The 54,575-nt window shown below is 61.6% G+C and carries 57 protein-coding genes and 1 tRNA gene (1 of these 58 running past the window's edge); 23 read left to right on the top strand and 35 right to left on the bottom strand.

Annotation, left to right across the window (positions count from 1 at the left end):
* Window positions 1-863 carry the 3' portion of a DMT family transporter gene (locus DMY87_RS00280; protein WP_110789309.1) on the top strand. Its footprint begins 76 nt before the window's first position, so the window shows 863 of its 939 coding nt (coding positions 77-939); its start codon lies beyond the left edge, outside the window; the stop codon is at window positions 861-863.
* An 18-nt stretch (window positions 864-881) separates the two neighbouring features.
* Here DMY87_RS00280 and DMY87_RS00275 read toward each other — a convergent pair whose 3' ends face one another.
* On the bottom strand, window positions 882-2,111 hold the full coding sequence (locus DMY87_RS00275) for an MFS transporter (RefSeq protein WP_110789308.1): 1,230 nt from the start codon (window positions 2,109-2,111) through the stop codon (window positions 882-884).
* A 333-nt stretch (window positions 2,112-2,444) separates the two neighbouring features.
* On the opposite strand from DMY87_RS00275, the gene DMY87_RS00270 reads away from it, so the two are divergent.
* Window positions 2,445-3,341, top strand: coding sequence for a hypothetical protein (locus DMY87_RS00270; protein WP_110789307.1), 897 nt, complete (start codon window positions 2,445-2,447; stop codon window positions 3,339-3,341).
* A gap of 91 nt (window positions 3,342-3,432) precedes the next feature.
* Here DMY87_RS00270 and DMY87_RS24090 read toward each other — a convergent pair whose 3' ends face one another.
* The 3 genes from DMY87_RS24090 to DMY87_RS00260 form a co-directional block, all read right to left on the bottom strand.
* Window positions 3,433-3,591, bottom strand: coding sequence for a hypothetical protein (locus DMY87_RS24090; RefSeq protein WP_165826112.1), 159 nt, complete (start codon window positions 3,589-3,591; stop codon window positions 3,433-3,435).
* Window positions 3,592-3,733: 142 nt separating this feature from the next.
* Window positions 3,734-3,925: a hypothetical protein gene (locus tag DMY87_RS00265; protein WP_110789306.1), complete on the bottom strand. Its 192-nt coding sequence runs from the start codon at window positions 3,923-3,925 to the stop codon at window positions 3,734-3,736.
* A gap of 151 nt (window positions 3,926-4,076) precedes the next feature.
* Window positions 4,077-4,976 carry a uracil-DNA glycosylase gene (locus tag DMY87_RS00260; protein WP_110789305.1) on the bottom strand — a complete coding sequence of 300 codons (900 nt, stop codon included), beginning with the start codon at window positions 4,974-4,976 and terminating at the stop codon, window positions 4,077-4,079.
* Window positions 4,977-5,193: 217 nt separating this feature from the next.
* On the opposite strand from DMY87_RS00260, the gene DMY87_RS00255 reads away from it, so the two are divergent.
* Entirely contained in the window at window positions 5,194-5,571 is a 378-nt protein-coding gene (locus DMY87_RS00255; RefSeq protein WP_110789304.1) for a type II toxin-antitoxin system RelE/ParE family toxin, read from the top strand.
* Complete coding sequence (locus DMY87_RS00250; RefSeq protein ID WP_110789303.1) at window positions 5,568-5,861, top strand: XRE family transcriptional regulator; 294 nt, start codon at window positions 5,568-5,570, stop codon at window positions 5,859-5,861. Before DMY87_RS00255 ends, DMY87_RS00250 begins: the two co-directional genes overlap by 4 nt.
* Before the next feature lie 253 nt (window positions 5,862-6,114).
* Here the strand turns inward: DMY87_RS00250 and DMY87_RS00245 are convergent, their stop codons facing one another.
* The 4 genes from DMY87_RS00245 to DMY87_RS00230 all read right to left on the bottom strand — a co-directional run bounded on the left by DMY87_RS00245 (window position 6,115) and on the right by DMY87_RS00230 (window position 8,991).
* Window positions 6,115-7,407, bottom strand: a complete 1,293-nt coding sequence (locus tag DMY87_RS00245) for an Hsp70 family protein (protein WP_110789302.1) — start codon at window positions 7,405-7,407, stop codon at window positions 6,115-6,117.
* 142 nt (window positions 7,408-7,549) lie between these two features.
* Window positions 7,550-7,750 carry a hypothetical protein gene (locus tag DMY87_RS00240; protein WP_205908121.1) on the bottom strand — a complete coding sequence of 67 codons (201 nt, stop codon included), beginning with the start codon at window positions 7,748-7,750 and terminating at the stop codon, window positions 7,550-7,552.
* 93 nt (window positions 7,751-7,843) lie between these two features.
* Window positions 7,844-8,077: a hypothetical protein gene (locus DMY87_RS00235; protein WP_110789301.1), complete on the bottom strand. Its 234-nt coding sequence runs from the start codon at window positions 8,075-8,077 to the stop codon at window positions 7,844-7,846.
* A gap of 128 nt (window positions 8,078-8,205) precedes the next feature.
* Window positions 8,206-8,991, bottom strand: coding sequence for an SDR family oxidoreductase (locus tag DMY87_RS00230; RefSeq protein ID WP_110789300.1), 786 nt, complete (start codon window positions 8,989-8,991; stop codon window positions 8,206-8,208).
* A gap of 183 nt (window positions 8,992-9,174) precedes the next feature.
* On the opposite strand from DMY87_RS00230, the gene DMY87_RS00225 reads away from it, so the two are divergent.
* A complete protein-coding gene (locus tag DMY87_RS00225) occupies window positions 9,175-10,119 on the top strand; it encodes a hypothetical protein (RefSeq protein WP_110789299.1) in 945 nt (314 codons plus the stop codon).
* A gap of 11 nt (window positions 10,120-10,130) precedes the next feature.
* On the opposite strand, the gene DMY87_RS00220 is transcribed toward DMY87_RS00225, so the two are convergent.
* Window positions 10,131-11,042, bottom strand: a complete 912-nt coding sequence (locus DMY87_RS00220; protein WP_110789298.1) for an NAD(P)-dependent oxidoreductase — start codon at window positions 11,040-11,042, stop codon at window positions 10,131-10,133.
* Between the two features lie 318 nt (window positions 11,043-11,360).
* Here DMY87_RS00220 and DMY87_RS00215 point away from each other — a divergent pair, with 318 nt between their 5' ends.
* A complete protein-coding gene (locus tag DMY87_RS00215; protein WP_110790299.1) occupies window positions 11,361-13,022 on the top strand; it encodes an electron transfer flavoprotein-ubiquinone oxidoreductase in 1,662 nt (553 codons plus the stop codon).
* Between the two features lie 171 nt (window positions 13,023-13,193).
* Here DMY87_RS00215 and DMY87_RS00210 read toward each other — a convergent pair whose 3' ends face one another.
* Together DMY87_RS00210 and DMY87_RS00205 are read right to left on the bottom strand one after the other, a co-directional pair.
* Window positions 13,194-13,568: a type II toxin-antitoxin system VapC family toxin gene (locus DMY87_RS00210; RefSeq protein WP_110789297.1), complete on the bottom strand. Its 375-nt coding sequence runs from the start codon at window positions 13,566-13,568 to the stop codon at window positions 13,194-13,196.
* Complete coding sequence (locus tag DMY87_RS00205; protein ID WP_342588631.1) at window positions 13,565-13,852, bottom strand: type II toxin-antitoxin system VapB family antitoxin; 288 nt, start codon at window positions 13,850-13,852, stop codon at window positions 13,565-13,567. Before DMY87_RS00205 ends, DMY87_RS00210 begins: the two co-directional genes overlap by 4 nt.
* An 88-nt stretch (window positions 13,853-13,940) precedes the next feature.
* Between DMY87_RS00205 and DMY87_RS00200 the strand changes: the two genes are divergently transcribed.
* Together DMY87_RS00200 and DMY87_RS00195 are read left to right on the top strand one after the other, a co-directional pair.
* On the top strand, window positions 13,941-14,555 hold the full coding sequence (locus DMY87_RS00200; protein WP_110789296.1) for a L,D-transpeptidase: 615 nt from the start codon (window positions 13,941-13,943) through the stop codon (window positions 14,553-14,555).
* A 299-nt stretch (window positions 14,556-14,854) separates the two neighbouring features.
* Window positions 14,855-15,262 carry a winged helix-turn-helix transcriptional regulator gene (locus tag DMY87_RS00195; protein WP_110789295.1) on the top strand — a complete coding sequence of 136 codons (408 nt, stop codon included), beginning with the start codon at window positions 14,855-14,857 and terminating at the stop codon, window positions 15,260-15,262.
* 51 nt (window positions 15,263-15,313) lie between these two features.
* On the opposite strand, the gene DMY87_RS00190 is transcribed toward DMY87_RS00195, so the two are convergent.
* On the bottom strand, window positions 15,314-16,336 hold the full coding sequence (locus DMY87_RS00190; RefSeq protein ID WP_110789294.1) for a zinc-binding alcohol dehydrogenase family protein: 1,023 nt from the start codon (window positions 16,334-16,336) through the stop codon (window positions 15,314-15,316).
* 122 nt (window positions 16,337-16,458) lie between these two features.
* On the opposite strand from DMY87_RS00190, the gene DMY87_RS00185 reads away from it, so the two are divergent.
* Complete coding sequence (locus tag DMY87_RS00185; protein WP_110789293.1) at window positions 16,459-16,857, top strand: winged helix-turn-helix transcriptional regulator; 399 nt, start codon at window positions 16,459-16,461, stop codon at window positions 16,855-16,857.
* On the opposite strand, the gene DMY87_RS00180 is transcribed toward DMY87_RS00185, so the two are convergent.
* The gene (locus DMY87_RS00180; protein ID WP_110789292.1) at window positions 16,846-18,069 is read right to left on the bottom strand and encodes an MFS transporter; all 1,224 of its coding nucleotides are present in this window, start codon (window positions 18,067-18,069) and stop codon (window positions 16,846-16,848) included. The genes DMY87_RS00185 and DMY87_RS00180 overlap by 12 nt on opposite strands.
* 258 nt (window positions 18,070-18,327) lie before the next feature.
* On the opposite strand from DMY87_RS00180, the gene DMY87_RS00175 reads away from it, so the two are divergent.
* Complete coding sequence (locus tag DMY87_RS00175; protein WP_110789291.1) at window positions 18,328-19,245, top strand: diacylglycerol/lipid kinase family protein; 918 nt, start codon at window positions 18,328-18,330, stop codon at window positions 19,243-19,245.
* 59 nt (window positions 19,246-19,304) lie between these two features.
* Here the strand turns inward: DMY87_RS00175 and DMY87_RS00170 are convergent, their stop codons facing one another.
* The 5 genes from DMY87_RS00170 to DMY87_RS00150 form a co-directional block, all read right to left on the bottom strand.
* A complete protein-coding gene (locus DMY87_RS00170; protein WP_165826147.1) occupies window positions 19,305-20,894 on the bottom strand; it encodes an ABC transporter ATP-binding protein in 1,590 nt (529 codons plus the stop codon).
* Window positions 20,895-20,910: 16 nt separating this feature from the next.
* Window positions 20,911-22,044, bottom strand: coding sequence for an ABC transporter permease (locus DMY87_RS00165; protein WP_110789290.1), 1,134 nt, complete (start codon window positions 22,042-22,044; stop codon window positions 20,911-20,913).
* Window positions 22,037-22,960: an oligopeptide ABC transporter permease OppB gene (oppB, locus tag DMY87_RS00160; protein ID WP_110789289.1), complete on the bottom strand. Its 924-nt coding sequence runs from the start codon at window positions 22,958-22,960 to the stop codon at window positions 22,037-22,039. Before oppB ends, DMY87_RS00165 begins: the two co-directional genes overlap by 8 nt.
* 60 nt (window positions 22,961-23,020) lie before the next feature.
* Window positions 23,021-24,622 (bottom strand): peptide ABC transporter substrate-binding protein, encoded by a 1,602-nt coding sequence (locus DMY87_RS00155; protein ID WP_110789288.1) that lies wholly within the window; start codon window positions 24,620-24,622, stop codon window positions 23,021-23,023.
* Between the two features lie 237 nt (window positions 24,623-24,859).
* Window positions 24,860-26,218 carry a glutamine synthetase family protein gene (locus DMY87_RS00150; RefSeq protein WP_110789287.1) on the bottom strand — a complete coding sequence of 453 codons (1,359 nt, stop codon included), beginning with the start codon at window positions 26,216-26,218 and terminating at the stop codon, window positions 24,860-24,862.
* A 195-nt stretch (window positions 26,219-26,413) separates the two neighbouring features.
* Between DMY87_RS00150 and DMY87_RS00145 the strand changes: the two genes are divergently transcribed.
* Complete coding sequence (locus DMY87_RS00145; protein WP_110789286.1) at window positions 26,414-27,787, top strand: aspartate aminotransferase family protein; 1,374 nt, start codon at window positions 26,414-26,416, stop codon at window positions 27,785-27,787.
* On the opposite strand, the gene DMY87_RS00140 is transcribed toward DMY87_RS00145, so the two are convergent.
* Genes DMY87_RS00140 through DMY87_RS00130 form a run of 3 tightly spaced genes read right to left on the bottom strand, consistent with a single transcriptional unit; the run spans window position 27,788 to window position 29,793 of the window.
* A complete protein-coding gene (locus DMY87_RS00140) occupies window positions 27,788-29,008 on the bottom strand; it encodes an RNA polymerase sigma factor (RefSeq protein WP_205908120.1) in 1,221 nt (406 codons plus the stop codon).
* A 9-nt stretch (window positions 29,009-29,017) separates the two neighbouring features.
* Window positions 29,018-29,380 carry a YciI family protein gene (locus DMY87_RS00135; RefSeq protein WP_110789285.1) on the bottom strand — a complete coding sequence of 121 codons (363 nt, stop codon included), beginning with the start codon at window positions 29,378-29,380 and terminating at the stop codon, window positions 29,018-29,020.
* Complete coding sequence (locus tag DMY87_RS00130; protein ID WP_110789284.1) at window positions 29,380-29,793, bottom strand: YciI family protein; 414 nt, start codon at window positions 29,791-29,793, stop codon at window positions 29,380-29,382. The genes DMY87_RS00135 and DMY87_RS00130 overlap by 1 nt, the downstream gene beginning before the upstream one ends.
* A gap of 164 nt (window positions 29,794-29,957) precedes the next feature.
* Between DMY87_RS00130 and DMY87_RS23995 the strand changes: the two genes are divergently transcribed.
* Complete coding sequence (locus DMY87_RS23995) at window positions 29,958-30,146, top strand: hypothetical protein (RefSeq protein ID WP_133252985.1); 189 nt, start codon at window positions 29,958-29,960, stop codon at window positions 30,144-30,146.
* Between the two features lie 10 nt (window positions 30,147-30,156).
* Here the strand turns inward: DMY87_RS23995 and DMY87_RS00120 are convergent, their stop codons facing one another.
* The 4 genes from DMY87_RS00120 to DMY87_RS00105 all read right to left on the bottom strand — a co-directional run bounded on the left by DMY87_RS00120 (window position 30,157) and on the right by DMY87_RS00105 (window position 33,343).
* The gene (locus DMY87_RS00120; protein WP_110789282.1) at window positions 30,157-30,930 is read right to left on the bottom strand and encodes an SDR family NAD(P)-dependent oxidoreductase; all 774 of its coding nucleotides are present in this window, start codon (window positions 30,928-30,930) and stop codon (window positions 30,157-30,159) included.
* Window positions 30,931-31,108: 178 nt separating this feature from the next.
* Window positions 31,109-32,272: a TMEM43 family protein gene (locus DMY87_RS00115; protein WP_165826111.1), complete on the bottom strand. Its 1,164-nt coding sequence runs from the start codon at window positions 32,270-32,272 to the stop codon at window positions 31,109-31,111.
* Window positions 32,273-32,471: 199 nt separating this feature from the next.
* Window positions 32,472-32,759 (bottom strand): DUF2218 domain-containing protein, encoded by a 288-nt coding sequence (locus tag DMY87_RS00110; RefSeq protein WP_110789280.1) that lies wholly within the window; start codon window positions 32,757-32,759, stop codon window positions 32,472-32,474.
* A gap of 2 nt (window positions 32,760-32,761) precedes the next feature.
* Window positions 32,762-33,343 carry a PadR family transcriptional regulator gene (locus DMY87_RS00105; protein WP_110789279.1) on the bottom strand — a complete coding sequence of 194 codons (582 nt, stop codon included), beginning with the start codon at window positions 33,341-33,343 and terminating at the stop codon, window positions 32,762-32,764.
* Between the two features lie 161 nt (window positions 33,344-33,504).
* Here DMY87_RS00105 and DMY87_RS00100 point away from each other — a divergent pair, with 161 nt between their 5' ends.
* From DMY87_RS00100 to DMY87_RS00090, 3 genes are all read left to right on the top strand, one after another.
* Complete coding sequence (locus DMY87_RS00100; protein WP_110789278.1) at window positions 33,505-33,978, top strand: OsmC family protein; 474 nt, start codon at window positions 33,505-33,507, stop codon at window positions 33,976-33,978.
* Between the two features lie 91 nt (window positions 33,979-34,069).
* Window positions 34,070-34,651, top strand: coding sequence for a GNAT family N-acetyltransferase (locus DMY87_RS00095; RefSeq protein ID WP_110789277.1), 582 nt, complete (start codon window positions 34,070-34,072; stop codon window positions 34,649-34,651).
* Window positions 34,652-34,719: 68 nt separating this feature from the next.
* A complete protein-coding gene (locus tag DMY87_RS00090; RefSeq protein ID WP_110789276.1) occupies window positions 34,720-35,814 on the top strand; it encodes an Acg family FMN-binding oxidoreductase in 1,095 nt (364 codons plus the stop codon).
* Window positions 35,815-35,872: 58 nt separating this feature from the next.
* Here DMY87_RS00090 and DMY87_RS00085 read toward each other — a convergent pair whose 3' ends face one another.
* On the bottom strand, window positions 35,873-37,375 hold the full coding sequence (locus DMY87_RS00085) for an AMP nucleosidase (protein ID WP_110789275.1): 1,503 nt from the start codon (window positions 37,373-37,375) through the stop codon (window positions 35,873-35,875).
* Window positions 37,376-37,479: 104 nt separating this feature from the next.
* Window positions 37,480-37,650, bottom strand: coding sequence for a hypothetical protein (locus DMY87_RS24085; RefSeq protein WP_165826110.1), 171 nt, complete (start codon window positions 37,648-37,650; stop codon window positions 37,480-37,482).
* Between the two features lie 240 nt (window positions 37,651-37,890).
* On the opposite strand from DMY87_RS24085, the gene DMY87_RS00080 reads away from it, so the two are divergent.
* Window positions 37,891-38,268 carry a glyoxalase superfamily protein gene (locus DMY87_RS00080; protein ID WP_110790295.1) on the top strand — a complete coding sequence of 126 codons (378 nt, stop codon included), beginning with the start codon at window positions 37,891-37,893 and terminating at the stop codon, window positions 38,266-38,268.
* A 74-nt stretch (window positions 38,269-38,342) separates the two neighbouring features.
* Here the strand turns inward: DMY87_RS00080 and DMY87_RS00075 are convergent, their stop codons facing one another.
* Window positions 38,343-38,678 (bottom strand): DUF2147 domain-containing protein, encoded by a 336-nt coding sequence (locus DMY87_RS00075; protein WP_110789274.1) that lies wholly within the window; start codon window positions 38,676-38,678, stop codon window positions 38,343-38,345.
* 512 nt (window positions 38,679-39,190) lie between these two features.
* Here DMY87_RS00075 and DMY87_RS00070 point away from each other — a divergent pair.
* The gene (locus tag DMY87_RS00070) at window positions 39,191-39,457 is read left to right on the top strand and encodes an SEL1-like repeat protein (RefSeq protein WP_110789273.1); all 267 of its coding nucleotides are present in this window, start codon (window positions 39,191-39,193) and stop codon (window positions 39,455-39,457) included.
* A 157-nt stretch (window positions 39,458-39,614) separates the two neighbouring features.
* On the opposite strand, the gene DMY87_RS00065 is transcribed toward DMY87_RS00070, so the two are convergent.
* The 3 genes from DMY87_RS00065 to DMY87_RS00055 form a co-directional block, all read right to left on the bottom strand.
* On the bottom strand, window positions 39,615-40,727 hold the full coding sequence (locus DMY87_RS00065) for a pyridoxal phosphate-dependent aminotransferase (RefSeq protein WP_110789272.1): 1,113 nt from the start codon (window positions 40,725-40,727) through the stop codon (window positions 39,615-39,617).
* A gap of 113 nt (window positions 40,728-40,840) precedes the next feature.
* Window positions 40,841-41,257: a PilZ domain-containing protein gene (locus DMY87_RS00060; protein ID WP_110789271.1), complete on the bottom strand. Its 417-nt coding sequence runs from the start codon at window positions 41,255-41,257 to the stop codon at window positions 40,841-40,843.
* Window positions 41,258-41,456: 199 nt separating this feature from the next.
* On the bottom strand, window positions 41,457-41,810 hold the full coding sequence (locus tag DMY87_RS00055; RefSeq protein ID WP_110789270.1) for a PilZ domain-containing protein: 354 nt from the start codon (window positions 41,808-41,810) through the stop codon (window positions 41,457-41,459).
* 251 nt (window positions 41,811-42,061) lie between these two features.
* Here DMY87_RS00055 and DMY87_RS00050 point away from each other — a divergent pair, with 251 nt between their 5' ends.
* Entirely contained in the window at window positions 42,062-43,279 is a 1,218-nt protein-coding gene (locus DMY87_RS00050; RefSeq protein WP_110790294.1) for an NAD(P)/FAD-dependent oxidoreductase, read from the top strand.
* Window positions 43,280-43,457: 178 nt separating this feature from the next.
* On the opposite strand, the gene DMY87_RS00045 is transcribed toward DMY87_RS00050, so the two are convergent.
* Together DMY87_RS00045 and DMY87_RS00040 are read right to left on the bottom strand one after the other, a co-directional pair.
* Window positions 43,458-44,387 carry a tyrosine-type recombinase/integrase gene (locus DMY87_RS00045; RefSeq protein ID WP_110789269.1) on the bottom strand — a complete coding sequence of 310 codons (930 nt, stop codon included), beginning with the start codon at window positions 44,385-44,387 and terminating at the stop codon, window positions 43,458-43,460.
* Window positions 44,388-44,685: 298 nt separating this feature from the next.
* On the bottom strand, window positions 44,686-45,687 hold the full coding sequence (locus DMY87_RS00040) for a porin (RefSeq protein ID WP_110789268.1): 1,002 nt from the start codon (window positions 45,685-45,687) through the stop codon (window positions 44,686-44,688).
* 614 nt (window positions 45,688-46,301) lie between these two features.
* Here DMY87_RS00040 and DMY87_RS00035 point away from each other — a divergent pair.
* Both DMY87_RS00035 and DMY87_RS00030 read left to right on the top strand, forming a co-directional pair.
* A tRNA-Ser gene (locus tag DMY87_RS00035) sits at window positions 46,302-46,392 on the top strand.
* A gap of 241 nt (window positions 46,393-46,633) precedes the next feature.
* A complete protein-coding gene (locus DMY87_RS00030; RefSeq protein WP_110789267.1) occupies window positions 46,634-47,587 on the top strand; it encodes a porin in 954 nt (317 codons plus the stop codon).
* A gap of 99 nt (window positions 47,588-47,686) precedes the next feature.
* Here the strand turns inward: DMY87_RS00030 and DMY87_RS00025 are convergent, their stop codons facing one another.
* Both DMY87_RS00025 and DMY87_RS00020 read right to left on the bottom strand, forming a co-directional pair.
* Complete coding sequence (locus DMY87_RS00025; RefSeq protein ID WP_110789266.1) at window positions 47,687-48,547, bottom strand: alpha/beta fold hydrolase; 861 nt, start codon at window positions 48,545-48,547, stop codon at window positions 47,687-47,689.
* An 81-nt stretch (window positions 48,548-48,628) separates the two neighbouring features.
* Window positions 48,629-50,695 carry a lytic transglycosylase domain-containing protein gene (locus DMY87_RS00020; RefSeq protein ID WP_110789265.1) on the bottom strand — a complete coding sequence of 689 codons (2,067 nt, stop codon included), beginning with the start codon at window positions 50,693-50,695 and terminating at the stop codon, window positions 48,629-48,631.
* 246 nt (window positions 50,696-50,941) lie between these two features.
* On the opposite strand from DMY87_RS00020, the gene dapA reads away from it, so the two are divergent.
* From dapA to DMY87_RS00005, 3 genes are all read left to right on the top strand, one after another.
* Window positions 50,942-51,826, top strand: a complete 885-nt coding sequence (dapA, locus tag DMY87_RS00015) for a 4-hydroxy-tetrahydrodipicolinate synthase (RefSeq protein ID WP_110789264.1) — start codon at window positions 50,942-50,944, stop codon at window positions 51,824-51,826.
* 544 nt (window positions 51,827-52,370) lie between these two features.
* On the top strand, window positions 52,371-53,141 hold the full coding sequence (locus DMY87_RS00010) for an AAA family ATPase (protein ID WP_245408775.1): 771 nt from the start codon (window positions 52,371-52,373) through the stop codon (window positions 53,139-53,141).
* Between the two features lie 111 nt (window positions 53,142-53,252).
* Window positions 53,253-54,527 carry a S8 family serine peptidase gene (locus DMY87_RS00005; RefSeq protein ID WP_165826109.1) on the top strand — a complete coding sequence of 425 codons (1,275 nt, stop codon included), beginning with the start codon at window positions 53,253-53,255 and terminating at the stop codon, window positions 54,525-54,527.
* The last annotated feature ends 48 nt before the right edge of the window (window positions 54,528-54,575 follow it).

Below are 54,575 nucleotides of genomic sequence, written 5' to 3'. Positions count from 1 at the left end.
AGACCTCGATCAAGCTGGCGGGTGCCGGCATTGCACCCGGCCAGATCAGCTTCTACCGCTCCGCCTTCGCCATCGTGCCGATCGTGATTTATCTGGCCTTCCGGGGTGAACTGCGCCGGGCGATCCAGACGGACAATCCGCTCGGCCATGTGAAGCGTGGCTTCCTCGGCGTCTGCGCCATGGGCGCGGGCTTTTTCGGCCTGGTGCATTTGCCTCTGCCCGATGCGATCGCCATCGGTTATGCCATGCCGCTGATCGCGGTCGTCTTTGCAGCGGTGTTCCTGAAGGAGACCGTGCGGCTTTACCGCTGGACCGCGGTCTTCGTCGGCCTGATCGGCGTCTTAATCATCTGTGTGCCCAAGCTCAGCCTGTTTGCCGACGAGGGGCTGGGATCGGAAGCCGCAATCGGGGCCGTGGCGGTCCTCATCTCGGCGACGCTTGGGGCAGCGGCCATGCTGCAGGTCCGCCAGCTGGTGCGGGAGGAGAAGACGGCGACCATCGTCCTCTTCTTCTCGGTGACGGCATCCCTTTTGTCGGCCCTCACCTGGTTCTTTGGCTGGCCGGAGCTCTCCTGGCGGGCGCTTGGCCTCCTGGCCCTGGCCGGCTTCTTCGGCGGGCTCGGCCAGATCCTGCTGACCGAGAGCTACCGCTTCGCGGATGTCTCCACCATCGCACCCTTTGAATATATCTCGATCATTCTGGGGTCTGTGGCCGCCTATCTTCTGTTTGCCGATGTGCCGACATGGACGACCATCCTCGGTGCCGCGATCGTGGTTGGCGCAGGGATCTTCATCATCTTTCGCGAACACCAGCTGGGGCTCGAGCGGCGGGCCGCCAGGAAAGCCTCGACCCCGCAGGGATGAGCAAGAACAAGGCCGCGCTCAGCGATCGGGATCGTTGAGCGGTGACGCCCCGTCCGTGCCCTGCATCGGGATTGCCACGGCCTGGAAGTCGGTCTTGTCGGCAGCGGTGTCCGGACGGCGCGAGATGCGCCAGGCGGCATAGCCGGAGTAGAGCGCGAATGCGGTGGCGAGGAAGAAGATCAGGGCGTTCGGCCCGAACCACTGCATCAGAGAGCCGGCCATGACGGGGCCGGTCACGGTGCCGAGGCCATAGAGGATCATGATGGCGCTGGACAGCGTCACATACTCGTCCGGCTCCGCAAGGTCGTTGGCATGGGCCACGTTCAGCGAATAGACCGGATAGAGCACGGTGCCGACGAAGAAGCCGGCGACGTAGATGGCCGTCGCATTCTGTGCATCGAAGGCGGCCATGGCGAGGCAGGCTGCGACACCGAAGAGGCCGCAGCCGATCATGACAAGGCGGCGGTCGATGCGGTCGGAGAGACGCCCGATCGGCACCTGCGAGAGCGCACCGCCGGCGAGGAAGGCGGCGAGCAGCGTCGCGCCCTGGGTGGTGGTCATCTCGATAGTCTGCGAGTAGACGCCGCCCAGGCTGCCCCAGGTGCCAGACAATGCGCCCGACAGCAGCGAGCCGAAGAAGGCGATCGGGGAGCGGCGATAAAGCCGCTTGAGATCGAATCGGGCTTCCGCGATCGGCGTCGGCGACTGGGCGGTCGACAGGGCGACAGGGAAGAGGGCGAGCGAGAAGATCAGGGCGCAGATGATGAAGAGCTCGGGTCCGTTCACGTTGCCAAGCGGCACGATATACTGGCCGCCGATCGAGCCCACCAGGCAGGTCACCATGTAGACGGAGAACAGCGCCCCGCGATTCTCATTGGTGACGCGCTCGTTGAGCCAGCTTTCGATGAGCAGATAGGCGCCGGCGATGGCAAAGCCCGCAAGGCCCCGGAAGATCATCCACGCCCACCATTCAACGACGAGGGAGCAGAGCAGGATCGACACGGTGAGCAGGGTGATCAAGGCACCAAACACCCGCACATGGCCGACCCGGCGCACGAAGATCGGCGTCACCACGCAGGAAACCGTGAAACCGAAGGTGTAACCGGTCGCAATGACGGAGATGATGAAGGTCGACCAGCCCTCGTTGAGCGAGCGAATGGGCAGCATGTAGCCCATCAGACCGAAGCCCGCCATCATCAGCAGGGTGGACAGCATCAGGGTCGCGATCGAGGCGAGACTGGACAGCATGGAGACCCCTCGGGCGCTTTGATCGGGCGATACTGCCCCGATCGCAGCGTTTAAGGAATTTCGAAACCGACGTCCAGCGTCGCAAAACCAGGACCCCCGTGACGCATTGTGGCGGTATGGGCTAATAATTGATTGAAATCGTGCAAGTAAGTCGCTTACCTTGTCATTCGTCACTCATTGATCAGGCGGGGACGTCATCCGTCGCGCCGGAGGAGATTTATGGGGCTGTCGAGCGTGCATGGCGGGGCGACATGGGGTTTGGTTTCGAGGGTCTTGGGCATGCGTGCCGATGCCCGGCCCGCATGGCGTCAGGCTGGGAGACTGAGGTGAAGCATGGCGTTTTCGTCTGAGGACATTGCCGACCATCCGAACTTCGTCGAAGCACTGCGTGGCTTTGCGGCGTCGCTGCGGCAACAGTTCGACGAAAGCCCGCGGCTGTCGCGCATGCTGGCGTCGCATCAGCGCTGGCTGCTGAGCCAGGCGGCCTTCGCCCTGCAGCTGGAATATGATCCGACACAGCCCGGCAGTGGCCTGACCACCACCAATCTGCGCGAGATCATCACATCCAACAATGCGGCAAGCCGCAATACGGTGCTCAACTTCCTCGACCAGCTGCTGAGCTACAAGTTCGTCCGGATTGTCGGCGACCCGACACGCCGGCCGAAACGCTATGAAGCGACGGAAATCTCGTTCCAGGCGATGTACCAATGGGTCCTCACCAACCTGCTTGTGCTCGACCGGCTCGATGGCGGCGATCGCGTGTCCAGACTGCAGGGCAGGCCGGACCTGCTACGTCAGGTGCAGCCGCAGATCGCGCGCCGCGCCTGCCTGGACCCGCGCTGGCTGGAGCCACCGCCGCGCGTGGCGCTGTTTCTCTGGACAGAGGCCGGGGGGCTGGTGATGGACGAGCTGGTGCGCCGGGCGATCGAACCGTTGCCAGGCGGCGATGTCTATGAAATCGGCCGCATCGATGCGCGCCAGATGGCCGAGCATTTCATGATTTCCCGCACCCACCTGCAGCGCCTGTTTCGTCGTGCGGTGGAAGCCGGTTGCCTGTCCTGGCCCGACGATACGCGCAAGAGCTGCCTGCTGAGCCGCGATTTCCTGCGCGAATACTGCCAATGGCAGGCGGTGAAATTCTCCATCGTCGATCACGCCTATGAGAAGATCTGCGGGCCTGTGGACCTGGGAAAGCCTGAGCCGCTCCTGGGCGCGGTGCGGGAGGCCTAGGACGCGCGATCGCCGGGCGAGAGACGCCGAAAACGCAAACTGCTCGCCAGAGCGAGCCGTCGTGCGGACTATGTCGATGACGCGCCGGCGCTCAGAAGGCCAGCGGCTGCACGGCCGGGCGCTCGCCGCGGGCGATCGCGGCCTGGCGCTGATGGGCAGCGTGGGAATATTCTGCCGAAGCGCTGACGGCGTGGCCGATCTGATGCATGGCCTGACGCAGGGTGCGGACGGGATGGAAACGGATGGTCATGGGACTTATCCTCTGCTTTTCGCGCATATCTGTTTTACGTCGCCATTAGTTCATGGCTGAACCACTTGTGCAACGCACAATTCAACGGGGCTGATATGCGACGAATGCAAGGCCAAGCCTTCGGGCGCGCAGAGCGCTCGCGTCAGGCGCGGAAATCGGAGAAGACGGTCGCGGGCCGCGCAATGCGCCCGGCATGGCCAGCATAGCGGGCACTCAGCTGTTCGAGCGCGGCAGCAGGGCCGATGCGGTTGTAGGGGCTGTTGGTCCGGCCCTGATCGCCAGCGAGGCGCAGGGTCTCGAACTTGCAGTGGATGGGGCGGGTCCGAAGGCTCACGGCGGTCTTCCTTGTAAAGTGTCCCTCCCACTTTGCCCTGTGTATATCGCAGTGCAGCATTGAGTCGGCAAGTCGTTCTGTTGCGGCCCTGCCTTGCGTATTCTGCATGGCTGGTTTCATCATTTGTTTACAATGACGCTTATTTGAGCGTTTACCCTCTGGGAAGGCGTTCTGAAAACGCCAGAAGGTCCATCCAGGCGAGCGCCTTGCTGGCCGGCGCGGCGAGCAATTCCTGCGGATGCAGCGTGGCCATGGCCGGCAGCGTCTCGTCGCCGCTGCCGATTTCCCGCCATTTGCCCCTGAGCGCATGGATCGTGCCTGTCTCGCCGAAGAAGAAGCGGGCGGCGAAATTGCCGAGCACCAGCACCTGGCGCGGTTCGACAAGAGCGATCTGCCGCTCGATGAAAGGCCGGCAGATGGCGGTTTCCGGCGCCGACGGCATGCGGTCGCCGGGCGGTCGCCAGGGAATGATCGTGGTGATCAGCACGCTTTCGCGCGTCTGGCCGATGGCCATCAGCATCCGGTCGAGCAAGAGCCCGGCCCGGCCCGAGAAAGGCAGCCCCTCGCGGTCGTCGTCGGCGCTTGGCATCGAGCCGATCACCATGATGCCGGAGCTGGCCGTTCCGGCGGCGGTGATGGTCGAGCGTGCCGAGGTCTTCAGGTTGCAGCTGGCAAAGCCCTCGACGGCAGTCCTGAGTTCGGCAAGCGAGCGGGCCGATTCCGCCGCAAAGCGCGCCTCGGCCACGGCATTCTCGTCTGGAATGGCCGGCAGGGCGGAAGACTGCGACGGCTGGGGGCGGGATTGCTGCCGCTGGTCGGCGGCGGGTCCGCGCGATGGGGGGCTGCGGCCGGCGGCCGGGGCAGTCACGCCCCCTGCGGAAGCAGACGGTGACGCCGTCGACCGGCTTGTCTGACGTGCCGCCTTCTCCGCCGCAAAGGCCGCAATCCGGTCGACCGGTTCCTCCTCCAGCAGCCATTCGACACCCGCTTCCGCATGAAATGCGAGAAGGGCGGCGAGTTCTGCGGGGTTCATGTCGCGGGCCTGGATCATCGGGCTGTTCTAGAGCCAATCGGCGGGGGATGGCAAATGGAAAGCGGAGGAGCGTGTGAGGCTCGTCGGGTTGCGTAATCCGCCAATACGCTTTTCGCGCGCATGGCTTTGAGGTTAAGGTTTGTCATTGGACGTTTGAGGTTGTCCCCGGCTCACACGTGTCCTGCCCCATCAAGATTTGCAAAGATGAACCGTATAAGGTACAAAGAGGCGTCAGATGAAACGGATTGTTGCGACATTCTTCGTGACGGACGAGGGCGCCGAACCGGTAAAGGAATGGCTGAGGGCCTTGGATAAGCAAGATCGCCATATCATCGGTACTGACATCGCGGCGGTCGAGTTCGGCTGGCCCGTTGGCATGCCAATCTGTCGAGCGATCCGTGATGGCGTCCGCGAGGTGCGCTCCACAATAAGAAACGGCAGGGTCGAGGCGAGGACCTATTTCGGCATCGATCGTGCTCTGATGATTTTATTGCATGGTGAGATTGGCAAGGATGGACAGCAGAATGCGATCAAACTGGCCGTTCAGCGCTGGAAGGAACACCAGGAGCGTTCCAAGCGCGTGAAAAAGACCGACAAGGGAACAAGCAGATGAGTGAGACACCATCGTCTATCGGCGGCACGCTGGAAGATTTTCTGGAAGAGCTTGGCGAACGGGATGCAGTCTATGGCGAGGCGATCAAGCGGGTCTTGGCCTGGCAGATCGAAGACGCCCGCCAGAAGCAGTCTATCACCAAGTCCGACATGGCAGCGAGAATGGGGACGAGCCGGACCCAGTTGGAACGTGTGCTCGATCCCTGCAATGTCGCGGTCTCTCTGGATACGCTCGACCGCGCCGCGCGGTCAGTCGGCAAGAAGTTGGTGATTGAACTGGTTGACGTTTGATCCGCAGTGAACTTGGGTCTGCCCCTCATCCGCCTGCCGGCACCTTCTCCCCGCCCGCGGGGAGAAGGCCGAGACGGCCACTGTTCGCGCCTCCCTCTCCCCGCTTGCGGGGAGAGGGTAGGGTGAGGGGCAAGTATTTGCGTCGGGAGGGACGTTAAAGGAGCATTATCAGAAGGCGCCCCGCTTCCGCTGACAGATCGCCTCGCTCCAACCCTTCCCGCCGACCTCCCCCCTCAAGGAGAGCATAGAGCCTTCACGCCACCCATTGCTCGATGTCGTCGCGCTCGCCGATGAGCGCCAGACCATGGGCGATCGAGACCAGTTCGCCGCCGGTCTCGATCTTGTCTTCGGAAAAGCGGCGGCGGAAGATGTTGCGCACGGCGGGCACAAAGGAGGTGCCGCCGGTGAGGAAGACCTTGTCGATGCCGTCGGCCGGTGTGTTGGTCGTCTGAAGCACCTGGTCGAGCGCCTCTTCCATGCGGGCGATGTCGTCGGCGATCCAGCCTTCGAAGGCGGCGCGCGTCACGGTCTTTTCGCCGGCCTTGCCGAGGGGGGCGAAGCGGAATTCCGCTTCTTCCGACGAGGACAACGCCATCTTGGCTGCCGAGACCGCCTGGTAGAGCGGATAGCCTTCGTCATGGTCGATGAGGTCGATGAAGAGTTCGAGCTTTTCCGGCTCTTCCGCCTGGCGCACCAGCGATTTTAGGTCTGAAAATTCCTTTAGCGTCTTGAAGACGGAGAGCTGGTTCCAGCGCGAAAAGGCGAGGTAGTAATTGCTGGGCACGTCGAGCAGCTTGCCGAAGCTTTTGAACTGGCTGCCCTTGCCGATCTCGGGCGCCACCAGCTGGTCGATGATGCGCGCATCGAACTGGTCGCCGGCAATGCCAACGCCCGACTGGCCAATCGGTGTCGCCTTCAGCTTGCCGCCCTCGGTCTCGAAGCGGATCAGCGAGAAGTCGGTGGTGCCGCCGCCGAAGTCGGCGACGAGCACGGTCGCATCGGCCTTGAGGTTCTGGGCGAAGTAGAAAGCGGCCGCCACCGGTTCATAGACATAGTGGATCTCGGGAAAGCCAAACCGCGTCAACGCCTCGTTGTAGCGACTGGTGGCAAGGGCAGGGTCGGGATTGGCGCCGGCGAAATGCACCGGCCGACCGGCGACGAGACGCTTGGCACCAGAAGGCCAACCGTCACCGGCATAGGTTTCCAGACGCTTCAGGAAGACCTCCATCAAGTCTTCGAACTGGAAGCGGCGGGCATGCACCAGCGTGCCCTGGAACAGCGGCGAGGCGGCAAAGGTCTTGATCGATTGCAGGAAGCGACATTCGCCGGGATTGTCGATGAACTCGCGGATGGCCGCCTGGCCGGCCTCGACCTTCAGGGCGCCGGCGCCAAGCTGCCGGTCCTTCAGGAAGGACAACGCCGTGCGCATGCTGTCGGAGGTGCCGGCCGGCGAGGTATAGGCCACCGAATGGGTGTGCTCGCTGTCGTCAGCGACGGAAATGACGGTATTGGTCGTGCCGAAATCAAGCCCAAGCGCCTGTGCCATGGCCGTCGCTCCTTGTCGTTAGCAGATGTCAGGGAAGACCGGGCGATACCCGGTCAAACGCCGATCATGCCGGCGCGAATGAGGAGCGCGCCAGATGCCACAGGGGAGGGGCGAGGGCAAGCCTTAATGCGGAGGGCGGCAGTCAGGCACGCCGCCGCAACAGATAGAGGCCGACGAGGCCGGCCAGCGCCAGAAGGGCCCCGCGCAGGATCCACGGGCTCTGGTTGATCATGAAGCTGGAGGCCGGATAGGGGAAGAGGCCGGTCCCCTGGCCGATCCAGATCAGGCCCATCAGGACAGCGAGAACGGCAATGATTTTGAGGATGAGGCGCAAGGCTGACATGGGGGATGCTCCGGTTCGACCTTGAGCTTAGGCCCAACGACGCGGGGCCGCCAGTGTCCTTTTGAGGGAGCTATCCTTGAGATGGGGCGAGGGTTAAACCTCGAAATAATGCCGTGTCAGGCCCGGACGTATCTCCAGGTTTTCGCCAGCATCGCCATCGGCGAGTTGCGGCAGCAGGTGGCCGATGATCAGGCCCTGTGCGACGATGCGCAGCAGCGGCCCGCTCGCTCTCGGCGGCTCGGCCTCCTCCAGCTCAAAAAAATCGTCCTCCGCCCGCGGCGACAAGGTGTCGAGCAGGCTCCGGTCCTCATGTCCGGTTTCCATCATGTCGGGATCTCTCATCTCCCTGCAGCACTGGCGACAAGCCTTACGCGCGAGAGATTGAGAGCCCGTTCATGCAGATGATCGAATTTTAGAGGATTGCGATTGAGTGTTGAGGTGAGTGCTTCACGGCTTCAGTTCGACTTTGCTGCCCCGCCATCGACGCGCAGCATGGTGCCGGTGATGTAGCTCGCCTGTGCCGAGCAGAGGAAGGCGCCGGCGGCGGCAAATTCCTCGACCGTGCCGAGCCGTTGCGCCGGGATAGACTTGACCGAAGCGGCCCGCACCTCGTCGAGTGACTTGCCCGACCGTTTGGCGTTGGCCCCGTCCAGTTCGTCGATCCGGTCGGTATGGATGCGGCCGGGCAAAAGCATGTTGGCGGTCACGCCATAGGAGGCGACTTCCGACGACAGCGTCTTGTTCCAGCCGACCAGCGCGCCGCGCAGCGTGTTGGAGAGCGCGAGATTGGGGATCGGCTCGAACACGCCGGACGAGGCGACGGTCAGGATGCGGCCGAACCCTTGCGTCTTCATCAGCGGCAGGAAGGCATTGGTCAGCGTGATGACGCGCACAACCATGGTCTGGAAGAACATGTCGAGCGTGTCGCCATCCATGTCTTCGGCCGTACCGGGGGTGGGGCCGCCGGTATTGTTGACGAGGATATCGATGCCGCCGAGGATATCATGCACGGCATGGATCATCTGCTCGACGAAATGCCCGTCGGCGAGATCGGCCACCTCGAAATCGGCCTTGCCACCGGCCGCCCTGATCGCCTCGACATTGGCCTTCAGCTTGTCTTCGCTGCGCCCGCAGATCAGCACGTGAACGCCTTCAGCGGCGAGTGCCTTGGCAATCCCGAGGCCCAAGCCCCGCGAGGCGGCGAGCACGAGGGCGCGTTTTCCCGAAATGCCGAGATCCATGGTGAAGTCCTTCCCTGATGCGATGTGTTTGGCCGGACCCTAGCAAGGGGGCGGGGATGGGGGAAGGGGGAACAATCGTAGAGATTGTCCGATAACCTTTCAGGTTGTAGGATGTGGTGTCGCTACTATGGGGATGCAGCGCAATGTGAGGGCGGGGAGGTCGATTTGGGGTGGAAGGGGATAATGCGATCGGTGGTGGCTGCGTCGCGAGCAGCGGATCGAGAGGCGCAAAGGAGAAATAAGCAGCGGAATAAGCTGCAAATGATAGCAGATTCTGCTTCTGCAGTTGAAGACTGGCAAGCTTACTTCCGCGACTTGGTGTCGGTTCACACAAACCTTGCGGAGAAAATCGATTGGCGAAAGATCGCGTTTCAAACGATATCGCCGGAACCTCTACGATCGCACGTCGCGGAGAATCGAGCTAGAAAGAAACTGGAAGAATTTCGGCCGGGATTCTTTGATTTCGCTCGAGGTGGTACCAAGCGTCTTCGCAGCAAGCTTGAGCGGCGTTTGCAGGAGGCCATAGCGCAGGAACAACGCGATTTCGATGCTGAAGTCGCCGCGCATGGGCAAGCAGTCAAGGAATGGCAAAGCGATGTCAACTTGGCGCAGCAACTGCTAGCGGGCGAACCTCAAGCCATTCGGCAAGTCATTGAGGAAATGCAAACGCTTGACGAGGAGGAGTTAATCGGGACCGGGGTCGAATTCTCGATTGGCAAGAACTTCGTTCACGCATGTCCGACGGTGCATGGTGACGAGATCGTGCCTAAGGTCCGTCGGTCACAGTCAGCAAGCGGCCGGTTGACCGAAACTAAAATGCCTGCAGGTCAATTTCACGAGCTTTATCAAGACTACGTTGCAAGCGTCGCACTGAAAACGGCAGGCGATTTGTTCCAGATCCTACCGTTATCGGAAGTGTACGTGACCTGTAAGGCGCTATTACTGAATTCAGCGACGGGTCATAAGGATTGGACCCCGATTTTGTCGGTTCATTTCGTCAGGCAGACATTCACATCCCTCAGACTCGATGCAGTTGACCCCTCCGATGCGATAGCCAATTTTCGGCACGCCATGAAGTTCTCAAAGTCCAAAGGGTTTTCGGCAGTCACTCCTCTAGAGGCTGTCTAGTCCTCCTACCTTCAAAGCTCCGCCGGAAATCCCGGCGCCCTGAGATCCGTGCCGGTGGCGTCTTCCAAGAGTTTCACGACCTGCGACGACCAGGCATCCCCGCCATAGGCGGAGCGGGCGCGGATGAAGGTCTGCAGCGCGTGGCTGGCAAGGTCGAGGGGGACGCCGAACTCGCGGCCGAAGCCGAGCGCGAAGCCGAGATCCTTGACGGCGAGATCCATCGTGAAGTTGATGTTGTAGCTGCCGTTGAGGATCACCTGGCCCTCGGTCTCGTGCACGAAACTGTTGCCGGAGGAGGCCTTGATGATGTTGAAGGCGTCGGTGAGGTCGATGCCGCCCTTCTTGGCCAGCATCAGGGCTTCGCCTGTCGCGATCAGGTGAATGAAGGCGAGCATGTTGGTGATCACCTTGATGACCGAGGCCTTGCCGAGCGGGCCGGCGCGAAAGATCTGTTTGCCCATGGCCTGGAAGGCGGGGAGATGCAGGTCGTAAAGATCGCTGTCGCCACCGATGATCACGGTGATCTCGCCGGCCGCCGCCAGATGCACGCCGCCGGTGACGGGGGATTCGAGCATGCGCACGCCGGCATCGGCTGCGATCTTGCCGAGCCTTTGGACTTCCTGCTCGTCGAGCGTGCTCATCTCGATCCAGGTGGAGCCGGGTTTGAGGCCCTTGAGAATGCCGCGCTCGCCCGTCAGGACGCGTTCGCTGACCTTCGGCGAGGGCAGGCAGGTGATGACGGCATCGACGGCTTCCGCGACGGCTTGCGGATCGGCGGCGAATTTGGCGCCGGCGGCCACCAGCTCCTTGGCATTGTCGGGATCGAGATCATTGACCACGACGGTGAAGCCCGCCCTGACCAGACTGCCGGCGAGATGGCGGCCGAGATGGCCAAGCCCGATGAAACCATATGTGAGTGCCATGTCGTGTTCCCCTGCTGGCGTTTTGGTGGAGACTGCGACAAAGCTCAGCAACGTTCAAAGGCAGATTTTGGCGTGCGACGGGATTTGACGCTGAGGGAACAGGCACGCGGCATTTTTTGTTGGAACGGCTTGTCCCTGGTGAAGGCGAGGTCACACGCGAAATCGTCGCATTGACCCTTACGTGCACGTAAGATATTCTCACGCATCACACCGCCCTGCCGGAATTTGCGCCTTGGCGCGTCGCGCTTCGGCTCGACAATCCGGCTGGGTTTTGTCAAGGAGGAAGGCGGAAAGCACCGCCTGGCGAGGAATGACGATATGACCGAGATGGAACTGCCTGAACGCGAAAGCATGGAATTCGACGTGGTGATCGTGGGGGCTGGCCCTGCGGGTCTCTCGGCGGCGATCCGGCTGAAGCAGGTCAATCCGGACCTCACCGTCGTTGTGCTCGAAAAGGGGGCTGAAGTCGGCGCCCATATCCTCTCCGGTGCCGTGGTCGACCCGATCGGCATTGATCGCCTGATCCCCGGCTGGCGCGAAGAGGCGGATCATCCGTTCAAGACGGAGGTCACCGACGATCAGTTCCTCTTCCTCGGTCCGGCTGGCTCGATCCGCCTGCCCAACATGCTGATGCCGCCGCTGATGAACAATCACGGCAATTACATCGTCTCGCTCGGCAATGTCTGCCGCTGGCTGGGCGCCCATGCCGAAGCGCTCGGCGTCGAGATCTATCCGGGTTTTGCCGCCTCCGAAGTGCTCTACAACGATGAGGGCGCCGTGATCGGTGTCGCGACCGGCGACATGGGCATCGAGAAGAACGGTGAGCCGGGTCCGAATTACACCCGCGGCATGGAACTGCTCGGCAAATATGTGCTGATTTCGGAAGGCGTGCGCGGTTCGCTCGCCAAGCAGCTGATCGCCAAGTTCGATCTGTCGCGCGACAGCGATGTGCAGAAATACGGCATCGGTCTCAAGGAGCTGTGGCAGGTGAAGCCCGAGCATCACAAGCCAGGTTTGGTCCAGCACTCCTTCGGCTGGCCACTCGGCATGAAGACCGGTGGCGGCTCGTTCCTCTATCACCTCGAAGACAACATGGTCGCCGTCGGCTTCGTCGTGCACCTCAACTACAAGAACCCCTATCTCTACCCCTTCGAGGAATTCCAGCGCTTCAAGACCCATCCGGCGATCGCCAAGACCTTCGAGGGCGGCAAGCGTCTCTCCTATGGCGCCCGCGCCATCACCGAAGGCGGATACCAGTCCGTGCCGAAGCTTTCCTTCCCCGGCGGCGCGCTGATCGGCTGTTCCGCCGGTCTCGTCAACGTGCCCCGCATCAAGGGGTCTCACAACGCCGTGCTCTCAGGCATGCTGGCGGCCGAGAAGATTGCGGATGCGATCGCTGCCGGCCGCGCCAATGATGAGCCGGTCGAGATCGAGAACGAATGGCGTTCGACGGATATCGGCAAGGACCTGAAGCGCGTGCGCAACGTCAAGCCGCTCTGGTCCAAGCTCGGCACGGCGCTCGGCGTTGGCCTCGGCGGCATCGACATGTGGATGAACCAGCTCCTCGGCTTCTCCTTCTTCGGCACGCTGAAGCACGGCAAGACCGATGCGGCCTCGCTGGAGCCGGCGGCAAAGCACAAGCCGATCGCCTATCCGAAGCCGGATGGCGTTCTGACCTTCGACCGTCTCTCCTCGGTGTTTCTCTCCAACACCAACCACGAGGAAGACCAGCCGGTCCATCTGAAGGTCAAGGACATGGACCTGCAGAAGCGTTCCGAGCTGGGCATCTATGCAGGCCCTTCGACCCGCTACTGTCCGGCGGGCGTCTATGAATGGGTGGAGAAGGAGGGCGAGGAAACCTTCGTCATCAACGCGCAGAACTGCGTGCACTGCAAGACCTGTGACATCAAGGACCCCAACCAGAACATCACCTGGGTGCCGCCCCAAGGCGGCGAAGGGCCGGTCTACCCGAACATGTAAATGTTCGGGAGGCAGGCCAGCACGGACCGCCGCCGGGAACTTGGTGGCGAAGGGCCGGTTTATCCGGGGATGTGAGACTATACGGGGCGGTCGAGAGGCCGCCCTTTTCACATGCGGTAGGACCTAGCCGAGCGAGATGCGCTGCGCTGTGCGGCCTTTTGCACCTGGGTGCTAGTGGAAGAATACCGGCGCGTGCAACCCCATGGTCTCTGCGATCCGGTGGAGCCTACGATCGCGGGTCCAAAGTCGATCAGAGCGTGAAATCATGACGGATGCCAACAAATGGGCATCCACGTAACCGATGCCGGTGCCAAACAGCTTCTGGCTCCGGATCAGATGGCGCACTTCGCCGTCATCTGCGCGCGCAATTGAGGGAAGATGCGAGAGCATTTTCATGATGTCGTCATAGCGAGGGATATGGCCGAGCGACAGCTCGCCGATCACGAAGGGATGGATCAGGATCTCTTCATTTTCCAGCAACTCCTGAAGTGTCGGGTCATTCGACCGGAGGTGATCGATCCAGATGGAGCTGTCGGCCAGAATCATTCAGGCTCGACCGGATCGAAACGCCGACGTGGCGTTGCAACAAGATCAGGAGCGCTGCCGCCAAGGCGTGCCAGCCGCCGCGCGGCCTCGCGCTGCACGAGGGCTTGCAGCGCGATGCGCATGAGCGTGGGGATTTCGTCAATGCCGGTATATTCCCTGGCATCAGCCAGCAACGCGTCGTCGATTTCGATGTCAACTCGCATCTTCATATCTCCTGCGGTGCGAGGATAACATTGCGGCATCTCTGCTTCAATCTGCTTCCGATCCCGCCCCATCTTCGCCATCGGTCTTAACAGGCATGCCCGGATTTAACCCACCGTTAACCATAAATTCCTAGGCTCCTCGGCAACGAATCTTATTCCGAGGACGTCCATGACCATTTCCCGCCGAGGTCTCCTGATCGGCCTGCCGCTTCTTCTGGCCGGCTGCCAGTCCATGCCCAACCAGCAGGCCATGTATGGCGACATGCCGGATGAGCCCCATCCGCTGAAAAAGGTGCCGCTGGAAAAGATCAAGCCGGAACTGCGTCGTCAGCAGGTGGCCTACGAAACATCCCATCCGGCCGGCACGGTGGTGGTCGATACGCCGGCCCGGCGCCTCTACTACGTGCTGGGTGGAGGCCAGGCGATGCGCTACGGCATCGGCGTCGGGCGCAATGGTTATGCGCTCGCCGGCAATGCCTATGTCGGCCGCAAGGCCGAATGGCCAACCTGGACACCGACGCCGAACATGATCCGCCGCGATCCGGAAAAGAACCTGAAATATGCTGGCGGCCTGCCGGGTGGTCCGAACAATCCGCTGGGTGCCCGCGCCATGTATCTCTACCGCGACGGCAACGACACCATGTTCCGTCTGCACGGCACCAACCAGCCCTGGTCGATCGGTCAGGCCATGTCGTCCGGTTGCGTGCGCATGATGAACCACGATGTGATCGATCTTTACGAACGCGTGAAGGTCGGCACCAAGGTCGTGGTGATGCAGGCCTGATCCCTTCCATTCAGACGATCCGTCATGGCGCTGGTCCCCCGACCGGCGCCATTTTTCATGGGCGTAGCAGAGGAGGTCACAGGCTTTCACGAGTGTGAAATTGCACTTGTCGTTTCAATCGCGCGTCCCCATGTGCCGGCAGTGAAACTTTCCGGCGCGCTTTTGCGTCCAATATCCTGTTGACGCTGTGTCGACCAATTCCGGCAGGCGGGAGGCTTTCCGCTCTGCCCGGCCAGGACTAAATGGGAACAGACGCGCCGGGGTGCCGGCGGCGTCGAAGATTTGAGAAGGAATTTTGAATGGCGCGCGAAACCAATTCCGGACTGTCGGATCTCGGTGGTTGCCAGATCGAGGCGACGCTCCAGCTTCTCGATGGCAAATGGAAAGGCGTGATCCTCCACCATCTCCTGAAGGATGATGTCCTGCGCTTCAATGAGTTGGCCAAGCGCCTCTCGTCAATCACTCATAGAATGCTGTCGAAGCAGTTGCGGGACATGGAAGTGGCGGGGCTTGTGGCCCGTACCGTGTATCCGGTGGTGCCGCCGCGCGTCGACTATTCGCTGACACCGCTCGGGCGGAGCCTTGAACCTGTCCTGCAGGCGATTGGTCGCTGGGGTCAGGAAAACCTCGTTTCCGTCGAAGGCGCCGCCCTGAAGCCGAGCGAAGGTCCGGTGGGCAGCGCCGCCATCATGCGTTCGGCCGCCTGAGGATGCGTCCATAGTGGCCGCCGGAAGGGGCGGCCACTGATCGATTGCAGCTCAGCGCGGAAAGCCCTCAAGCACGATCTTGCCGCGCGCCCGGTTGCTCTCGATGATGGCATGCGCCTTCATCAGGGTCTCGGCCGTGATCGGTCCGAGCACGGTGTCGAGCGTGGTGCGAATTTTGCCCGCGTCGATCAGCTCGGCCACATGGTTCAGGAGCTTATGCTGCTCGATCATGTCCGTAGTCTCGAACATCGGGCGGGAGAACATCATCTCCCAATGCAGCGATACCGCCTTGCCCTTGAAGGCCATGATGTCGAAGCCTTCGGCGAAATCGTCGATCAGGCAGATCCGGCCGGCCGGTGCGATCAGCTCGGCGAGATCCAGGCGGTGCTGGACGCTATGCGTGACCGAGAAGACGAAGCCAGGCGCGCCGATGCCGAGTGCTGCATATTCAGCCGCCAGCGGCTTGCTGTGGTCGATGATGTGATCGGCGCCCAGCGACTTCGCCCAGGCGGCAGTTTCCGGCCGCGAGGCGGTCGCGACCACCGTGAAGTCGGTGAGCTGCTTGACCAGCTGAATGGCGATGGAGCCGACGCCGCCGGCACCGCCGGTGATCAGCACGACGGGCGCCGCACCCGGCACGGGAATGTCCAGCCGCAGCCGATGGAACAGCGCCTCATAGGCGGTTATCGCGGTGAGTGGCAGGGCGGCAGCCTCCGCAAAGGACAGGCTCCTCGGCTTTCCGCCAACGATGCGCTCGTCGACCAGATGATACTCGGCATTGGTGCCCGGCCGACCGATCGCACCGGCATAATAGACTTCGTCGCCTGGCTTGAAGAGGCTGACATCCGGACCAACGGCCTTGACGATACCGGCGGCATCATAGCCGAGGATCCGTGCCTCGCCTCCAGCCGGCTGGAAGTTGCGGCGCACCTTGGTATCGACCGGATTGACCGATACGGCCTTGACCTCGACGAGCAGGTCGCGCCCATGCGCCACGGGCATCGGAAGCTCCAGGTCGATGAGGGCGGTGGGCGAGGTGATGGGCTGGGGGGCGTGGAAGCCGATGGCGCGCATGGCGATCTCCTGTAGTGTTTGCACGCATCCCATTAAGGCTATAGAATCGCACTTCGCAAGAATGCACATTTTATGTCTGTAGCCACAAATATGCCCCTCAGTATCAAAGAGGATACCACCCGATGTCGAAGCCCCGAGCGAAGATGACCAACAACTTTCCCGGCTGCCCGGTCGAAACGACGCTCAGCTTCCTCGACGGCAAATGGAAGGGTGTCATCCTCTATCACCTCGTGACCGATGGCACGCTGCGCTTCAGCGAGCTGCGTCGGCGCCTGCAGGCGGTGACCCAGCGCATGCTGACCAAGCAATTGCGTGAACTGGAAGAACAGGGTCTGGTGACGCGGACCGTTTATCCGGTTGTGCCGCCCCGGGTGGACTACGCGCTCACCCCTCTCGGCCTCAGCCTCAGGCCGGTGATCATGGTGCTGGAGCAGTGGGGCAGCAGCCATGTCGAATGCAAGGACGGCAAGCGCACGATGATAGAGCCTGAGGACGTCGCGGCGGAAGCCTCAGCCGCTTGACGCCTTCTTCTCGAGCGCCATCGAGACCAGGAAGATGGCAAGGCCAAAGGCCGAGAGTACGGCCCCGACATAGCCGGTTGCGCCGTAACCGTAGCCTGCAGCAATCACCAGCCCGCCGAGCCAGGCGCCGAGCGCATTGGCGATGTTGAAGGCGGAGTGGATGGTGGCGGCCGCCAGCGTCTTGGCGTCAGCCGCCACATCCATGATCCGGGTCTGCACGGCCGGGCAGGCGGCAAAGCCGCAGCCCGTCAGGAAGACGCAGATGCACAGCATCACCGGATTGTGCGCGGTGAGCGAAAAGACGCTCATCAGCGCGATGTTGAAGCCGAGCATGCCGCCGATCGTGCCGTTCAGCGAGTAGTCGGCCATGCGGCTGCCGACGACATTGCCGACATTCATGCCGATGCCGAAGAGCGCCAGCACCACCGCGACCATGCTGGCCGGCAATCCAGCGGTGTCGGTCACAGTCTTGGCGATGTAGCTGAAGATCGCGAACATGCCGCCAAAGCCAACGGCGGCGACAGCCATGGACAGCCACACCTGCACCCGGCCAAAGGCGGACAGTTCGCGCAGCATGCTGGCGCCTTCGATCACCTTGTCCTTCGGCAGGTAGATGGCAATCAGCGCCACCGCCAGCGCCCCGATGGCTGCAACCATCAGGAAGGCGGTGCGCCAGTCCATCAGCTGGCCGAGGAAGGTCGCGATCGGTGTGCCGATCAGGGTGGCGATGGTGAGGCCGAGCATCACGCGTCCGACGGCACGCACCCGGCGATGCGGCGGCGCCATGGAGGACGCGACCAGCGCCGCGACGCCGAAATAGGCGCCGTGCGGCAGGCCGGTGATGAAGCGCAGCGCCGTGAAGCTGAGGAAGCCGGGTGCGATCGCGCTGGCGAAATTGCCGAGTGCGAAGATCCCCATCAGCAGGAGCAGAAGCGTCTTGCGCGGCAGCTTGGCGGCAAGGGCTGCAATGATGGGCGCACCCAGCACGACGCCGAGCGCATAGGCCGAGATCACATGGCCGGCCTGGGGCACGCTGACGCCATAGGTCGTGGCGACTTCCGGCAGCAGTCCCATGATGACGAATTCGCCGGTGCCAATCCCGAAACCGCCGGCGGCGAGCGCAATTTCGATCAGCAGGATGGCCGTGGCGCTGAGGCTGCCAGACGGGTTAGGGAGGGTCTGCGGGCTGTCGAGCGTGGAACAGTCGGTCATGAAAACACCAGAGCGCGCCGAAAGCCACGGCGCAAAATCGCTTCGGGGAAGCCTTGATGGGAAAACGGCGCAGGGCCGGACGAGGAATGAATTTGTTGTTTATCATGTCCATATGCGTCGCAGCAAAGGCTTTTGCAGGCGCTTCTGTCATGAACCTCTCTTGAATTTGCCATGCTGACTGTCGATCTGTGGGACGGCAGAAACTTTTGATCAGGCCGCACGTTGTGACCCCGTTGGCCGGGGCTGTGAAGGAATTCCATGAAGATCAAGGCGGTACTCAATCGCGACGGCGGGACCTTCAAGACCACCGACATGCAGGTCTATTGTGCGAGCGCCACGGAGGCCTTCGCCAGGCACGGCCACGAGCTCGATTGCGCGGTGGTGGCCGGTGACGAAATCGTCGAGGCGCTGCAGAAGGCGGTCGAGACCAAGGGCATCGATGCCGTACTGGCAGGCGGCGGAGACGGCACGATTTCGGCCGCAGCCGGCATTGCCTGGAAGGCAGGGCTGCCGCTCGGCGTCGTACCGGCCGGCACGATGAACCTCTTTGCCCGCTCGCTGAAACTGCCGCTTGATATCTGGAAGGCGCTGGACGTGCTGGCGCAAGGAGAGGTGGCTGCGGTCGACATCGCCACGGCGAATGGCCGCCCTTTCGTGCATCAGTTCTCGGCCGGCCTGCATGCCCGCATGGTGCGCATGCGCAACCAGATGGATTTCGCCTCGCGCCTTGGCAAGATCAGGGCCAGCACCAGTGCAGCCTTCGGCGTCATGCTCGATCCGCCACGTTTCGAGGTCGTCTTCGATATCGACGGCGATGGACGCAGCGATGAGCGGCCTGTGTCGGCGATCTCCGTCTCCAACAATCCGCTCGGCAACAACTCGCTGTTCTTCGCCGACCGGGTCGACACCGGCAAACTCGGCGTCTATCTGGCCGCCCCGCTGGAGCCGACCGGGGTTGGGCTTTTGGCCTTCGATATCCTGCGCGGCAAGTTCAAGGAGAACGAGGCCGTGACGGCATCGACCGCGGAGAAGGTGCATCTGCATTTTCCCAAGCATCGCAAGGGCGCTGCCTGCGTGCTGGATGGCGAGTTGCTGCGCATGCCGGCGGATGTCGAGCTGAAGATCCATCCGGGCGAGTTGAAGGTGCTGGTGCCGCCACACCAGCCCGCCGGATAAACGAAAACGGCGGCCCGTGGTGGAGCCGCCGTCATTTTTGACCGAGCAATCGGCCGATTTCAGTGGCTGAAAGCCGCAGCGATCAAGTCGCGGGTATAATCCTCCTGCGGGCGATCGAAGATGGCCTCGGTGTCGCCCTGCTCGACGATCTTCCCGTTCTTCATCACGATCACATGGTCGGACATCGCCCGGATCACCGAGAGGTCGTGGCTGATGAAGACGTAGGACAGGCCATGTTTGTCCTGCAGATCGCGCAGAAGCTCGATCACCTGACGCTGAACCGAGCGGTCAAGCGCCGAAGTCGGCTCGTCGAGGATGACGACCTTCGGCTTCAAGATCATGGAACGCGCAATCGCAATGCGCTGTCGCTGTCCACCCGAGAACTCGTGCGGATAGCGGTTGCGCGCCGCAGGATCGAGGCCGACTTCCTTCAGCGCTGCAATGGCGCGTGCATCCCGCTCTGCGCGGCTGAGCTGCGGTTCGTGCACGTAAAGGCCTTCGGTGATGATCTCGCCAACCGTCTGGCGGGGCGAGAGCGAGCCGTAGGGATCCTGGAAGACGAGCTGCAGCTGCTTGCGGAAGGACCGCATGCCGGCCCGATCGAGACCCGAGATGTCGTTGGTTTCGAAGCGGAAGGCACCATCGGCCGTGAGCAGCTTCAGGAGTGCGCGACCGAGCGTCGACTTGCCCGAACCGGATTCCCCGACGATGCCGATGGTCTGCCCCTGACGCAGGCGCACGCTCACCTGGTCCACCGCCCGGAAGGTACGATTGGGACGCAGGAAACCGCCGCTGCCGATGTCGAAGTCGACGATGACGTTGCGGCCTTCCAGGACGACCGGCGCATCATCGGCCGGCGGTGCCTTCGTGCCCGTCGGCTCGGCCGCCAGCAGCATCTTGGTATAGTCGTGCTGCGCATTGCCGAAGATCGCGTCACGGCTGCCCTGTTCGACGATCTCGCCCTTGCGCATCACGACCACCCGGTCGGCGACGTGTTTGACCACGCCGAGATCGTGGGTGATGAGCACGATCGCCATGCCGAAGCGTTTCTGCAGGTCGGCGAGCAGCGTCAGGATCTGCGCCTGGATCGTGACGTCTAGCGCAGTGGTCGGCTCGTCGGCGATCAGCACGTCGGGCTCGTTCGCCAAGGCCATCGCGATCATCACGCGCTGCCGCTGGCCACCGGACATTTCATGCGGATAACTGTCGATGCGGCGTTCCGGGTCGGGGATGCCGACGAGCTTCAAGAGCTCCAGCACGCGGGCGCGTGCCGCACTCTTGCTCATGCCACGATGGTGGATCAGCGGTTCGGCGATTTGCCGGCCGATCCGGTAGAGCGGATCGAGCGAGGTCATCGGCTCCTGGAAGATCATGGTGATCTTCGAGCCGCGAACCTGATTGAGCGTCGAGAGCGGCTGGCCGACGAGGTTGGTGCCGCCATACATGGCCTCACCGCTAACGCTGCCGTTCTTGGCGAGCAGGCCCATGATGCCCATCATCGTCTGGCTCTTGCCCGAGCCGCTCTCGCCCACGATGGCGAGCGTCTCACCCTTCTTCACGTCGAAGCTGATGCCCTTGACCGCTTCGACGGTGCCGTCGGGCGTCTGGAAGGTGACCTGCAGGTCGTTGACGGTGAGGACCGGTGTCATCTGGTTCATCTCCATCTCAACGATCCTTCGGGTCGAGTGCATCGCGCAGGCCATCGCCGACGAAGTTGAGGGCAAACAGCGTCGCGACGAAGAAGATGGCCGGGAAGATCAGCAGCCACGGTGCGCTCTGCATGTTCTTCGTGCCTTCCGAGATCAGCGTGCCCCAGCTGGCGAGCGGCGCCTGCACGCCGAGCCCGAGGAAGGACAGGAAGCTCTCGGTCAGGATGACCTGCGGCACGACGACGGTGACGAAGACGATAACCGGACCGATCGTGTTCGGGATGATGTGCCGGCGGATGATCTGCCAGTCGGTGAGCCCCAGCGCTTCCGCCGCCCCGACGAATTCGCGGCGCTTCAAGGAAAGCGTCTGGCCGCGCACGATGCGGGCCATTTCCAGCCATTGCACCGCCCCGATGACGACGAAGATCAGCACCACCGATCGTCCGAAGAAGACGACGAGCACGACGACGAGGAAGACGAAGGGCAGGGAATAGAGGATCTCGACGAAACGCATCATCACGTTGTCGATGCGCCCGCCGAGATAGCCTGATGTCGCGCCGTAGATGACGCCGATGCCGAGCGAGACGAGGCTTGCCGCCAGACCCACGGCAATCGAGATCTGCCCGCCGAGCATGACGCGCACCAGAAGGTCACGGCCATTGGTATCCGTGCCGAAAGGGAAGGTGACCTGGTCGACCTTGCCGGTCACGGTCACCGACAGTCCATCGGCGCTCGTCTCCTGGACCGTCGTTTCCTTGAATTCGTTGGTCCGGTCGAAATAGCGGATCGTGCGCGGGTCGATCGGCTTCGATGCGGTCAGCACGGCGGTAAATGTGCCGTCGGCAACCTCGAGGCTCTTCAGCTCGACGCGCGCGCGTTTTGCGATGCCTTCGGCGACCTGCTGCAGCGATTCCGGATCGGGCCGCGGCTCGAGGCTCGGCGGCACGGTGACATAGGACGCGAAGACCTGATCATAGCTATGCGGCACGAAGAATGGGCCGGCAAACGAGAACAGCACGATGAGCACCAGCATGAAGCAGCCGCCCATGGCGGCCTTGTTGCGCTTGAAGCGCAGCATGGCGAGCTCGGTCAGGCTTCGACCGGCGACTTCGGCGGGGGCAATGCCCTGGGTGACGGATGTATCAGTCATTGCGGACCCTCGGATCGAGCAGGCCGTAGGCGATGTCGACCAGCAGGTTGAAGAAGATCACGAACACGGCGACGAGAATGACGGTGCCCATGACGAGGGGATAGTCGCGATTGAGTGCACCAAGCACGAAGTAGCGACCGACACCGGGAATGGTGAAGATGCTCTCGACGACGGCAGAACCGGTGAGCAGGGCCGCAGCACATGGCGCGAGATAGGAGACGACCGGCAGCATGGCGCCGCGAAGCGCATGGGTGATGACGACGACGCGCGGCGGCAGTCCATAGGCGCGCACGGTGCGGATATGGTCGGCGTTCAGCGCTTCGATCATCGAGCCGCGCGTCAGGCGCGCAAAGACGGCGAGCTGCGGAAGCGCCAGTGCTGTCATCGGCAGGATCAGGTTCTGGAAGCCGCCATTGCCCCAGCCTCCGGCCGGCAGCCAGGACAGCATGACGGCGAAGATCAGCGTCAGAACGGGGCCGACGACGAAGTTCGGCACCGTGACGCCGATGGTCGCGAAAGCCATCAGGCCGAAGTCCAGTACACTGTTCTGGCGCAGAGCCGCGATCGTGCCGAGGATGACGCCGCCGATCAGCGCGATCAGGATGGCGTAGAGGCCGAGTTCGACCGAATAGGGCAGGGCCTTGCCGATCAGCTCGGCGACCGTGTTGTCCTTGTAGATGAAGCTCGGGCCGAAATCGCCTCTGAAGGCATTGCCGAGATAGTTGAGGTACTGGCTCCAGAGCGGATCGTTGAGCCTGTAGGTTTCCATGACATTGGCCATGGTCTGCGGCGGGAGCGGACGTTCCAGGCTGAACGGACCACCAGGCGCGAAGCGCATCAGGAAGAACGAGATCGTCACGACGACGAACACGGTGGGCACGGCGCTCATGAGCCGGCGCAGGACGAATGAGATCATGGTGATAAAAGCCGACGCGCGACAGCCATCATGCTGCCGCGCGCCGATCCCTTTTGTTCGTTATTCGGAAACGCTGAGGAACTTCGACAGGTGCTCGTTCACCGCATTGTCTTCCCAGCCGGAGACACGCGAGGAGACCAGCCACAGGTTGGCGGAGTTCATGAACGGGGCGATCGGCTGATCGTTGTTCAGGATCTCTTCGGCCTTCTTCAGAATTTCCATGCGCTTGGCCGGGTCCTGCTCGTCATAGGACTGCTTCATCAGCGCGTCGTATTCCTCGTTCTTGTACTTGCCGTAGTTGAACGTGGTGTTGGTGCTGGTGTTGAGCGCCAGGAAGTTTTCCGGATCGCCGTAGTCAGCCGACCAGGCGGCACGGGCGACGTTGAACTTGCCGCCTTCCTGCAGGTAGGCATAGTGCGAGGCCACGTCGAGGTTGACCAGCGAGACCTTGGCACCGAACGTGTTCTTCCACATGTCGGCGACGGCGGTTGCGACGCGCTCGTGGTTGGCATTGGTGTTGTAGCGGATCTCGATTTCGAGCGGCTTGCCGCCTTCACCGTAGCCTGCAGCCTTCATCAGCTCGACGGCCTTGTCCTCGCGGTCGATCTGCGACATCGAGGCAAAATCCGGAACCGGACCCTGGCCATAGCCCGGCATGCCCGGGGGAACGAGGTTGTAGGCCGGAAGCTGGGCGCCGGCGTAGATTTCCTGGGCGAGGAAGTCACGGTCGACGGCCATGGACAGCGCGCGACGGACGTTTACGTCGTTATAGGGCGGCTCGCGGTTGTCGAAGACATAGTAGTAGGTGGCGAGCGACGGGGTCACGTGGACCTGGTCGTTGTAGGTCTCGCGCAGGCGTTTGATCTGGTCGGCCGAGAAGTTGTAGACGAGGTCCATTTCCTTGGCTTCGAAGCGACGCACGGAAGCGGCATCGTCGTCGATCGGGTAGAAGATGACCTTGTCGAGCTTGACGTTGGCGGCATCCCAGTACTTGTCGTTCTTGACGACGGTCAGGGTGTCGTTCGGCACATGCGCTTCCAGCTTGAAGGCGCCGTTTGAAACCATGTTGCCCGGCTTGACGAACTGGTCGCCGAACTTCTCGAAGTTGACCTTGCTGATCGGCAGCGCGGTGTAGTGGGCGAGAAGCTGCAGGAAGAACGGAGTCGGACGCTCGAGCGTGATTTCAACGGTCTTGGCATCGACGGCCTTGATGCCGAGCTGATCGACCGGAACTTCGCCCTTGTTCACCTTCTCGGCATTCTTGATTGGATAGAGAATGCCGGCATATTCGGCAGCGGTCTTCGGATCTTCCAGGCGGCGCATCGAGAAGACGAAGTCTTCGGCGGTCACCGGCGTTCCGTCGGACCAGTTGGCGTTGTCGCGGATCTTAAACGTGTAGGTCAGATCGTCGTCGGATACCGTCCAGCTTTCGGCAGTGCCCGGAACCACTTCACCCTTGGCGTTGAATATGGTCAGGCCTTCGAACATGTCGCGGACGACGAAGCCTTCGATGTCGATCGAGATATGGGCATAGTCGAGGGTCTGCGGCTCGCCGGCATTGCCGCGATGCAGAACGGCTTCGGCGAGCGCCTGGCTCGCACCGGTCAAAAGTGAGCCAAGGAGGAGCGCAGTGCCAAGCAGGCGGCGTGTTTGGATTGTCATTTTTTTCCCCTTTTACGTTTACGGAAACGGGAGAGAAGAGCATTCACTGGACGCTGGCAAGTCGATTTGTGCACGCTTACCCCAAATTTAAGGGATATTTGGCCCGAAGGCCTGTGATTTGGTTCGAAGATTTCACGCTGAAGGTTCAGGACGAAATAATATTAGCGCGCCATTTTCTCGTCAAAGTGCGACAGGCGGCGCCGATGCGCCGCCAGGCTCGGTCGAGACGCGTTGGCGTCAGATCCGCGGCAGATAGGTCTGGTAGTCGAAGCTCGACACGGTGCGCAGATAGGCCATGGCTTCCTTGCGCTTGGTGTCGCCGTAAATGCGCTGATATTCGGCGCCGAAGATGTCCTTGATGAAGGTCGAGTTCCGGAACCGTTCGACTGACGTCAGGAAATCATAGGTCAGCATGTCAGGGTTTTCGGGCGCGCTGTCCGGCGTCGTGACCGGACCCGGATCGAGGTCTTCCTCAAGCCCGAGCAGGATGCCGCCGAGGATGGCGGCGAGCAGAAGATGCGGATTGGCGTCCGCACCGGCCACACGGTGTTCGATGCGGGCGGCGGGGCCGTCCTTGTCGGGGATGCGGATCGCGGTGCCGCGATTGCCAAAACCCCAGTCGATTTTGTCGGGCGCAAACGAGCCCGGCTGGAAGCGGCGATAGGAATTGGCAAAGGGCGCAAAGATCAGCTGCGCATCCTGCATGCTCTTCAGCATGCCCGCCGTGATCGACTTCAGCTTCACCGGATCGCCGCCCTTGGCGTCGAGGATGTTGCGGCCGTCCTTGTCGATGATCGAGGCATGCACGTGCAGGCCGGAGCCGGCGTGGTCGCCGTAAGGCTTGGCCATGCAGGTCGCCTTGAAGCCATGGCGGCGAGCGGCGAAATCAACGACGCGCTTCAGATAGATGCAGTCATCGGCTGCCGAAACCGCGTTCGGCTTGTGCAGGAGGTTGACCTCGAACTGGCCGGGGCCGAATTCGGCGGTCGTCGCATCGGCCGGCAGGCCCATGTGGTCGCAATATTCGCGCACCGTGTCGAGGAAGTCCTCCATCGCGGCGGTCGCGCGCATGTCATAGAGCTGATAGCCCTCGACTTCGCCGTTCATCACGAGCGCCTTCGGCGGCATGGGAACGCCGGTCTCGCGGAAATCCGGCTCCATCACGTAGAATTCGAGTTCGGTGGCAACAACGGGCGTCAGGCCCTTGTCCTCGAAGCGCTTCAGCACATTGGCCAGGATCGCGCGCGGGCAGACGTAATGCGGCTGACCATCCAGCGTATGCATGGTGGCGAGCACCTGCTTGGAACCCTCCGGCCCCCAGGGAAGCGTCGTCAGCGAATTCTTGTCCGGCGTGCAGATGCCGTCGGGGTCGCCGAGCGTCAGCGAGATCTTGGTGATGTCGTCATTGTCGTCGCCCCAGATGTCGAGCGATTGCGTCGAGGCCGGCAGCCGCACCGTGTTCTTCCACACCTTGTCCTCGGCTTTCAGCGGGATCATCTTGCCGCGCAAGTCGCCATTCATGCCGACAAGCAGCACTTCGATGCGTGCGGAAGGGTCGGCTGCGGGGAGATCGGCGGCCTCGGTCGATGCGGTCATGGGAAACTCTCGTTGGCTTTTTTAAGGGCGGATTTGGCCGGAGGAACGCGGCAATCGGTGCCTTGCCAAACGCGTTTTGGGAGGTCATGTTCGTAGCCGATAATGTTCCGCCTTTCAATGCGGGGCAAGGCAGCTGCACGGACCATGTTTGGCCGGGAGCGCAGGTGCTTCCGCTCCGGTCAAGGATCCCGACCCATGAACAAGCCACTTTCCGCCGTTTCCAACCTCGGTGCCATCGACGCTGCTCATCACCTTCATCCGTTCTCGGACATGAAGAAGCTGAACGCGGCAGGGACCAAGATCATCAATCGGGCGGATGGCGTGCATATCTGGGATTCGAACGGCAAGCAGTATCTCGATGCCTTTGCCGGCCTCTGGTGCGTCAATGTCGGCTATGGCCGCAAGTCGATCGCCGATGCCGCCTATGCCCAGATGCAGGAACTGCCCTATTACAACACCTTCTTCGGCACCACGACGCCGCCGACCACGTTGCTCGCCCAGAAGATTGCCGAAAAGACCGGCCCGAAGCTCAACCGCGTCTTCTTCTCCAATTCCGGTTCGGAAGCCTCCGACACCTGGTTCCGCATGGCGCGCGTCTACTGGAAGGCGCTCGGTCACGAGACCAAGACGCAGGTGATTGCCCGCAAGAACGCCTATCACGGCTCGACGGTAGCAGGCGCCTCCCTCGGTGGCATGAAGTGGATGCACGAGCAGGGTAACCTGCCGATCGAAGGCATTCACCACATCAACCAGCCCTACTGGTATGCCGAAGGCGGTGATCTCACCCCGGAAGACTTCGGCCTGAAGGTCGCCCGCGAACTGGAGGAAAAGATCCTCGAACTCGGCGAGGAGAATGTCGCAGCCTTCGTCGCCGAGCCGATCCAGGGGGCCGGTGGCGTCATCGTGCCGCCCTCGACCTACTGGCCGGAAATCAAGCGCATTTGCGCGAAATACAAGATCCTGCTCGTCGCCGACGAAGTCATCTCAGGCTTCGGTCGCCTCGGCACGTGGTTCGGCCATCAGTATTACGATTTCGAGCCGGACCTCGCGCCGATCGCCAAGGGCCTCTCCTCCGGTTACCTGCCGATCGGCGGCGTGCTGGTCTCCGACCGCGTGGCGGACGTCATGGTCAACGAGCTCGGCGATTTCTACCACGGCTACACCTATTCCGGTCACCCGGTGGCCGCGGCTGCTGCGCTTGAAAACATCCGCATCATCGAAGAGGAAGGCCTCGTCGAGCGCGTGCGTGACGACACCGGTCCGTACCTTGCTGCAGCGCTCGCCTCGCTCACCGACCACGAACTGGTCGGCGAAGCCGTCAGCGTCGGCCTGATGGGCGCCGTGCAGATCACCGCCGAAAAGGCCACCCGCCGCCGCTTCAAGAAGCCCGACGACACCGGCACCGTCGTCCGCAATCAATGCGTCGATGCCGGCGTGGTGCTGCGCGCCACCGGCGACCGCATGCTCTTCTCGCCGCCACTGATCATCTCGCGCTCCGAGATCGACCAGGCAGTCGGCACCTTGCGCAATGGTCTGGACTGGCTGAAGGACAATCGCGGCGAGGGGTGATCACGCGAGCGCGTTGAGCCGGGCCTCTATAAAGCGGATTTCGTGCTGTTGCGAGGCAAGGGCGCGAGCCGTACGGTAGTTGGCCCGCGCATCTTCCACCCTTCCCAGCCGCCGCTGCAGGTCGGCGGCAACGCTGTAGGTTGCGTGATAGCGCTGCATGGCCGGATCGCCCAGCAACCGCTCGACCTCCGCCAGCCCCGCTTTTTCCCCCTCCACCTCGGCAAGCGCCACGGCCCGATTGAGGGCGACCACCGGGGAGGGGGCTGCCTGTTGCAGCAGGTCGTAGAGATGCAGGATGCGCGGCCAGTCGGTTTCGGCCATGGTTGCGGCTCGGGCATGGCAAGCCGCGATTGCCGCCTGCAGGCCATAGACGCCGATTTCGCCGGACTGCCTGATCCGCTCCAAAAGGACCTCCGCCTCCGCGATCATGGCCCGGTCCCAGAGGCTGCGGTCCTGATCCGCGAGAAGAACGATATGACCGTCGGGGTCCAGGCGGGTCCTGCTGCGAGAATGCTGGATGAGGATCAGCGCGAGCAGCCCCAGGCATTCGGGATCGGGCAGGAGGTCAACCAGCAGGCGGGCGAGATGGAGCGCCTCCTCTGAGAGCCGCTCGGCAGCGCCGGCGCGGGCATGGCCCTCGTTGAACAGCAGATAGATGACGCCCAGCACCGCCTCAAGTCGTTGGGGAAGCTCTTGCCGGTCCGGCACGACATAGGCGATGCGCTGGGTCCGGATCCTCGCTTTGGCGCGGACGATCCGCTGGGCGATCGTCGAGGGTAATGTCAGGAAGGCGCGGGAGATTTCCTCCGTGGTCAGCCCGCAGACTTCGCGCAGGGCCATGGCAATGCGGGCCTCCGCTGGAAGCGCCGGATGGCAGCAGGTGAAGACCAGCCGCAGCATGTCGTCCTCGATCGCCACCGGTTCCTCCTCTTGCGCCTGCTCGATCGCCGCCAGATAGGCGAGATCGTCCCGCTGCCTGTCGATGAGGGCGCGCCGCCTAAGCCGGTCGATCGTGCGGAAGCGCCCGGCCGAGATCAGCCAGGTCACCGGATTGTGCGGATAGCCCTTGACCGGCCAGTCGATGGCGGCCTGCAGGAAGGCGTCGTGCAACGCTTCCTCCGCAAGATCGAAACTGCCGAGCAGGCGAACGAGGGCCGCACGGATGCGCGGTGCCGATTGCCGGTAGGTCGCCTCGATCGTTTCGGAAACCGGATCGCTCAAAAGCCCTCCTCATTCTCCGTCGAGCACGAGCGTCCGCACCGGGCGGATCTCGACCGAACTGTGCTGCAGGGAGGGGATGCGAGAAGCGATCCGGATCGCCTCGTCGAGAGAGGCGGCTTCCAGCAGGTAGAAGCCGCCGATATGTTCGCGCGCTTCAGTGAAGGGACCAACGCTGACCGTCACGCCCTTGGCCGAGCGCCGGATGGTGACGGAACGATCGGGATCTTCAAGCGCTTCCGAGACAATGTGGTGCCCCGTCGCCGTGATCGCTTCGTCGAACGCGAAATGTTCTGCAACGATGCGCCGGTGATCGGCATCCGAGATCTCGGCGATATCCTGCGGGTCGGTGTGAATGAAGCAGACGAAGCGCATCAGCGCCCCTCCAGGGGGAGAGCAGCCTCGTCGGCCGCATGGTCCGCCTCCGCAGCGTCATGAACGGGAATGTCCGAAAGCGCCCTGACCTCGATGCTGCCATAGAGGGCGATCGGCACCCGGCTGGCGATCTGCACGGCCTCAGAGAGATCGCGCGTCTCCAGAAGCAGGAAACCGCCGAGATGTTCGCGGGTTTCGGCAAAGGGACCGTCGGTGGTCGATAACTCGCCGTTCCGGACCCGGAGCGTCAGCCCCGTCTCTGGCGCTGCGAGCGGCGAGGCCAGCACGAGGTGTCCCCGCTCGGCAAGCTCTCTGTCATAGGCGAGCGACTGGCGGTCGAGCGTGCGGCGCTCGGCCTCGCTCAAGGCTTGCATCACGGTTTCATCGAGCCAGACCTGGCATAGAAATTTCATCGTCCCCTCCATTCCCTCGGGCGATCCTAACGCAGACATCGGCCCTAGTCGAAGCCAGGGCCGGCAAATCGACAGGCAGGCAGGGCGATGGAAAAATAAATTTGGACTGTCGAATGGCGGCTGTTGCGTCCGACCAGTGTCGAAACCACGCCGGAGGACACGACATGCACATTCTCGACGCCGCCCTGGTCCATGCGCTGGCCGAGGCCACGCAGATAGGAGCCGAAAAACACACGCAACGTAGGCGGGATCCGGGCATCCGACCAACGGCTGAAACGACCACGATCGAGCCGGCCAAGGCTCACGCGGCGGACAAATCGCAAAAGGGCTGGCGTCGATGGTTCGAGCGCTAACCCCTGAAGGTCACGGCATGAACTGCCCGCCATTGACGTCGATCGTCTGGCCGGTGATGTAGCCTGAGAGGCTTTCGGAGGCGAGAAACAGATAGGCGCCGACGCAGTCCTGCGGCGTGCCCGTGCGCTTCAACGGCACGCTGCCGGCCACTTGGTCAAGCTGCCCGGGCAGCGCATATTTGTCCTGGAAGGGCGTGGTGATGACGCCCGGCGCCACCGCATTGACCCGGACACTGTATTTGCCGAATTCGAGCGCCATGCCCTTGGTGACGGCGGCGACAAAGGCTTTCGACGAGCCGTATACGCCGGAGCCCGCCGTGCCGCCGGTGCGGGCCGCGACCGAGGTGGTATTGATGACGAAGCCCCCCTTGATCTTCAGATGCGCAATCGCCGCCTGCGTGGTGGACAGCACCGAGCGGGCATTCACATCCATCACCTTGTCATACTGCGCATCCGTCATGTCCTCGTAGAGCACGCGGGCGATCATGCTGCCGGCATTGTTGATCACGCCATCGAGCCGGCCGAAGGTCTTGGCGACATGGGCGACGGCCCCGGCCATGTCGTCCGAGGAGGCGGCATCCGCCTTGACCAGCACGACACTGCCACCGGCTGCCTCGATCTCACGGGCGATCGCATGGGCCGCCTCGCTGTTGGAATTGTAATGCAGGCCGACCAGCGCGCCCTGAGTGGCAAAAGCCCGGGCCAGCGCCTCGCCGATGCCGCTCGATGCGCCGGTAATGAGAACGGCCTTGCCGGCAAGATCAGGGATGGTGAGCGTGGTCATGGTGATGTCCTCCTGTTGTCGGACAAGTTTAGACCGCTCCCGCCGCGATTTGGCAAGACGTGTTGATCGTGTCGACCGACCGTGTTCGAGAGCGCCTCAGGCGAAAATATGACCGCCTGGATTTGGTCATGTTCGACGGGCCCCCCGAGGATAAACAGAACCTCGGGGCGCGGTCTTTTTAAGCCGCAGGCGCGGTTGGCTGTTTCCGGACATATTTCAAATAGGCCCAAACGAGCGCGGCGACGCCCACAAGCAGTCCAATCGACAGCAGAGGCCGCACGGCAAACCAGCCAATGGCAATGACGGTCACGCCGATGGCCAGCGCCAGGATGAAGGAGATGAGGCCGGTCCCGAAGCCAATCAGCGAGCCGACGAAGGGGATGACGTCACCGATCACGCTGAAGATCCTGAAGATGAGGGCAAAGCCGACGAACAGCCCGAAAATTCCCGCAACGCGGATGACCCAGGTCAGAACGACGTTTTCGGCCTGGCTGTCGGCGAACATCTTCGTCGCGGGTTGACGACCTGCTTCCAACAGGAACAGGGTGTAGCCATTCTGCGTGGTATATTCCGCCAGGCGATCGCCGTGTTGCATGGCGACGACGCTGACTTCCGGCAGAAGGATCTTCTCAAAGCGAACCTTGGTGTCGCCGATCTCGGGTGCCTTTTCATTCGCGCCGAAATAGAGCGCCTGCATCACGGCACGGCCTTCGCCGGGATAGCCCAGGGCTTCGGAGGCTTGCGCTGCGGTTTCATCGGTGATCGGCAGGGTTTCACGCGTGCCAACAGAGGCGATCTGCGCGCCCGTCACGCTAAAGGCACCCAGCTGTGCCTTGTCCACCAGGGTTTCCGACGATGGCAGCCAGAATTCCGGGTTCTCGTGGCCCGCCGTTTCCTGGAATTTCGAGGAATCCTGAGCTTTTTCGCTCCATTCCTTGGTATAGCTATAGGTGGTCACGGTTTCCTCGCCGCCGCCGAGCTTCTTCTCGGTCTTGCTGCTTTTTTCCTCGACCCATTGATACATCTCGACCTTACGCTCAAGGCCGATGACCCCGGAGGCGGTGATACCCGTGTCGGCATCGACAACGTCTGAGGCGGGTTTCACATCGCTTTCGATATGAACAAGTTTGCCATCAAGAGCGGGGTCTATCCGCGATGCATCGGCTGTGACGACGATCGACTGACCTTCCACCAGCGATTTATAGGTCGCGACCGACCGGCCTTCGTTCCAGAACAGCGCGACAATCGCCACGATGAGGAGAACCAGTCCAACCAATGCACCCGTCAGAGCCCCGCCGAGACGTGAGAACCAAGATGTCGATGTCTTCGTCACCACATTCATGGCAACCCCCATTGTTTAGTGCCATTGTCTATCAACACGGCTTTCTAGCAACTTCCGTTGACAGGGGAAGAGAACATCTTTGGGGGATTCAGCCAGGATGGAGATATATTGGGCTGGCGTCTCGGCCATGATGCAGCCCCCGGATGGGGACTGCTCAAGGTGCAGCCTTTTCTGACTTTCCGACAGGCGTCAGGAGGGATCAGGCAGCTTTCCACTCGAAGGGCAGGGGCGCTTCGCGAAAGGCAAAGCGGTCGAGATGGCTCGAGACCACAGCCTTCATCCGCTCCAGCACAGCCGCCGAGCTTGCCTCGATTTCGACCGTGAGAGCCTTGGCGTCGCTCGTCATGACAGCGGTAGCCTCGGCGAATTTTACGACACCCTTCTGGTCGCCCAGATCGACCTCCAGCTTGTGGGCCCAGTGTTTGCAGAGCTGCTGGACATATTTCCAGCCGCTTTCGGTCGGAACGACCGCGATCGTTTTTGCCATGATCAGAGCCTTTCGATCTTGCCGACCGCCTCGTCGAGAATGCGGGCGACTTCCAGCTGGGTTTCGCGTGTCGTGCCATCGCGCGACAGGCAATCGTGAAGGGCCTGTTTCAGGTTGCCCATGGCGCGACGGACCGGGCCGGCATCGGTGCGTTCGCTGACCTTGGCGAGTGCCGTCAGGCGGCCGATCGCCACCGCGACTTCATCGGCGCGTTCTGCGAGATGGGCGCGGCCGGCCTCGGTGATGGCGAGCAGCTTGCGCGGGCCTTCGCTCGCCTGTTCGTCCGCCAATCCCATGTCGAGGAGCAGCGTCATGGTCGGGTAGACCACGCCGGGCGAAGGCGCATAGGCGCCACCGGAGAGCGTTTCGATCTCGCGGATCAGGTCATAGCCATGACGCGGCTGGTCGCCGATCAGCTTCAACAGCACGAGCCGAAGCTCACCGCCGTCGAACATGCGGCGGCGTTCGCCGCGTCCGCGCGGGCCGTGGCCCATGGGGCCGCCAAACGGGCCGCCCCGCATGGCCATGGCCATCAAATGCCGGAAGCCACGATCATGTCCGCCTTCACAAGAGTGATGTCTCATTTCAGAATTCCTTAAATCTGTTTCGGTGACTCTAAGATATATCGTAAACGGATCTTTGCAAGAGCTGCGGTGAATTTTCCTGCGGAGGGGTTGGCTTGGACTTCGTCCGTCGCGCGCCTATCATCGAGCAAGAGACTCACAGGATATCTGCGGAGACTGGAATGTCAGAGCATCGCCATGACTATCGGCTGACCATTACTTGGGAGGGCGATCGCGGCTCGGGGACCTCGTCCTATCGTGCCTATGGGCGCGATCACCGGATTTCTGTGCCCGGCAAGTCCGATATTCTGGCGTCCGCCGATCCGCATTTTCTCGGCGATCCCGCCCGCTGGAACCCGGAGGAACTGCTGCTCGCCTCGGTCAGCACCTGTCACAAGCTCTGGTACCTGCATTTCTGCGCGGTCTCCGGCGTCGTCGTCACGGCCTATGAAGACCATGCCGAGGGCACGATGCAGATGGACGAAAGCGGAGGCGGTCGCTTCACGGAAATCCTGCTGAGACCCCGCGTGACGATCAAGGCCGGGACTTATCCGCAACTCGCGCTGGAACTCCATGGCGACGCGCATGAAAAATGCTTCATCGCCAATTCGGTGAATTTTCCCGTGCGCTGTCTGGCGGAGATCGTCGAGGCCTGAAAGGTGAGGGCGGGGTCGGTCGTGCCCGGCGGAAGCTCTCCCTCCGACCACCGATATCGTCCTGCAACCGGAAGACCTGCGAGGAGACCTGATGGTGCAATTGCAGACGGCGAACCTGAATCTCGCTCCTTGTCGCTTGTGTGACGCCGCTGATTTCATCGCGCTTGAACGCGACCCGGAAGTGATGCGTTTTCTGAACGGCGGCGCGGTCGATCACGAGAAGATCGACCCGGAGCAAGCGCCGTTCCTCATGCCGAGAGGCACGGAACCCTATGTGTGGACCGCACGCGGGACGGTCGACGGCGCGTTTGTCGGATGGTTCTGCCTATTTCCGGAAACGGATATGATCGCCGAGATCGGCTATCGGCTGCGCCGAGCGTGCTGGGGCCAGGGACTGGCGCCTGAAGGCGCCTCGGCGCTTGTCACATGGGGTTTCACCAGCGGTGGCTACGAAAGGATCGTGGCAACCACGATGGCCGTGAACCACGGTTCGCGACGGGTGATGGAAAAAATCGGCATGAAACACACGCGCACGGAGTTTGCCGCTTTTCCCGATCCCATCCCGGGTTCCGAACACGGCGATGTCTGGTACGAGTTGACGCGCGGCGAATTTCTGGAGCGCTACGTGACGTACGGGTGTTCTGCCGGCTGCATCAGCTTCCGGCGCATTTGATGCGCTCTTGATCTGGCTCAAGGAGAAACCAGCGCGCTGCAGTAAAGTGCTATCGAAAGGAGAAGCCGATGATCAGGCGCGATGTCCTTATCGGGGCCGGGGCGGTACTGCTGGCGGGTGGAGCGGGAGCCTATGGCTGGCGCTCGGCAGTCGGAGCGATGGCAGATTATGATCGCTATATTGCCGACACGCGCAGGCCTTTGTCGGCCGATGCCGATTCGATCGATCTAGTCCGCTATGCGACATTGGCCGCCAACGGCCACAACACCCAGCCTTGGCGCTTTCGAGTAACCGATAGTGGCATCGCTATCCGTGCCGATCATTCTCGGGCGACCCCTGCGGTCGATCCGGACGACCATCATCTTTTCGTCAGCCTCGGCTGCGCCACCGAAAACCTGGCCCTCGCTGCGACGGCGGCAGGGCTGCCCGGCGAGGCCGAGGTCAATGCTGAAGGCGGGATCGAGTTTCGCTGGGCGACTGGCAGATCTTTGCAAGATCCGCTGTTTGCGGCCATTCCACACAGACAATCGACCCGTGCTGCCTATGATGGCCAGCCAGTGTCCGCAGCGATCATTGAGGGTTTGAGAAACGCTGCGGAAATCCCCGGTGTCCGGCTGGTGATCGTCACCGAACGCGGTCCGCTCGACCGGCTGCGCGATCTCGTGATCGCTGGCAATGAGCAACAGATGGGTGACCCGGCCTTCATTGCCGAGCTCAAGTACTGGTTGCGCTTCAATCCGCGTGCTGCGATGGAGAGCGGTGACGGCTTGTTTTCGGCATCGAGCGGCAATCCTCTGCTTCCAGGCTTTCTCGGCGGGGCCGCCTTCGACGCCTTTTTCACCGCCGCTGCCGAAAACGACAAATATGCCCGCCATCTCGACAGCTCTGCCGGCATTGCCGTCTTTCTCGGCGAGAGCGAGGACAGGCAGCACTGGGTGGCGGTCGGGCGGGCCTGCCAGCGCTTTGCGCTCGCCGCAACCCGCGCCGGTCTCAAAACGGCCTTCATAAACCAGCCGGTTGAGGTCGAGGCCTTGCGGTCGCAACTGTCGAGCCTGATCGGCGAGCCGGGCCTGCGCCCAGACATCATGATGCGCTTCGGCCATGGAGCCGATCTGCCCTATTCTCCGCGCCGCCCCGTGGCCGCTGTTCTGGATCAGGCATAGTTAAGCTCCGGAGCCGATCAGGCTCGGGTCCGACCGATGGCGTTGCGACTACAGCGCCTTACTGAAACGCCGTCTCGAAGAAGCTTCTGAGCTTGCGCGAATGCAGCTTCTCGGTCGGCATGGCCCCGAGCTTCTCCAGCGCCCGGATGCCGATCTGCAGATGCTGGCTGACCTGCGTCTTGTAAAACGCCGTCGCCATGCCCGGCAGCTTCAATTCACCATGCAGCGGCTTGTCGGAGACGCAGAGCAGCGTGCCGTAGGGCACGCGGAAGCGGAAGCCGTTGGCGGCGATGGTGGCCGATTCCATGTCGAGCGCGATGGCGCGCGACTGCGACAGGCGCTTGACCGGGCCGCGCTGGTCGCGCAGTTCCCAGTTGCGGTTGTCGATCGTGGCGACGGTGCCGGTGCGCATGATGCGCTTGAGTTCGAAGCCCTCGTAGCCGGTGATTTCCTCGACCGCGTCTTCGAGCGCCAGCTGCACTTCGGCCAGCGCCGGGATCGGCACCCAGACGGGCAGGTCGTCATCAAGCACGTGGTCTTCGCGGACATAGGCGTGGGCAAGCACATAGTCGCCGAGCCGCTGGCTGTTGCGAAGCCCGGCGCAGTGGCCGAGCATCAGCCAGGCATGCGGACGAAGCACGGCCACATGGTCGGTGATCGTCTTGGCGTTGGAGGGGCCGACGCCGATATTGATCACGGTGATCCCGGCATGGGCCTTTTTCTTCAGGTGATAGGCCGGCATCTGCGGCAGGCGGCCGAGCGAGACGCCCTCCGTCGGCGCGGATTGTCCAGCCGGTGTGATGATGTTGCCGGGTTCGACGAAGGCGGTGTAGTCGCTGCCGCCGTCGGCCATCAGCTGGCGGGCATAGGCGCAGAACTCGTCGACATAGAACTGGTAGTTGGTGAACAGGACGAAGTTCTGGAAATGGTTGGCGCTGGTCGCGGTGTAATGCGACAGCCGCGCCAGCGAATAGTCGATGCGCTGGGCGGTAAACGGGGCCAGCGGATGCGGCTCGCCCGGCTTCGGTTCATATTCGCCATTGGCGATCTCGTCGTCGGTGACGGTGAGGTCAGGCGTATCAAAGATGTCGCGCAGCTGCATGTCGGCCAGGCCGCCGGCCGAGGCCTCGACATGCGCGCCTTCGCCGAAGGCAAAATGCAGCGGGATCGGCGTCGTCGATTCCGATACCGTGATCGGCACCTGGTGATTGCGCATCAGAAGGGCCAGCTGCTCCTTGAGATAATGGCGGAAGAGCTTGGGCCGGGTGATGGTCGTGGTGTAGATGCCCGGCGAGGTGACATGGCCATAGGAGAGGCGGCTGTCGACATGGCCGAAGCTCGTCGTCTCCATGCTGACCTGCGGATAGAAGGCCCGGTAGCGCCCCTCGATCGGTCCGCCATTGGCAAGCGCCGAAAACGCCTCGTTGAGGAAGCCGGTATTGCGCTCGTAGAGGGCTGTCAGCGCATCCACGGCTTCGACTGCGTCGGTAAAGACCCGTGGTTCAAACGGTTCTGGACTGATGGAATTCAGCGGCACGGGGGAAGAGATTCGTGTGTTCATGCCGCATTATAGGAGAGGAACATTGACAAGCAAACGACGTCGCATGTCCGGCATCAAGATTTCTGCGCAAGGCCCCTTACCAGGCCTCGGGATGCAAGGTCGGATCAGAAGGTCGGCCGGCAGGCATTGAGGCCGACAGGCGCGCAGCTTGCGACGAGGCCGCTTGAGGCGTGCCGTGTCGATGGCTGATTGTTGACGACCAGGTGGCTGAAGACCATCGCGAAGACCGCCATGGTCAGGGTCATGATCGTCAGGCGCCGCGCCACAGTTGCCATCGTCTTATCCTCCGCGTTTGTGTCTGGACCCTTTATGACGGATGCGGCCTGAATGCGGCCTGAGAGGCGAATTCATCTGGCGTTCAGCCGCTCAGTAAACATCAAGGGCTTTGCAGAAGCGCCTTCCTCGGGCGATAAGGGCTGCGGCGGGCACCGTCCTGCTCGATCGCACTTCGGAGAGATGCGCGGAGGCGGGGCACCGTCCCCACCGCGCGGATCTTCCGCAACATGGTGGCAACCATGCACAAGACAGACGACAAACCCCTCCGCTTTGGCCGCGTGGCCGCGATGCTGCCCGTCCACAACATGGCGCGGGCGACAGACTTCTACATCGGCGTGCTCGGCTTCCAGAATGTCTTCCAGAACGGCGATCCAGTCGGCTTCATGATCCTCGAGCGGGAAGGGGCCGAAATCCACCTGACCCTGCAGCCGGGACACAAGGCGGCCGATTTCAACATTGCCCATATGATGGTGGAGAATGTCGATGCGCTGCATGACATCATCCAGCAGCAGGGACTGCGGGTGATCAAGCGCCTGCAGAACAAGGACTACGGGCTGCGCGCCTTTGTCTTTGAAGATCCCGACGGCAACCGCATCGATGTCGGCGAGCCGATCTGAAACGGCGTTGCGCAAATGCGACAGGCGGCCGGATCGCTCCGGCCGCCTGTCATAAAGAAGGGATGGGTCTCAGCTTAAAGCCGCGTCCAGGTCTGGCTCTTGCAGAGAACGGCGAGCACGCAGCCCTTCATCTTCAGGGAATTGCCCGATACCGTGCCCGAGCCCGAATAGGTCTTGTCGTTGTCCGGATCAGTGATCTCGCCCGAATAGCTGTCGCCCGAGCCGGCCATCTTGCCGATCTGCTTGCCGTTGTGCTTGCCGCTTCTCAGCGTGACACAGAAGCTGCCGCCGCAAGGCGCGATTTCGGCCGTAGCGCCGCTCGCGGTCTTCCACTTGCCTTCGATCGGCTCTGCCGCCTGTGCCGAGATGGCCGAAAGCGCAAGCGCTGCCGCGATGATGAGTGTCCGCATGTCTGATCTCTCCTCCCAGGAATGATGGATGTGCCGGCAATCGCTCCCATGGTCCTCCTGGAGAGGCGGTCACCGGTTAAGAAATATCTTACGCACACGTAAAGGTAAAATGCAATCCGCCTGTTTTGCGACGCGGTGGACAAGCCGAAAACGCATCATTTGCGGGCTTCCCGTAATTTGCCTTCGAAGATCGTGGTGAAGAAACGGTTGATTTTCAAAGATGAAAGCATCGTAAATTTCCGCCCGAATTCCTTAAATACCAAGGGCTGTAGTGCTTAACAAAAAACCAAGTTTACGAAGCATTTGTACTTTGTTTTCAGCAAATTAAGGATGCATTTTAAGCGGTTTTTGAAGGCCGTGCGGCATAGTGGGCTCATCAAACGAGCAGGGACAAACCCGCCGCCCCCGACTGAAACGAGAATGACCGGACAACGAGCCGGCGCCGGATCAGACGGGACCCGAAAGGGAAAACAGGGACATAAGTAACCACTAGGCAAACAGGGACAAAACCAATGGCACGCTTTGAAATGCACTCTTCCGAAAATGCCACGATGGGTGGCGAAACCCGGGCCGACGTCTACCGCGACATGGGCCTGATGTATGCGACGGGCCGCGGTTGCCCTGTGGACCTGGTCTCGGCGCACAAGTGGCTGAACATCGCTGCGATCAAGGGCTGCGACCGCGCCGCCGAGCTGCGCGCAGATCTCTCCCAGACCATGAGCAAGCTCCAGCTCGCCGAGGCGCTCCGTGCCGCCCGCGAATGGATGACCATGCACTGAGCCTTATCCGCCGCGGTCTGCGGCGGGCGATATCACAAGAAGAACCCGAAAGGGGAATGTGGCGGGGGACCTTTGGACGGGGCCAGTGCCAACACTTTGAAAAACCGCGACCGGCAGGGACAAGGCCGGCGCGGTTTTTTCTATTGCGGCCGGGGGCTTAGCCGAGCGCCTTCAGCACTTGCGGCAGCGCCTGCTCGAACAGGTCGAGATCGGCAGGAAGCCCTGCCGAAACACGGATGCAGCGATTGAGCGACGCGACGCCCGGCATGCGGATGAAGACACCATGTTGCATCAGCCCGTCGACGATGGCGCGTGCATACACGCCGTCGCGGCCGGCATCAATCGCCACGAAATTCGTGGCGGAGGGCAGCGGATTGAGCCCATTGGCTCTGGCAATCCCGGCAATCCGCTCGCGTGCGGCCTTGATCCGCGCGATCACGTCTCTGAGATAGGCCTGGTCGGAAAGTGCCGCGAGTGCTGCTTCCGTCGACAGCCGCGGCATGCCGAAGTGGTTGCGGATCTTGTCGAAGGCGGAAACGGTGCCGGGCGTGCCAATGCCGTAACCGACGCGGGCTCCGGCGAGACCATAGGCTTTCGAGAAGGTTCGCGTGCGGATGACATTCGGCAGGTCGATGAGCGCGTCTGCCGCCGGGATCGATCCCTCCGGCGCCGTCTCGCTATAGGCCTCGTCGAGGATCAGTAGCGTGGTCGAGGGCAGCGCATGGGCGAAGGCAACGATCCTGTCCGCATCCCACCAGCTCCCCATCGGATTATCAGGATTGGCGAAATAGACGAGCGGTGCATCTTCGCGCTTTACCAGATCGAGCAGCGCATCGAGATCTTCCCGGTCGTTGCGGTAAGGCGCCGTGACCAGCCGTCCGCCAAAGCCGTTCACATGGAAATTGAAGGTCGGATAGGCCCCGAGCGAGGTCACGACGGGCATGCCGGGTTCGATGACGAGGCGCACGATCAGCCCCAGCAGGTCGTCTATTCCCTCGCCGATGACGAAGTTCTCGGGTTTGAGCCCGAGATGCGCGGCGAGAGCCGCCTTCAGCGCATGGTTTTCAGGGTCGTTGTATTTCCAGATCTCGCCGGCCTTCTCGGCAATGGCCTTCAAAACCGAGGGCGCCGGCCCAAAGCCGCTTTCATTGGCCCCGATGCGCGCCTGAACAGCGGTGCCGCGCTGGCGTTCGATCGCTTCTGGCCCGACAAAGGGCACGGTGGCGGGGAGTGAGGTGGCAAGCGGCGTAAAACGGGAAAAGGCGGTCATGCGCGATCGGGCATCCAGATTGGGAGACGGAGTGCCCACAATAAGAAGTGCTTTCAACCGCGCAAGACCGGAAGGGGTCTTAACAGCCGGTTGCCGACGCCAGCCCCAGGGGATCAGCGGCCGAGACGGGCGCCGTTACCGTTTTGGAAAGGTTTGAGCGGCTGCTTGAGTTCGTCACCGAGCATGAAGTCGGCACGCACGATCCGGTGCAGCATGTGTTCGGAGATGGGCGCAATGAACTTGACGCCGACGCGGCTGCCATTGCGATAGACCTCTGCGCATCCGATGCGGTCGGCAAGGCCGATGATCTGCAGGTAATAATGGGAGGAAAGCCCGATGGCCGTGGTCAGTTCGATCGCAGCACCGCCGCGCGAGATGTCCAGAACTTGGCAGCTGCGAATGGTGATGCCGCTGAGGCCGGGGCTGACCGACATGACGCGGGCCGGGCGCTGAACGTAGAAGCGTTCCCACTTGCGCTCGTACATTTCCGAGCTGACGCCGGCCAGATGTGTTGCATTCTCCATCGCCATTTCAAACGCTCCTCATCGTATCACCGCCTCACTCTGTCCCCAATTATTTTCAGTAGGTTCAACAAGTTCGCTCAAATTTTAACAAGCTCTAAAATTTCAATGTCACGAATTGTGCTCCCGGATTGCCGGGACAAGCAAAGATCGGCCGGATCGAATTGTGATCCGGCCGATGAGAACGGGGGAGGAGAGTTGAAAGGTGTCAGTGGCTGAGTTCGAAGGACAGGCGCACGACGTGATGCAGGAATTCCGCGTCGATCAGCATGTTGAAGCCGACCGTCAACTTCTCGGCCTCGCGACGGATGACGGTGCATCCGATCTCGTCGTGAATGCCGAGGATCTCAAGGAAGAAATTGCTGGGCACGGCCACATGCGGAGAGACCTCGAGATCGGCGCCATAAAGCGAAATGTTGCGGATCAGGCAGCGTAGGCTGCTTTTGGTGGTCAGGTGATGGCCGACGAAAATGATCTTGCCCGGGCGATCGACCTGGAAACGCTCGAAAGCCTGGTCACGAGGGACGTCCGTTCTGGCGTCTGGAATATGCAGCAAGGGCATTTCACCCTCCCTCGACCGATTGTCATGGTCCCAAATTAAACCAACTTCGTCGACATTGTCTGAACGCGGTCGATAAAATACGCAGGACAGGCGTGTTTGCGCTTTTTGAGCGCGTTCGAATGCAAATTTGCCGCGCCTTGCAGCGTCTGTGCCGACCTTGACCGGCCGCAACGACGAAGCTAGGCCTTGAAATATAGGCGGCCGCGCTTCGGATGAAGCTGCGGATCATGAAATGGCAAGAGGCGTGGACAGTGGCAGGCAGGCTGGTAATTGTCGGGGCAGGGCAGGCGGGCTTCGCGCTTGCTGCCAAGTTGAGGGCGCTGAAAGACGGGCGTCCGATCACGATCATCGGCTCCGAGCCGTGTTTGCCGTATCAGCGCCCGCCGCTGTCGAAAAAATACCTGCTCGGTGAGATGACGTTCGAGCGGTTGCTGTTCAGGCCGGAGAGCTGGTTTGCGGACAACAATGTCGAGATCCGCCTGTCGACACCGGTAGAGGCCATCGACCGCGAGCAGAAGATCGTGCGCCTCTTCGATGGCAGTGCGGTTGCTTACGACCAGCTGGCGCTTGCAACCGGTGCGACGCCGCGTCGGTTGCCGACGGCAATCGGCGGGGATCTCGGCGGCGTCTTCACCGTGCGCGACAAAGCCGATGCCGATGCCTTGGCCGATGAGATGAAGGCGGGCCGCCGGCTTTTGATTATCGGGGGCGGCTACATCGGGCTCGAGGCGGCGGCGGTTGCGCGCAAGCTCGGCCTCGAGGTGACGCTGATCGAAATGGCCGAGCGGATCCTCGCCCGCGTCGCAGCTCCGGCGACGGCAGGGGCCATGCGCGCGATCCACGAGGCGGAAGGCGTCGTGATCCGGGAAAACACCGGGTTTGTCAGGCTGATCGGGCTGGACGGCCGCGTCAAAGGTGCTGAGCTGTCGGATGGCACGGTTCTGGATGTCGACATGGTCATCGCCGGCATCGGGGTGTTGCCCAACGACCAGCTGGCCTCGGCTGCAGGCCTGGAGACGATGAACGGCATCATCGTTGACGCCCATGGCCGCTCCTCGGACGCGGACGTCTTTGCCATGGGCGACTGCGCAGTCCAGGATTGGAACGGCGAGCGGGTGCGGCTCGAATCCGTGCAGAATGCCGTCGACCAGGCCGAAGCCGTGGCGGCGGTGCTCGCGGGCGGCAACGAACCCTATCGGCCCAAACCCTGGTTCTGGTCCGACCAGTATGAGGTCAAGCTGCAGATCGCCGGTTTCAACCTCGGTTATGATGAGACCTTGACGCGGCCCGGAGCCCGCGAGGGCAGTCTGTCTGTCTGGTATTTCCGTCAGGGAAACCTGATCGCCGTCGATGCGATCAACGACGCCAAGGCGTATGTCACGGGCAAGAAGCTTCTGGAGACGGGGCGGCAACCCGAGCGCGCCGTGCTTTTGGATCCCGCCGCCGATCTCAAGCAGTTGCTCGGTTGAGCCGTTGGGGGCGACCGCCTGCGCGTCCCCCAGTCATTTCCGAACCTTGACGTAAAAAACGAGGCCCGGCGCAAGCCGGGCCTTCAAGGATCGATCCGATTTCAATGCTGGGTCAAAATAGTCGATGTTTTTCAAAGTGATTTGATCGGTCTTGAGATCACTCTCGAGAGAGGTCGTTTCAGCATGCGGCCCGTTCGAGAACGGGAACGCACATATCGAGATCATGCGACGCCAGATGAGCGTAGCGCATGGTCATGGTCAGGGTCTGGTGACCGAGCCACATCTGGACGCGGCGGATATCAATGCCGCCCTGGACGAGGCGCGATGCGCAGGTATGGCGCAGCACGTGCGGCACGACATCCTTGTCGTCGGCAAAGCCGACCGCATCCTTGGCAATGTGCCAGGCGATGCGGAACTTTTGCTGGTCGATCTCGGCAAAGGGGCCGGCATGACGCCGATCCGATGCCGCGATGGCAGCCACCGCTCTTTGGGTGAGCGGGACTGAACGCGAGCGGCCGGACTTGGTCACCCAGAAGGTCACGCGGTCCTTGTGCATGTCACCCCAGCGCAAGTTGAGACCTTCGCTCAAGCGGGCACCGGTATCGACGAGGAAGAGACAGAAACGGTAATAAAGTTCGGAATGCGCCCGGATTTCCGAGAACAGCAGGTCCTCTTCATCCCGGTCGAGAAAACGGATTCGTCCCGCTTTCTCCTTCTGTCGCTTGAATTCAGGCAGACTGTGAACGTCTCCCATTTTATACGCCTTTCGCAGCAGTTTGCTTAAGGCCGCCATCTTTCGATTGATGGTGGCGTTGCTGTTACCGCGTTTGCGCAATTTGCCAATCACTTGGTCGAGCATCTCGTCGGAAAATGTCGAGAAACCCGGAATATCGAGGAGATCATGAAGTTCTCCGATGAAATTTGTTACGTTATATTTGTGGCTGCCATTCATCCATAACAGGTCGCCATATTTGGCGAAGAGTTCGCGGAGCGTCGTCTCGCGCACCTCGTGCAGGATCGATCCCTGCCTGTATTGATAATGAACCGAATAATCGGGCACGCCTGTAAAGACGTCGAAACCCTGCACGGCCGGCATTTCCACCTGCATATATCCCCCAAATTTCCCTTTGGCGAGCACGCGAACGAGCTCACCGCCCGTCCCCACGGGCGTACATATCGTTATATCTTATAAAAAGTATAGTGCAAAACAGCACAAACTTTCCGGAGTGGCTCGCCTCGAGCCTCGTCATGCTTTCGATCGCATCTCCTTTTTCAACAGTCCCGACGGAGCCGGGGAGGGGGAATTCTCTTGAATTTCAGCGCTCAAATGGCCTGATCGCTGATTGCGGAAAAGGGTCCGGCTTGAAAAAGCCGGACCCCAAACCTTTTCGCTAATCCGTTGTGGATTAGAACGAACGGGTCAGACGAACGAAGCCGTCCCAGTTGCTGTCGACGTTGTCGAGATCGCGGTAACGAACGTCAGCCGATGCCTTCAGGCCTTCAGCCAGAGCGTATTCGACGAGCAGGTCTGCACCCCAAGCGTCGTTGTCGCTGAAGCCGTAGTTGCCCCAGTAAACAGCCTGCGGAGTGATGGAGAGCTTTTCGGTCGCCTTGAAGGTGTAAGCGGCGCCAACAGTCCATTCAGACGTGAAGTTGTAGCCAACCGACTGACCAGAAGCCCATGCGCCAGCAAGAGCGAAGGTGCCCGGACCTACGTCAGCCGAGAGAACGCCAGCGATAGCGCCTTCTTCAGAGCCGAAGTCGTAAACGCCGTTGATGACGACGGTTGCCATGCCGAGCGAAGCGGAGGCAACAGCTTCGAGACCAACTTCGTTGCCAGCGAACGAGTCAGACAGATCGTCGATGCCGAGGCCGACCGTGAAGGCGTCTGCGGTGTAGGTGTAGGAAGCGGTGTTGAAGCGGGTGTTACCGAAGAAGTCGTCGGTTTCGCCAGCCAGACCCCAGTCGTCAGCCCAGGTCAGAGCGCGACCAACCTTGAAGCCACCAACGGTGATGTAAGCCTGCTCGAGCGAGATGTCGAGGTTCGAAGTCGATGCGCCCTGGCTGTCAGCCTGGATGCGGACGTAAGAACCGATCGTGCCGAGTTCCGAGTCGTTCTTGGCTTCGAAAGCCAGACGTGCACGAACAGCGCTGTCCCAATCGTCAGCCGTAGCGGAGCCGAACGGAGCATTGCCTTCGTTTGCCGAGACGGTCACGCGAACTTCGCCGCCGATCTTGAGGCAGGTTTCGGTGCCGGGGATGTAGAAGTAGCCGGTGCCGAAGGCGTCGCAAACGCGAACGTATTCCATGGGCTCGGGCTCGGCAGCAACGATGGCGTCGGCAGCCTGAGCGCCGGAAACTACTGCGAGAGCAGCAGCGGAGCCGAGAAGAAGGCTCTTGATGTTCATTATTGACCTCCAGTCAAGTTTCGTATGGGTCTGGGTAATTTGGCTGAAGGACAGCATTCCCTGCCCCATCCCCGTCGGTTTCAGAAGACGGACGATCCACCGCCTCGCTTCCGAGGTTGAAAATACAAAACGTGGTCCGTCATGCAATCACCAATCCAGAGAAAGGGGTGAAAGCCGATACCCTTACCCCGGGCCTGTTGCTGAAAGGCCACAAAACCACCCCCGGAGCGCCGCAATCTTTACCTTCCGTTAAGAAAGCCCTTTAGAAACCGCTGGTTATCCGGGCTCCGACCAGGACGCGCTCGCGCCTTTTTCGTTCGCCAGTCTCGTTTTGATACAGGAATAGGTGGCTTTTGTGGCCTGACGGTGCGTTTGGCGGCGGGCGCCCTGCATCGCATTATAGTGTCACGCTGCAGCTCAGGGAGGCAATCCGCAGCCCCGCTGACGCCATGATGGTGGAATCGGTGGGAGAATCGGCCGCTCGATTCGGAATCGCTGCAGAATCGGCATGCCTGGTAGGGACGGTGGGGCAGCTGCGGATTGGGTGCTTAAAATGTGCAGGGCGGAGAAAAGGCCTTGCATTCATTGAATCAAGCAAATAATCAGGCGGCACCGGAGAGGTGGCCGAGTGGTCGAAGGCGCTCCCCTGCTAAGGGAGTATACGTCAAAAGCGTATCGTGGGTTCGAATCCCATCCTCTCCGCCATCACCGCAGATGCGGCTCCCCCCTTATTTTCTGAATCCACTCCACCCATTGGCTGGTCTCCAGGCCGGTTCTGCGCGTGGGTTTGCGCGCCCAAAATCAGGCCGGCAGGAATGACTAGACATCGCATCTGTCACGAGAACGCCGGGACGCTGGCTGGATGAAATCTCCTAAGCCTTTGTAAAGGCGGGTATATGTTCCCTCCGTGTGCCCCCTCCGGTCTATAATTGACTGGAGGTCAATAATGAACATCAAGAGCCTTCTTCTCGGCTCCGCTGCTGCTCTCGCAGTAGTTTCCGGCGCTCAGGCTGCCGACGCCATCGTTGCTGCCGAGCCCGAGCCCATGGAATACGTTCGCGTTTGCGACGCCTTCGGCACCGGCTACTTCTACATCCCCGGCACCGAAACCTGCCTCAAGATCGGCGGCGAAGTTCGTTTTGCTTACGATTGGTCCAAGTCTGACGGCACCGATTTCGACGGCAACTTCGAAACCCGCGCTCGTCTGGTTTTCGAAGCCATGAACGACTCGGAAATCGGCACGATCGGTTCCTACATCCGCATCCAGGCCAATTCGGACGACTCTGACGTCGTTCTCGACAAGGCTTACCTGACGGTTGGCGGCTTCAAGGCTGGTTACACCACCACCTTCGCTGACGACATCGGCATCGCTGGCGAAAACGACGCCTTCATCGACGCTGCAAAGTTCGACATGGTGTCCTACACCTACTCGACCGACGCCTTCACGATCGGCCTCGGCGTTGACGAACTGTCCAACACCGGCTTCGACGACCTCGGCGTAGAAGCCATGGCTTCCGCTTCGCTCGGCGCTGCAACCGTTGCTCTGTACGGTGGCTACGACTTCGACGCCGAAGAAGGCTTCGTAGTTGCTCAGCTGTCTGCTGACATCGGCCCGGGCTCGCTCGGCGTTTACGGCGGTTGGGCTTCGGATCCGTCGACCTACGTCACCACCTACGAGTGGACCGTTGGTGCGGCCTACACCCTCAAGGCAACCGAGAAGCTCTCGATCACCCCGTCGGTTAACTACTTCTCCGAATTCGGTGGCGACGACTACTTCGGCGCTGGCGTCCTGGCTTCGTACCAGATCGCTTCGGGTCTCTCGACGGAAGTTACCGTCGACTACAAGGACACCGCCACCAACGACTGGACCGGCTTCGTTCGCCTCATCCGTTCGTTCTAATTCGATCTTTCGATCGGATAAGGGAAAGCCCGGCTTCGTGCCGGGCTTTTTCCGTTTGTCGGGTTGTTGGAGACGGATGTCCAGCTGCCGCTGGCCGGGTCAGCTTTCCAGGAAGCGTCGAATCGCCGACGGCAGCGTGCCGAGATGCAGCAGCGGCGCATGTCCCTGGCCCTTCGCCTCCACAGCCACGAGACCGGCATGCCGTCGGGCCATGTCGTCCACCGTCTCTTTGGACAAGAGCCGCGAATGCTCTCCCCGCACCACCATGACCGGCTTCTCCGCCAGCAGATCGAACTGTGGCCACAGGTCCGGCAGAGACTGGCTGAAATCGGCCGAGCGGAACTGGTCGGCAATGGCGGGGTCGTAGTCGGCTGAAATTTGCCCCTCTGTCTGGCGGTAAAGCGCTTGCGCCATGTCCGTCCAGTCGCGGTCATCGAGTGCGGGGAAGTCTTCTCCGTGGATGTCGCGCAGGATCGCCGCCGCCTCGTCAAAATCGCGCGGTGTCGCCCGCCCTCCGAGATAGGCCTGGATCTGCTGCAAGCCTTCCAGCTCCAGCACCGGCCCGACGTCGTTCAGCACCACACGCTCGATCCGCCCCGCATGCGTTATCGCCAGCACATGCAGGATGAGCCCGCCGCGCGATGTGCCGATGAACGCTGCCCGGTCAATCTCCAACCGGTCCAGCACCGCAATGACATCCGCAGCCTCGACGGGGATCGTGTAGCGGGAGGGGTCGGGGTCGTGGTCGGACAGTCCGCGTCCGCGCGAGGACAGGGAAAGGACCCGGCGCGCGCTGGGCCCCTCGGAAAGCAGCAGCGCGAGCGCCTCGAAATCCAGCAAATTGCGGGTCAGGCCCGGCAGGCAGACGACCGGTATGCCGCCATTGTCCGCGCCATATTCCCGCGCATGCAGCGCCAATCCATCCGCATTGGTAATGAAATGGTCAATCCTCGCCACGATATCCTCCCGTCCCGGTTCGAGAGGAACCTAGCGGAGACAGGCGCCGCAGTCATTATGCAACAAGGCAGGGGATATGAGACGCTATCGCCCGAAGCGCAGGTCGTGCACGATATCGGTCTTCTGGCCGAGCCGGCTCTTATAAACCTGATAATTCTCCATCACCCGCTGCACATAATTGCGCGTCTCGGGGAAGGGGATGCGCTCGATCCAGTCTACCACCTCATCGATGGATTTGCCGCGCGGGTCGCCATAGCGCGCGATCCAGTCGGGCACTTTGCGGGGGCCCGCATTATAGGCGATGAAGGTCAAGATGTAGGAGCCGCCGAAGGCGTCGATCTGCTCGCCGAGATAATGCGCCCCGAGCGTCGCGTTGAAGCCGGGATCGCGGGTGAGCTTATCCGGCTGATAGGTGATGCCGTGGCGCTGGGCGACGCCCTTCGCGGTCGACGGCAACAGCTGCAGCAGCCCGCGCGCATTGGCGGGCGAGACGGCGGCCGGGTTGAAGGCGCTTTCCTGCCGGGCAATCGCATAGGCCAGCGCCTTGCCGGAGCCGGAGATATTGGCGCTGTCGGGGATGACGCCGACGGGGAAGGCAAGTGCGGGAACGTCAATTCCCCGCGCGTAAGCCGCCTTGCCGATCTGCAGCGACAGCTGATGCCCGCCATCCGATTTTTCCGCCCGGGCGCAAAGCAGCGCCAGTTCGCCGGGGCTGTCGATCTGGTCGGCCAGTGCCCGGTAAAGGCTCTGCGCCCGCCAGCCATGGCCGGCCGCCTCGTAGCGCGCGATGGCCTGCACCGCTTCACGGCCTAGAAAATCTGCCCGCTCGGCCTCGGAAGGGCGCGGGTAGGGGATCTCGATGCCCGGCTTGTCGATGCGGGCTGCCGCCAGCTGACCGTAAAACGTGCTCGAATGCCGTGCCGCCTTGGCGAAATAGTCGTGAGCCTTGCCGTCCTTGGCCACTTCCGCCGCCCGGCCGAGCCAGTACCAGGCACGGCTCGCCGACAGCGGCCGGTTCGACACCTCAAGAATCCGGGCAAAATGCCGGCTTGCCGTTTTCGGATCGTTCAGGCCCCGCAGCGCATACCAGCCGGCATGGAATTCGGCATCCGCCACATCGGTCGCGTCTGAGGCCACATGCTGGGCGGCGATCCGGTAGGCGGCTTTATAATCGCCGAGATCGGCCAAGCCCCGCGCGACGATCCGCTGCTCGTTCCACCAGTCGCGGGTGCTGACCAGCCGCTCTTTATCCCTGGGCATCTTGTTAAGCAGGGCCGCCGCCGCCTCGTAATCCTGGTCGCGGCGCAGCTTTTCGATCTGGATGAAGAGGAAGGCCGGGTCCTTGCGCCATTTGGCGTCGACCGCAGCCATGACAGAATCGAGATTGCCCGAGCGCGCGATCAGCGCCGCCCAGGCCTTGTAGAGCGATTGCGCCTCGCCGAGCGTCGAAAACCGTTTCGCCTGGGAGGCGCGGTCGCGGTAAAGCAGCATGTCCATGCGTGCCCGGTGATCGGCCACGCCGAGCAGGCCCGAGAATTCGCCGAGGATCTTGTCTTCGGTCGCGGTATCCAGCGCCTCCGAGCGCCAGAGCTTTCTGAGCCGATTGGCAGCCTTTGCCTGCTGGCCGGCCGCCAGTTCGGCGCGGGCGAGCAGCATCAGCCCTTCTGTCGTCTCCGGTGCGGTGTCGCCAAAAGCGGCAATCACGTCCCGCGCGGGCGGATTTTCCCGGTAGAGCGCCTTTTCCGAATTGGCGCGGAAGGATTTGAGACCCGGCCAGCCGGTAAGCTGCCGCTGGGCGGCAGCGATTTCGGCAGCGGGCACATCTTTCAGGCCGGACATGGCGATCGACCAGGTCAGCATATGCCGGTCGAGCCCGTCAGCCATCCGGTTGCGGATGGCAATCGCTGCCGCACCATCCTTGTCCGAGAGCGCATCGAGCCCCGCCTTCAGCTGCGGATTGACGGCGACAAGGTTGCCTGCGCGCGGAATGGCGCCGGTCGTTTCAAAGGAGGGGGGCGTTTTCTGGATCGGCGCAAAACCCAGCGGTTTCACCGCCGGCACCGGCACATCGGACGCAAACATGCTCCCCGCCGGCGCAAGCGCCGCGAGACACAGACCGAAGACGGAGCCGAAGAGACGCGATTTTTGCATCCGCACACCAGAACCCAGAAACTTGTCCTCCACTATAAGCCCGCCGCTTGGTTAACGAAACCTTGCGAGCCCCGATCACATTTCCCTGAGCGGAGCCTTCAAGCCGGCGCCGACCAGAGGCCTGAAAAGCGTCACAAAACCATCGCTTATGCGCTTGTGGGGCTTGAGGCTGCGCAGTAATGTGCCCCCGATTTAACCAAGGAATGCGGCCGAAGCGTGGATCTCGGCCATGAGGAGTTTGACTGCATGTTCCAGGGATCCATTCCCGCACTCGTCACGCCGTTCACGGAAACCGGTAGCGTTGACGAAGCAAGCTTTGCCGCCCATGTCGAATGGCAGATATCAGAAGGCTCAAGCGGCCTCGTTCCCGTCGGCACCACGGGCGAATCGCCGACCCTCTCCCACGCCGAACACAAGCGTGTGGTCGAACTCTGTGTCGAAGTGGCGAAAAAGCGCGTGCCCGTCATTGCCGGCGCAGGCTCCAACAACACGCTGGAGGCCATCGAGCTTGCCCAGCATGCCGAGGCCGTCGGCGCCGATGCGCTGCTGGTCGTCACCCCCTATTACAACAAGCCGACCCAGAAGGGCCTGATCGCCCACTACGAGGCGATCGCCAAGGCGACCGCGCTGCCGATCATCATCTACAACATCCCTGGCCGCTCGGTGATCGACATGTCGCCGGAGACCATGGGCGCGCTCGCCAAGGCGCACAAGAGCATCGTCGGCGTCAAGGATGCGACCGGCAAGATCGAACGCGTCTCCGAACAGCGCATCACCTGCGGCGCAGATTTCGTCCAACTCTCGGGCGAGGATGCAACGGCCCTCGGCTTCAACGCCCATGGCGGCACCGGCTGCATCTCCGTCACCGCCAATGTCGCCCCGCGCCTCTGTGCGGAATTCCAGGCCGCGACCTTGGCCGGCGACTACGCCAAGGCACTCGCCTACCAGGACCGCCTGATGCCGCTGCACAAGGCGATCTTCCTCGAACCCGGCCTCTGCGGCGCGAAATATGCGCTGAACCGCCTCGGCCGCATGAACCGAAAGGTCCGCCTGCCGTTGTTGGGCACGCTGGAGGCTTCGACGGAGGCCGCGATCGACGCGGCGCTGAAGCATGCGGGACTGGTGAATTGAGGGAATGACGAGAGGCCGGCGGAGACGCCGGCTTTTTTTGTTTGGTGGGGGGGGGCTTGCGGCCCGGCGCGGGATGGTAGGCTCCAGGAGCCTTCGATGGCATAGTTGCCGCAGGCCGGTTGCAATGCGGGGCAAGGTGAAGGAGTCTCGGGAAACCATCCGCAGATGGTAAGGCGATCATCAGTGCTTATCCATAGAACCAGTGGTCGAGCGGACTGTTCGACGAAAATGCGAACCAGCGCAGATATGCTATGGACGTTGGCTTATTCACATGAAATGGCACTGCTGCCATTATCTACCCCAATGTTGGGATGATTCTGAAGCCGATGCGGTTATGGAGTTGAGAAGCGGACTCGCCCGATGTACGATGTTCGGATAAGGGGCAACCATGTCACGATCAGGATCAAAATCATCCGCGGAGTCAGAAAAGGCTTCTGCCCTTAAGCCGCTTTTGGGTTCCAAATCTCGTTTCACTAGCGGTGAAACCCTCCCTCGACAGGCGTTTTCGCCGACAGGAAATCTTTCGGGACGTGCGGCTGAGTTCATGGAATTCGTCGAGCCGCAACGCGACGTTCGAGAATTGGTGCTCTCGACCGAGGTGTCTCGGACGCTGTACGATATCGCAGATGAATATCGACACAGTGAGGCTATTCGAAGCCATGGTCTGCCTCTGAGGTCGCGATTGCTGTTCTGTGGCCCACCCGGTTGTGGCAAATCGCTCACCGCCGAGGTGCTCGCCAAGGAACTCGGGCTCCCATTTATGGTAGCCAAGCTCGATGCATTGATTGGCTCCATGCTTGGAGAGACAGCATCAAACTTGCGTCGCCTGTTTGATGCCGCTGAACGTCAAACCTCTATTCTATTCCTCGACGAATTCGACGCGTTGGCCAGGACCAGATCCGATCCAACCGAGCATAATGAAATGCGCAGGGTTGTGAATAATCTCCTGCTGATGATCGAGCGATTTAAAGGCCGTGGTTTTATAGTTGCGCCAACTAACCTTGAGTCTACAATTGACCCCGCGATTATCCGTCGATTTGATGAAGTCGTTCTATTCGGGCGTCCGAGCGCGTCAGATATTCGTCGGCTGATCAAGTTCAAGACACGAAATTTTGGCCTTGAATTTGATATCGCTACTGATGCAAAGCAACTGGTCGGAAGAAGTCACGCCGATGTAGAGCGCATCTGTTATACTGCAATGCGTCACGCCATCATGCAGCGCCGCAAGAAGATATCGCGGCTAGACTTTGATTATGCGATAAATTCCGATCGACGGCGGAAAGAGATTCAGGGTAGGGTGAGCTCCCACATTTGATAGGGGGTATTTTTGGCGCGCCGACCTCACCTGACACTTCGCCGCCTTGAGGGCCAACTCGAACGACGCAAGAAACCTGGTTTCGGAAGCGTGCCACCAAGAAATCATGTGTTGCACGGTGGCGAACTGGCTCTTCAGCTCGATCAGATCGTTCAGCGGAACGCTACGCGTGATGCCGAACGCGTCGATGAGCCGGTTGCCGATCCCACGGTCATTCTCAAAATTACTACGGCTGGTTATATCGGCGAAGATGCGCTGAGCGGTGTTGGGCTGCAAATCCTTGAGCAGCGCTCGGACGACGTCACCGTAGCTCTATCAGTCGATCCAAACCTCACGGTTCTGCAGGAGAGAGCACAACAATATGCAGGCCCCATTCCCGTAACCCAGGTCGGTGCTAGGCATGCTGGTCTCTTCGGCGCCATCGACAGCTTTGACGAGCTATCTGCTAACGACAAAATTGGCAATGCACTGGCTAGGCATGGCTTTGCAACGGCAGAGATGATTCCGGACGGCAATGTCTTTCTTATCGATGTCGAACTTTGGGACGTAAACGAAGATTTGCTACGCGACCTCTATGTTAATCGCGTCGCCCAAAAGGTCGATGAGTTCGGCGGCGAGTTCCTCAGCCGCTATCGCGGTGCAGGGTTGTTTCTCGCGCGGGTGCGAGTTTTGGGAGCTGGGTTAAAGGAACTTCTGGCAATGCCTGAAGTTGCATGGGTCGACCTGCCAGCAGTACCTGACTTTGCCCCCGACCCGGCAGCGAATCTGGCAGTGACTGAACTTCCACCGATAAGCCCGCCGTCAGCGGATGCGGTCTGTATTGGGATTATCGATTCCGGAATCACCGCAGCTCATCCCATGCTGGAAGGCGTAGTCGCCGGTACATTCGGCGTCCCGCAACGGCTCGGGAGCGATGACGAAAAACGTCATGGCACCTCCGTAGCGGCTCTTGCGAGCTACGGATCGATTGCCGAGCAGATTGCTCAGAACATTTTGGCACCCCGGTTTCGAATTGCCAGCGCCAAAGTTGTTGATGCGAGTGGCCGTTTTGATGAAGAGCGCACAGTCGCCGATATTGTCGAGGAGGCAATCCGGCGGCTCAATGCGGAATATGGTTGCCGGGTGATCAACATATCGCTCGCTGATCGCGAACACATAGTTGGTGGGCGCCCATCGAACTGGGCGATGATGCTTGACAATCTGGTCCGTGAGCTTGGCATCGTGCTTACCGTTTCGGCGGGCAATATCCTGGATATAAGCCAGCGCATCGAGGATCAGGGCGTCGGCATTTATCCTGAGTATTTGCTTGAAGACGAGCACAGGCTCTATGAGCCGGCGAGTTCGATGAACTCGCTTGTAGTGGGATCGCTAGAGCGCGTCCATTGAACGCGGAATCGTGTTGATGATTCCCTTGGGTGCGGAATTCTGATTCCA

Origin of the sequence: Peteryoungia wuzhouensis (genome assembly GCF_003205195.1) — a bacterium.
Classification (GTDB): Bacteria; Pseudomonadota; Alphaproteobacteria; order Rhizobiales; family Rhizobiaceae; genus Allorhizobium; species Allorhizobium wuzhouense.
This window is presented reverse-complemented; position numbering and strand designations above follow the sequence as displayed.

Bases quoted from the DNA above. Each gene is read 5' to 3' on its own strand.
- DMY87_RS00115 (WP_165826111.1), bottom strand. From the start codon at position 32,272: ATGAATGTGGTGACGAAGACATCGACATCTTGGTTCTCACGTCTCGGC.
- DMY87_RS00040 (WP_110789268.1), bottom strand. From the start codon at position 45,687: ATGAACATCAAGAGCCTTCTTCTCGGCTCCGCTGCTGCTCTCGCAGTA.
- dapA (WP_110789264.1), top strand. From the start codon at position 50,942: ATGTTCCAGGGATCCATTCCCGCACTCGTCACGCCGTTCACGGAAACC.
- DMY87_RS00110 (WP_110789280.1), bottom strand. From the start codon at position 32,759: ATGGCAAAAACGATCGCGGTCGTTCCGACCGAAAGCGGCTGGAAATAT.
- DMY87_RS24090 (WP_165826112.1), bottom strand. From the start codon at position 3,591: ATGACCATCCGTTTCCATCCCGTCCGCACCCTGCGTCAGGCCATGCAT.
- DMY87_RS00175 (WP_110789291.1), top strand. From the start codon at position 18,328: ATGAAGATCAAGGCGGTACTCAATCGCGACGGCGGGACCTTCAAGACC.
- DMY87_RS23995 (WP_133252985.1), top strand. From the start codon at position 29,958: ATGCACATTCTCGACGCCGCCCTGGTCCATGCGCTGGCCGAGGCCACG.
- DMY87_RS00215 (WP_110790299.1), top strand. From the start codon at position 11,361: ATGACCGAGATGGAACTGCCTGAACGCGAAAGCATGGAATTCGACGTG.
- DMY87_RS00270 (WP_110789307.1), top strand. From the start codon at position 2,445: ATGGCGTTTTCGTCTGAGGACATTGCCGACCATCCGAACTTCGTCGAA.
- DMY87_RS00240 (WP_205908121.1), bottom strand. From the start codon at position 7,750: ATGTCAGCCTTGCGCCTCATCCTCAAAATCATTGCCGTTCTCGCTGTC.
- DMY87_RS00130 (WP_110789284.1), bottom strand. From the start codon at position 29,793: ATGAAATTTCTATGCCAGGTCTGGCTCGATGAAACCGTGATGCAAGCC.
- oppB (WP_110789289.1), bottom strand. From the start codon at position 22,960: ATGATCTCATTCGTCCTGCGCCGGCTCATGAGCGCCGTGCCCACCGTG.
- DMY87_RS00090 (WP_110789276.1), top strand. From the start codon at position 34,720: ATGATCAGGCGCGATGTCCTTATCGGGGCCGGGGCGGTACTGCTGGCG.
- DMY87_RS00105 (WP_110789279.1), bottom strand. From the start codon at position 33,343: ATGAGACATCACTCTTGTGAAGGCGGACATGATCGTGGCTTCCGGCAT.
- DMY87_RS00195 (WP_110789295.1), top strand. From the start codon at position 14,855: ATGGCGCGCGAAACCAATTCCGGACTGTCGGATCTCGGTGGTTGCCAG.
- DMY87_RS00275 (WP_110789308.1), bottom strand. From the start codon at position 2,111: ATGCTGTCCAGTCTCGCCTCGATCGCGACCCTGATGCTGTCCACCCTG.
- DMY87_RS00250 (WP_110789303.1), top strand. From the start codon at position 5,568: ATGAGTGAGACACCATCGTCTATCGGCGGCACGCTGGAAGATTTTCTG.
- DMY87_RS00180 (WP_110789292.1), bottom strand. From the start codon at position 18,069: ATGACCGACTGTTCCACGCTCGACAGCCCGCAGACCCTCCCTAACCCG.
- DMY87_RS00165 (WP_110789290.1), bottom strand. From the start codon at position 22,044: ATGACTGATACATCCGTCACCCAGGGCATTGCCCCCGCCGAAGTCGCC.
- DMY87_RS00095 (WP_110789277.1), top strand. From the start codon at position 34,070: ATGGTGCAATTGCAGACGGCGAACCTGAATCTCGCTCCTTGTCGCTTG.
- DMY87_RS00260 (WP_110789305.1), bottom strand. From the start codon at position 4,976: ATGATCCAGGCCCGCGACATGAACCCCGCAGAACTCGCCGCCCTTCTC.
- DMY87_RS00235 (WP_110789301.1), bottom strand. From the start codon at position 8,077: ATGATGGAAACCGGACATGAGGACCGGAGCCTGCTCGACACCTTGTCG.
- DMY87_RS00205 (WP_342588631.1), bottom strand. From the start codon at position 13,852: ATGGCGAAGATGGGGCGGGATCGGAAGCAGATTGAAGCAGAGATGCCG.
- DMY87_RS00150 (WP_110789287.1), bottom strand. From the start codon at position 26,218: ATGACCGCATCGACCGAGGCCGCCGATCTCCCCGCAGCCGACCCTTCC.
- DMY87_RS00030 (WP_110789267.1), top strand. From the start codon at position 46,634: ATGAACATCAAGAGCCTTCTTCTCGGCTCCGCTGCTGCTCTCGCAGTA.
- DMY87_RS00085 (WP_110789275.1), bottom strand. From the start codon at position 37,375: ATGAACACACGAATCTCTTCCCCCGTGCCGCTGAATTCCATCAGTCCA.
- DMY87_RS00020 (WP_110789265.1), bottom strand. From the start codon at position 50,695: ATGCAAAAATCGCGTCTCTTCGGCTCCGTCTTCGGTCTGTGTCTCGCG.
- DMY87_RS00145 (WP_110789286.1), top strand. From the start codon at position 26,414: ATGAACAAGCCACTTTCCGCCGTTTCCAACCTCGGTGCCATCGACGCT.
- DMY87_RS00225 (WP_110789299.1), top strand. From the start codon at position 9,175: ATGCGATCGGTGGTGGCTGCGTCGCGAGCAGCGGATCGAGAGGCGCAA.
- DMY87_RS00120 (WP_110789282.1), bottom strand. From the start codon at position 30,930: ATGACCACGCTCACCATCCCTGATCTTGCCGGCAAGGCCGTTCTCATT.
- DMY87_RS00075 (WP_110789274.1), bottom strand. From the start codon at position 38,678: ATGCGGACACTCATCATCGCGGCAGCGCTTGCGCTTTCGGCCATCTCG.
- DMY87_RS00065 (WP_110789272.1), bottom strand. From the start codon at position 40,727: ATGACCGCCTTTTCCCGTTTTACGCCGCTTGCCACCTCACTCCCCGCC.
- DMY87_RS00220 (WP_110789298.1), bottom strand. From the start codon at position 11,042: ATGGCACTCACATATGGTTTCATCGGGCTTGGCCATCTCGGCCGCCAT.
- DMY87_RS00060 (WP_110789271.1), bottom strand. From the start codon at position 41,257: ATGGCGATGGAGAATGCAACACATCTGGCCGGCGTCAGCTCGGAAATG.
- DMY87_RS00155 (WP_110789288.1), bottom strand. From the start codon at position 24,622: ATGACAATCCAAACACGCCGCCTGCTTGGCACTGCGCTCCTCCTTGGC.
- DMY87_RS00210 (WP_110789297.1), bottom strand. From the start codon at position 13,568: ATGATTCTGGCCGACAGCTCCATCTGGATCGATCACCTCCGGTCGAAT.
- DMY87_RS00245 (WP_110789302.1), bottom strand. From the start codon at position 7,407: ATGGCACAGGCGCTTGGGCTTGATTTCGGCACGACCAATACCGTCATT.
- DMY87_RS00170 (WP_165826147.1), bottom strand. From the start codon at position 20,894: ATGACACCGGTCCTCACCGTCAACGACCTGCAGGTCACCTTCCAGACG.
- DMY87_RS00190 (WP_110789294.1), bottom strand. From the start codon at position 16,336: ATGCGCGCCATCGGCTTCCACGCCCCCCAGCCCATCACCTCGCCCACC.
- DMY87_RS00045 (WP_110789269.1), bottom strand. From the start codon at position 44,387: ATGCAGGTGGAAATGCCGGCCGTGCAGGGTTTCGACGTCTTTACAGGC.
- DMY87_RS00055 (WP_110789270.1), bottom strand. From the start codon at position 41,810: ATGCCCTTGCTGCATATTCCAGACGCCAGAACGGACGTCCCTCGTGAC.
- DMY87_RS00135 (WP_110789285.1), bottom strand. From the start codon at position 29,380: ATGCGCTTCGTCTGCTTCATTCACACCGACCCGCAGGATATCGCCGAG.
- DMY87_RS00100 (WP_110789278.1), top strand. From the start codon at position 33,505: ATGTCAGAGCATCGCCATGACTATCGGCTGACCATTACTTGGGAGGGC.
- DMY87_RS00010 (WP_245408775.1), top strand. From the start codon at position 52,371: ATGGAATTCGTCGAGCCGCAACGCGACGTTCGAGAATTGGTGCTCTCG.
- DMY87_RS00230 (WP_110789300.1), bottom strand. From the start codon at position 8,991: ATGGATCTCGGCATTTCGGGAAAACGCGCCCTCGTGCTCGCCGCCTCG.
- DMY87_RS00070 (WP_110789273.1), top strand. From the start codon at position 39,191: ATGGCACGCTTTGAAATGCACTCTTCCGAAAATGCCACGATGGGTGGC.
- DMY87_RS00185 (WP_110789293.1), top strand. From the start codon at position 16,459: ATGTCGAAGCCCCGAGCGAAGATGACCAACAACTTTCCCGGCTGCCCG.
- DMY87_RS00200 (WP_110789296.1), top strand. From the start codon at position 13,941: ATGACCATTTCCCGCCGAGGTCTCCTGATCGGCCTGCCGCTTCTTCTG.
- DMY87_RS00080 (WP_110790295.1), top strand. From the start codon at position 37,891: ATGCACAAGACAGACGACAAACCCCTCCGCTTTGGCCGCGTGGCCGCG.
- DMY87_RS00255 (WP_110789304.1), top strand. From the start codon at position 5,194: ATGAAACGGATTGTTGCGACATTCTTCGTGACGGACGAGGGCGCCGAA.
- DMY87_RS24085 (WP_165826110.1), bottom strand. From the start codon at position 37,650: ATGGCAACTGTGGCGCGGCGCCTGACGATCATGACCCTGACCATGGCG.